57 protein-coding genes, 1 tRNA gene and 1 pseudogene (2 of these 59 only partly in view) are annotated in these 56102 nt (G+C 72.7%); 31 read left to right on the top strand and 28 right to left on the bottom strand.

What is annotated here, in order from left to right:
* On the bottom strand, nt 1–711 hold the 5' portion of the coding sequence (locus AC0I8G_RS17585; protein ID WP_471731082.1) for a sigma-70 family RNA polymerase sigma factor. The gene continues 186 nt to the left of window position 1, outside the view; 711 of the gene's 897 nt are visible here — the first part of the coding sequence; its start codon is at nt 709–711; its stop codon lies off the left edge, out of view.
* 243 nt (nt 712–954) lie between these two features.
* On the opposite strand from AC0I8G_RS17585, the gene AC0I8G_RS17580 reads away from it, so the two are divergent.
* The 8 genes from AC0I8G_RS17580 (at nt 955) to AC0I8G_RS17545 (ending at nt 6460) form a co-directional block, all read left to right on the top strand.
* The gene (locus AC0I8G_RS17580) at nt 955–1299 is read left to right on the top strand and encodes a hypothetical protein (RefSeq protein ID WP_471731081.1); all 345 of its coding nucleotides are present in this window, start codon (nt 955–957) and stop codon (nt 1297–1299) included.
* 108 nt (nt 1300–1407) lie between these two features.
* Nucleotides 1408–1899, top strand: a complete 492-nt coding sequence (gene flgN / locus AC0I8G_RS17575; RefSeq protein ID WP_471731080.1) for a flagellar export chaperone FlgN — start codon at nt 1408–1410, stop codon at nt 1897–1899.
* Between the two features lie 14 nt (nt 1900–1913).
* On the top strand, nt 1914–3296 hold the full coding sequence (gene flgK / locus AC0I8G_RS17570; RefSeq protein ID WP_471731079.1) for a flagellar hook-associated protein FlgK: 1383 nt from the start codon (nt 1914–1916) through the stop codon (nt 3294–3296).
* A gap of 39 nt (nt 3297–3335) precedes the next feature.
* Nucleotides 3336–4220 (top strand): flagellar hook-associated protein FlgL, encoded by an 885-nt coding sequence (flgL, locus tag AC0I8G_RS17565; RefSeq protein ID WP_471731078.1) that lies wholly within the window; start codon nt 3336–3338, stop codon nt 4218–4220.
* A gap of 75 nt (nt 4221–4295) precedes the next feature.
* Nucleotides 4296–4697: a flagellar assembly protein FliW gene (gene fliW, locus AC0I8G_RS17560; RefSeq protein WP_471731077.1), complete on the top strand. Its 402-nt coding sequence runs from the start codon at nt 4296–4298 to the stop codon at nt 4695–4697.
* Between the two features lie 196 nt (nt 4698–4893).
* Nucleotides 4894–5304, top strand: coding sequence for a flagellar assembly protein FliW (locus tag AC0I8G_RS17555; RefSeq protein WP_471731076.1), 411 nt, complete (start codon nt 4894–4896; stop codon nt 5302–5304).
* A gap of 95 nt (nt 5305–5399) precedes the next feature.
* Nucleotides 5400–5915: a YbhB/YbcL family Raf kinase inhibitor-like protein gene (locus AC0I8G_RS17550; protein ID WP_471731075.1), complete on the top strand. Its 516-nt coding sequence runs from the start codon at nt 5400–5402 to the stop codon at nt 5913–5915.
* Entirely contained in the window at nt 5912–6460 is a 549-nt protein-coding gene (locus AC0I8G_RS17545) for a YbaK/EbsC family protein (RefSeq protein ID WP_471731074.1), read from the top strand. Before AC0I8G_RS17550 ends, AC0I8G_RS17545 begins: the two co-directional genes overlap by 4 nt.
* A 320-nt stretch (nt 6461–6780) precedes the next feature.
* Here the strand turns inward: AC0I8G_RS17545 and AC0I8G_RS17540 are convergent, their stop codons facing one another.
* The 6 genes from AC0I8G_RS17540 to AC0I8G_RS17515 all read right to left on the bottom strand — a co-directional run bounded on the left by AC0I8G_RS17540 (nt 6781) and on the right by AC0I8G_RS17515 (nt 14352).
* Nucleotides 6781–7740, bottom strand: coding sequence for an NAD(P)H-dependent glycerol-3-phosphate dehydrogenase (locus AC0I8G_RS17540; RefSeq protein ID WP_471731073.1), 960 nt, complete (start codon nt 7738–7740; stop codon nt 6781–6783).
* A gap of 10 nt (nt 7741–7750) precedes the next feature.
* Nucleotides 7751–8569, bottom strand: coding sequence for a TrmH family RNA methyltransferase (locus AC0I8G_RS17535; protein WP_471731072.1), 819 nt, complete (start codon nt 8567–8569; stop codon nt 7751–7753).
* A 25-nt stretch (nt 8570–8594) separates the two neighbouring features.
* A complete protein-coding gene (locus AC0I8G_RS17530) occupies nt 8595–10100 on the bottom strand; it encodes a methyl-accepting chemotaxis protein (protein WP_471731071.1) in 1506 nt (501 codons plus the stop codon).
* A gap of 149 nt (nt 10101–10249) precedes the next feature.
* Nucleotides 10250–11863, bottom strand: coding sequence for a putative bifunctional diguanylate cyclase/phosphodiesterase (locus AC0I8G_RS17525; RefSeq protein ID WP_471731070.1), 1614 nt, complete (start codon nt 11861–11863; stop codon nt 10250–10252).
* 153 nt (nt 11864–12016) lie between these two features.
* On the bottom strand, nt 12017–12712 hold the full coding sequence (locus AC0I8G_RS17520) for a response regulator (protein ID WP_328291762.1): 696 nt from the start codon (nt 12710–12712) through the stop codon (nt 12017–12019).
* Nucleotides 12712–14352, bottom strand: a complete 1641-nt coding sequence (locus tag AC0I8G_RS17515) for a sensor histidine kinase (RefSeq protein WP_471731069.1) — start codon at nt 14350–14352, stop codon at nt 12712–12714. The genes AC0I8G_RS17520 and AC0I8G_RS17515 overlap by 1 nt, the downstream gene beginning before the upstream one ends.
* 151 nt (nt 14353–14503) lie before the next feature.
* On the opposite strand from AC0I8G_RS17515, the gene AC0I8G_RS17510 reads away from it, so the two are divergent.
* Nucleotides 14504–15904: a CitMHS family transporter gene (locus tag AC0I8G_RS17510; RefSeq protein ID WP_471731068.1), complete on the top strand. Its 1401-nt coding sequence runs from the start codon at nt 14504–14506 to the stop codon at nt 15902–15904.
* 15 nt (nt 15905–15919) lie between these two features.
* Nucleotides 15920–16324 (top strand): universal stress protein, encoded by a 405-nt coding sequence (locus AC0I8G_RS17505; protein ID WP_328291765.1) that lies wholly within the window; start codon nt 15920–15922, stop codon nt 16322–16324.
* Here the strand turns inward: AC0I8G_RS17505 and AC0I8G_RS17500 are convergent.
* From AC0I8G_RS17500 to AC0I8G_RS17485, 4 genes are all read right to left on the bottom strand, one after another.
* Entirely contained in the window at nt 16314–17456 is a 1143-nt protein-coding gene (locus tag AC0I8G_RS17500) for an anhydro-N-acetylmuramic acid kinase (protein ID WP_471731067.1), read from the bottom strand. The genes AC0I8G_RS17505 and AC0I8G_RS17500 overlap by 11 nt on opposite strands.
* Nucleotides 17456–19231: a selenocysteine-specific translation elongation factor gene (gene selB, locus AC0I8G_RS17495; RefSeq protein ID WP_471731109.1), complete on the bottom strand. Its 1776-nt coding sequence runs from the start codon at nt 19229–19231 to the stop codon at nt 17456–17458. The genes AC0I8G_RS17500 and selB overlap by 1 nt, the downstream gene beginning before the upstream one ends.
* Nucleotides 19232–19242: 11 nt before the next feature.
* A complete protein-coding gene (selA, locus tag AC0I8G_RS17490; RefSeq protein ID WP_471731108.1) occupies nt 19243–20532 on the bottom strand; it encodes an L-seryl-tRNA(Sec) selenium transferase in 1290 nt (429 codons plus the stop codon).
* A gap of 29 nt (nt 20533–20561) precedes the next feature.
* Nucleotides 20562–20657 (bottom strand) — tRNA-Sec (locus AC0I8G_RS17485).
* A gap of 40 nt (nt 20658–20697) precedes the next feature.
* On the opposite strand from AC0I8G_RS17485, the gene selD reads away from it, so the two are divergent.
* Nucleotides 20698–21690: a selenide, water dikinase SelD gene (gene selD, locus AC0I8G_RS17480; RefSeq protein ID WP_471731066.1), complete on the top strand. Its 993-nt coding sequence runs from the start codon at nt 20698–20700 to the stop codon at nt 21688–21690.
* Here selD and AC0I8G_RS17475 read toward each other — a convergent pair whose 3' ends face one another.
* From AC0I8G_RS17475 to fdh, 4 genes and pseudogenes are all read right to left on the bottom strand, one after another.
* Nucleotides 21691–22545, bottom strand: coding sequence for a formate/nitrite transporter family protein (locus AC0I8G_RS17475; RefSeq protein WP_471731065.1), 855 nt, complete (start codon nt 22543–22545; stop codon nt 21691–21693).
* 18 nt (nt 22546–22563) lie between these two features.
* The gene (gene nrfD, locus AC0I8G_RS17470) at nt 22564–23565 is read right to left on the bottom strand and encodes an NrfD/PsrC family molybdoenzyme membrane anchor subunit (RefSeq protein WP_471731107.1); all 1002 of its coding nucleotides are present in this window, start codon (nt 23563–23565) and stop codon (nt 22564–22566) included.
* 95 nt (nt 23566–23660) lie between these two features.
* Complete coding sequence (locus tag AC0I8G_RS17465) at nt 23661–24779, bottom strand: 4Fe-4S dicluster domain-containing protein (protein ID WP_471731064.1); 1119 nt, start codon at nt 24777–24779, stop codon at nt 23661–23663.
* Nucleotides 24780–24970: 191 nt separating this feature from the next.
* Nucleotides 24971–28204: pseudogene (fdh, locus tag AC0I8G_RS17460) on the bottom strand (formate dehydrogenase); the annotation flags it as partial.
* Nucleotides 28205–28269: 65 nt separating this feature from the next.
* Between fdh and AC0I8G_RS17455 the strand changes: the two are divergent.
* Genes AC0I8G_RS17455 through AC0I8G_RS17440 form a run of 4 tightly spaced genes read left to right on the top strand, consistent with a single transcriptional unit; the run spans nt 28270 to nt 32382 of the window.
* Nucleotides 28270–29112 (top strand): aldo/keto reductase, encoded by an 843-nt coding sequence (locus AC0I8G_RS17455; RefSeq protein ID WP_380161766.1) that lies wholly within the window; start codon nt 28270–28272, stop codon nt 29110–29112.
* Nucleotides 29113–29131: 19 nt separating this feature from the next.
* Nucleotides 29132–30187: a permease gene (locus tag AC0I8G_RS17450; protein WP_471731063.1), complete on the top strand. Its 1056-nt coding sequence runs from the start codon at nt 29132–29134 to the stop codon at nt 30185–30187.
* Between the two features lie 36 nt (nt 30188–30223).
* A complete protein-coding gene (locus AC0I8G_RS17445) occupies nt 30224–31468 on the top strand; it encodes a CaiB/BaiF CoA transferase family protein (RefSeq protein WP_471731062.1) in 1245 nt (414 codons plus the stop codon).
* The gene (locus AC0I8G_RS17440) at nt 31465–32382 is read left to right on the top strand and encodes a beta/alpha barrel domain-containing protein (protein WP_471731061.1); all 918 of its coding nucleotides are present in this window, start codon (nt 31465–31467) and stop codon (nt 32380–32382) included. Before AC0I8G_RS17445 ends, AC0I8G_RS17440 begins: the two co-directional genes overlap by 4 nt.
* Here the strand turns inward: AC0I8G_RS17440 and AC0I8G_RS17435 are convergent.
* Nucleotides 32366–32764, bottom strand: a complete 399-nt coding sequence (locus AC0I8G_RS17435) for a hypothetical protein (protein ID WP_471731060.1) — start codon at nt 32762–32764, stop codon at nt 32366–32368. The genes AC0I8G_RS17440 and AC0I8G_RS17435 overlap by 17 nt on opposite strands.
* A 249-nt stretch (nt 32765–33013) precedes the next feature.
* On the opposite strand from AC0I8G_RS17435, the gene AC0I8G_RS17430 reads away from it, so the two are divergent.
* Nucleotides 33014–34447, top strand: a complete 1434-nt coding sequence (locus AC0I8G_RS17430) for an HNH endonuclease signature motif containing protein (RefSeq protein WP_471731059.1) — start codon at nt 33014–33016, stop codon at nt 34445–34447.
* 84 nt (nt 34448–34531) lie between these two features.
* Here the strand turns inward: AC0I8G_RS17430 and AC0I8G_RS17425 are convergent, their stop codons facing one another.
* From AC0I8G_RS17425 to AC0I8G_RS17400, 6 genes are read right to left on the bottom strand one after another with little or no spacing between them, the layout of a single operon-like run.
* Nucleotides 34532–35275 carry a class I SAM-dependent methyltransferase gene (locus AC0I8G_RS17425; protein WP_471731058.1) on the bottom strand — a complete coding sequence of 248 codons (744 nt, stop codon included), beginning with the start codon at nt 35273–35275 and terminating at the stop codon, nt 34532–34534.
* A complete protein-coding gene (locus AC0I8G_RS17420; RefSeq protein ID WP_471731057.1) occupies nt 35272–36162 on the bottom strand; it encodes a glycosyltransferase family 4 protein in 891 nt (296 codons plus the stop codon). The genes AC0I8G_RS17425 and AC0I8G_RS17420 overlap by 4 nt, the downstream gene beginning before the upstream one ends.
* A 7-nt stretch (nt 36163–36169) precedes the next feature.
* On the bottom strand, nt 36170–36544 hold the full coding sequence (locus tag AC0I8G_RS17415; RefSeq protein ID WP_471731056.1) for a 6-pyruvoyl trahydropterin synthase family protein: 375 nt from the start codon (nt 36542–36544) through the stop codon (nt 36170–36172).
* Nucleotides 36545–36557: 13 nt separating this feature from the next.
* A complete protein-coding gene (locus tag AC0I8G_RS17410) occupies nt 36558–37535 on the bottom strand; it encodes a zinc-dependent alcohol dehydrogenase (protein ID WP_471731055.1) in 978 nt (325 codons plus the stop codon).
* Nucleotides 37532–38695 (bottom strand): alpha/beta hydrolase family protein, encoded by a 1164-nt coding sequence (locus AC0I8G_RS17405; RefSeq protein WP_471731054.1) that lies wholly within the window; start codon nt 38693–38695, stop codon nt 37532–37534. The genes AC0I8G_RS17410 and AC0I8G_RS17405 overlap by 4 nt, the downstream gene beginning before the upstream one ends.
* Complete coding sequence (locus AC0I8G_RS17400; RefSeq protein WP_471731106.1) at nt 38692–39009, bottom strand: DoxX family protein; 318 nt, start codon at nt 39007–39009, stop codon at nt 38692–38694. Before AC0I8G_RS17400 ends, AC0I8G_RS17405 begins: the two co-directional genes overlap by 4 nt.
* An 82-nt stretch (nt 39010–39091) precedes the next feature.
* Here AC0I8G_RS17400 and AC0I8G_RS17395 point away from each other — a divergent pair, with 82 nt between their 5' ends.
* From AC0I8G_RS17395 to AC0I8G_RS17385, 3 genes are read left to right on the top strand one after another with little or no spacing between them, the layout of a single operon-like run.
* The gene (locus AC0I8G_RS17395; protein ID WP_471731053.1) at nt 39092–39601 is read left to right on the top strand and encodes a hypothetical protein; all 510 of its coding nucleotides are present in this window, start codon (nt 39092–39094) and stop codon (nt 39599–39601) included.
* Between the two features lie 36 nt (nt 39602–39637).
* On the top strand, nt 39638–40075 hold the full coding sequence (gene msrB, locus AC0I8G_RS17390) for a peptide-methionine (R)-S-oxide reductase MsrB (RefSeq protein WP_328291786.1): 438 nt from the start codon (nt 39638–39640) through the stop codon (nt 40073–40075).
* 14 nt (nt 40076–40089) lie between these two features.
* Complete coding sequence (locus tag AC0I8G_RS17385; RefSeq protein ID WP_471731052.1) at nt 40090–40380, top strand: hypothetical protein; 291 nt, start codon at nt 40090–40092, stop codon at nt 40378–40380.
* A 20-nt stretch (nt 40381–40400) separates the two neighbouring features.
* On the opposite strand, the gene hemQ is transcribed toward AC0I8G_RS17385, so the two are convergent.
* Genes hemQ through hemE form a run of 3 tightly spaced genes read right to left on the bottom strand, consistent with a single transcriptional unit; the run spans nt 40401 to nt 43545 of the window.
* A complete protein-coding gene (gene hemQ, locus AC0I8G_RS17380; protein WP_471731051.1) occupies nt 40401–41108 on the bottom strand; it encodes a hydrogen peroxide-dependent heme synthase in 708 nt (235 codons plus the stop codon).
* 14 nt (nt 41109–41122) lie between these two features.
* Nucleotides 41123–42505 (bottom strand): protoporphyrinogen oxidase, encoded by a 1383-nt coding sequence (hemG, locus tag AC0I8G_RS17375; protein WP_471731050.1) that lies wholly within the window; start codon nt 42503–42505, stop codon nt 41123–41125.
* The gene (gene hemE / locus AC0I8G_RS17370) at nt 42493–43545 is read right to left on the bottom strand and encodes a uroporphyrinogen decarboxylase (protein ID WP_471731049.1); all 1053 of its coding nucleotides are present in this window, start codon (nt 43543–43545) and stop codon (nt 42493–42495) included. The genes hemG and hemE overlap by 13 nt, the downstream gene beginning before the upstream one ends.
* Nucleotides 43546–43609: 64 nt before the next feature.
* On the opposite strand from hemE, the gene AC0I8G_RS17365 reads away from it, so the two are divergent.
* The 8 genes from AC0I8G_RS17365 to AC0I8G_RS17330 all read left to right on the top strand — a co-directional run bounded on the left by AC0I8G_RS17365 (nt 43610) and on the right by AC0I8G_RS17330 (nt 49977).
* Nucleotides 43610–44194: a DUF3000 domain-containing protein gene (locus AC0I8G_RS17365; RefSeq protein ID WP_380262375.1), complete on the top strand. Its 585-nt coding sequence runs from the start codon at nt 43610–43612 to the stop codon at nt 44192–44194.
* A gap of 110 nt (nt 44195–44304) precedes the next feature.
* On the top strand, nt 44305–44907 hold the full coding sequence (locus AC0I8G_RS17360; RefSeq protein ID WP_328291792.1) for a response regulator transcription factor: 603 nt from the start codon (nt 44305–44307) through the stop codon (nt 44905–44907).
* Between the two features lie 149 nt (nt 44908–45056).
* A complete protein-coding gene (locus tag AC0I8G_RS17355) occupies nt 45057–46337 on the top strand; it encodes an HRDC domain-containing protein (protein ID WP_471731048.1) in 1281 nt (426 codons plus the stop codon).
* Nucleotides 46338–46432: 95 nt separating this feature from the next.
* Nucleotides 46433–46855: an ATP-binding protein gene (locus tag AC0I8G_RS17350; RefSeq protein WP_328291794.1), complete on the top strand. Its 423-nt coding sequence runs from the start codon at nt 46433–46435 to the stop codon at nt 46853–46855.
* Between the two features lie 66 nt (nt 46856–46921).
* Nucleotides 46922–47755: a hypothetical protein gene (locus AC0I8G_RS17345; RefSeq protein WP_471731047.1), complete on the top strand. Its 834-nt coding sequence runs from the start codon at nt 46922–46924 to the stop codon at nt 47753–47755.
* Between the two features lie 25 nt (nt 47756–47780).
* On the top strand, nt 47781–48170 hold the full coding sequence (locus tag AC0I8G_RS17340) for an OsmC family protein (protein WP_471731046.1): 390 nt from the start codon (nt 47781–47783) through the stop codon (nt 48168–48170).
* Nucleotides 48167–49585, top strand: a complete 1419-nt coding sequence (locus AC0I8G_RS17335; protein WP_471731045.1) for an alpha/beta fold hydrolase — start codon at nt 48167–48169, stop codon at nt 49583–49585. The genes AC0I8G_RS17340 and AC0I8G_RS17335 overlap by 4 nt, the downstream gene beginning before the upstream one ends.
* Nucleotides 49582–49977, top strand: a complete 396-nt coding sequence (locus AC0I8G_RS17330; RefSeq protein ID WP_471731044.1) for a rhodanese-like domain-containing protein — start codon at nt 49582–49584, stop codon at nt 49975–49977. Before AC0I8G_RS17335 ends, AC0I8G_RS17330 begins: the two co-directional genes overlap by 4 nt.
* Before the next feature lie 25 nt (nt 49978–50002).
* Here AC0I8G_RS17330 and dxs read toward each other — a convergent pair whose 3' ends face one another.
* On the bottom strand, nt 50003–51937 hold the full coding sequence (gene dxs / locus AC0I8G_RS17325; RefSeq protein ID WP_471731043.1) for a 1-deoxy-D-xylulose-5-phosphate synthase: 1935 nt from the start codon (nt 51935–51937) through the stop codon (nt 50003–50005).
* Between the two features lie 105 nt (nt 51938–52042).
* Nucleotides 52043–52423, bottom strand: coding sequence for a hypothetical protein (locus AC0I8G_RS17320; protein ID WP_471731042.1), 381 nt, complete (start codon nt 52421–52423; stop codon nt 52043–52045).
* Between the two features lie 143 nt (nt 52424–52566).
* Here AC0I8G_RS17320 and AC0I8G_RS17315 point away from each other — a divergent pair, with 143 nt between their 5' ends.
* The 4 genes from AC0I8G_RS17315 (at nt 52567) to AC0I8G_RS17300 (ending at nt 55443) form a co-directional block, all read left to right on the top strand.
* Nucleotides 52567–53187, top strand: coding sequence for a TetR/AcrR family transcriptional regulator (locus AC0I8G_RS17315; RefSeq protein WP_471731041.1), 621 nt, complete (start codon nt 52567–52569; stop codon nt 53185–53187).
* On the top strand, nt 53184–54092 hold the full coding sequence (locus tag AC0I8G_RS17310; RefSeq protein ID WP_471731040.1) for an SDR family NAD(P)-dependent oxidoreductase: 909 nt from the start codon (nt 53184–53186) through the stop codon (nt 54090–54092). Before AC0I8G_RS17315 ends, AC0I8G_RS17310 begins: the two co-directional genes overlap by 4 nt.
* An 80-nt stretch (nt 54093–54172) precedes the next feature.
* A complete protein-coding gene (locus tag AC0I8G_RS17305) occupies nt 54173–54754 on the top strand; it encodes a SigE family RNA polymerase sigma factor (protein WP_471731039.1) in 582 nt (193 codons plus the stop codon).
* Nucleotides 54754–55443 (top strand): hypothetical protein, encoded by a 690-nt coding sequence (locus AC0I8G_RS17300; RefSeq protein WP_471731038.1) that lies wholly within the window; start codon nt 54754–54756, stop codon nt 55441–55443. Before AC0I8G_RS17305 ends, AC0I8G_RS17300 begins: the two co-directional genes overlap by 1 nt.
* Nucleotides 55444–55653: 210 nt before the next feature.
* Here AC0I8G_RS17300 and AC0I8G_RS17295 read toward each other — a convergent pair whose 3' ends face one another.
* A protein-coding gene (locus AC0I8G_RS17295) for a hypothetical protein (protein ID WP_471731037.1) crosses the window boundary here: on the bottom strand, nt 55654–56102 show its 3' portion. It continues 112 nt past the right edge of the window; 449 of the gene's 561 nt are visible here — the last part of the coding sequence; its start codon lies off the right edge, out of view; its stop codon occupies nt 55654–55656.

Below are 56102 nucleotides of genomic sequence, written 5' to 3'. Positions count from 1 at the left end.
CACCAGAGCCTCGGCGCGCATCTGCGAGATGCGGGACTCCGACACCTCGAGCTCCTCGGCCAGCTCGGCCATGGGCCGTTCCTGGATGAAGTAGCCCTCGATGACGTGCCTGAGACGCTCGGGCAGGACGGCGATCGCCGAGCGCAGGTAACCGAGGCGCTCGCGGTGCAGCAGCTCCTGCTCCGGGCCGGGGGTGTGGGTCGGGAGGTGGTCGTCGAGCGAGGCACCGTCGGCGGTGAAGCCCTGCATCGACAGGACCATCGAGCGCTGCGCCTCGTCGCGCGTCTCGCCGAGCTCCTTCTCGGAGACGCCGAGGGACGCGGCCAGCTCGGTGGTGGAGGGCGTGCGGCCGAGTTCGGTCGTGAGCCTGTCCTCGGTCTGGCTCAGCTTGCGCTGCCGGCTGCGGACACCGCGCGAGGCCCAGTCGGCTCCGCGCAGGTCGTCGAGGATCGCGCCGCGGATGCGGGTGTTCGCGTAGCGGTTGAACGGGACCCCGGTGGTCGGGTCGTAGGCCTTGGACGCCTGGAACAGCGCCATGAGGCCGGCCGAGGTGAGGTCGTCCCGGCTCACGTGCGACGGCAGACGACCGATGAACTCACTGGTGATGTAGCCGACGAGCGGCAGGTTCTTCTCCACGAGCGCGTGGCGCTCAGCGGCAGAAAGCTCGACCATGGGGAGCTCCCGGGTGGCGAAGGCGGTGTCTGCGGTCACACACCCCTTCTCGGCACACACCCCCCGGGGACTTGAGCGCCGAGCGGGTGACAGCTCCGTCCTCCGCACTGCGCCGAACGGGTCGCCGACGTCACCGCCCGTCGACGCGGGGGCCACCGGGGTGACAACGACCACGTTCGGCGCAACGCTGTTCAGCAGCGGGGTTCGAACGGTCGAAGCTTGGGAAGAGCGTTGCGCTGCACCTCGTGTGGCGTGTGGGGTTCGTGGGGCTGGAGGCACGTCGTGAAACCGCTGTGGCAGGTCGTGCGCGATCTGGAGTTCGCGTACAAGAAGGGTCGGCTCACCCCGTCCTACCTGGACCACTACGCCGACGTGAACGGGGAGCGCGTCGCCGCGCTCTACGCCCTGTGTGCGAAGAACTACCTCGAGGTCGAACACGAGATCGGCCGCAACGACCACATCGCAGGCGAGCGGGAGCACGGGATCGACCAGGCCGCGGTCAACCGCGCCATGGAGGAAGAGGCCCGCGTCCTGAACCAGGAGATGCGCGCGGCGCGCGAGGACGGCCGCCCGTACTACCTGCGGAAGCCGACGAAGAACGCGCAGTTCATCCGCAAGTCGAGCTGATCGTCCCGAGGCGATCCCCCGTTCCGCGCCCCCGACCCTCAGCTCGTGGTGGCAGCCGCCGATGGACGGCTCGAGCACCACTGACGACGGCATCGGGGAAGGAAACGCATGGGACTGGCAGAGGTCTCCGGCATCCTCTGGAAGGAGCGGGAGCTGCTGGAGCTGCTCCTGTTCAAGCTGGAGGAGGAGCAGCTCGTGCTGGCCAGCGGCCGGACGCGCTGGCTGGCGCACGCGACCCGCGAGGTCGAGTTCGTCATGGAGCAGATCCGCTCCACGGAGCTCCTGCGCGCCGTCGAGGTCGACGCCGTCGCCGTCGAGCTGGGCCTCGAGCCCGGCCCGAGCCTCGGGGGCATCGCCGACGTCGCTCCCGAGCCGTGGGGCGAGCTGTTCCGCACCCACCGCGACGCTTTCCTCACGCTGACCGCGGAGATCCAGGACCTGGCCGACGCCAACCGCGACCTCCTCAACGCCGGCTCCCGCGCCTTGCGCGAGACCCTCCTGGGGCTGGACCAGCCCCTCGACACCTACACCGCGCAGGGCAAGAACACGGTCGCGTCGACCGGTGGATCCCGCGCCCACTTCGTCGACGAAGCACTCTGAGAGGACCCCTGACGATGAGCACCTTCTCCGGCATCAACACCGCGCGCCGCGCGCTCTCCGCCGCCCAGCTGGGCATGGAGACGACCGGCCAGAACATCGCGAACGTCAACACCGACGGGTACTCCCGCCAGCGGGTGGACCAGTCCGCGAGCATCCTGAACCAGACCGGTCAGTTCTCGCAGAAGAACATCCCGGGCGACGGCGTCGTCGTCAACGGGATCACCCGCATCAACGACGCCCTCGCCACCGCGACGGCTCGCCAGGACTCGGCATCCGCCAAGGAGCAGGCGACCGCCAGCACGGTGTGGTCGGGCATCGAGAACGCTCTCGGCGACACCGGGGCGACCGGGATGAGCCAGAACCTCGCCGACCTGTCGTCGGCGTGGAACGACCTTGCCGCGAAGAGCGGGACCGACGGTCTGGCCGGTGCGCAGTCGCTGGTCATCACCCGCAGCCAGACGGTCGTGGAGCAACTCGGCGGGATGGACGACCAGCTCCAGGACCAGTACGACCAGCTGGGCCTGCAGGCCGGGAACCAGGTCTCCCAGGCGAACGCGATCGCCCAGAACATCGCGAAGCTCAACACCTCGATCCGCGAGACGGTCGGGACCGGCGCCTCGGCCAACGAGCTGATGGACCAGCGCGACCAGTTCCTCAACCAGTTGTCCGACCTCACCGGTTCCCGCGTCGTGAGTCGCGAGAACGGGACCGTCGACGTCTTCGTCGGCAACGCGACGATCGTCACCGGCGACTTCTCCTACGACCTCACGGTCAACGCCACGGACGGCACCGGCGCGGCCGTCGGCAAGGCCGACATCGGCAACCAGCTGGTCGCCACCATCGGTGGCCAGGTCGCCGGCCCGGTCGCGGGGTCGCTGAAGGCGACCCTCGACGGTGCGAACAAGACCCTGGTCGACCAGAAGGCCAACCTCGACCACTTCGCCGACACCCTGGCGACCAAGGTCAACGCGGCCTACGGCGGTCAGTTCTTCAAGAGCGCGGACACCAGCGCCGTAGCCGGCGCACCCATCCCCGCCTCCCAGCTCGCTGTCGCGGTCAACAGCACCACCTTCCGGGACAGCACGGCCACCACGGGCGCGGGCTCCGCGGACCGCGTCTACGCGAAGGCCGTCTCCACCACCTTCACCAACGTGAAGTCGAACTGGCGCACCAACGTCACGAACCTCGCGGCTTCCACTCAGTCCGCGTCGAACCGTGCCGATCTGGCATCGCAGGTGTCGTTGAAGTCCAGCGCCGTCGCCGACGGTGTCTCGGGCGTCAACCTGGACGAGGAGATGACCAACCTCGTCGCCTACCAGCACGCCTACTCCGCAGCGGCCAAGGTCCTGACCACCATGGACGAGGCGCTCGACGCGCTCCTCAACATGGTCCGCTGACCCCACTGACTGACAGGAGAACCCACCATGATCGGCCGAGTGACTCAGCGCAGCCTCGCGGCGCACGCGCTCACGAACCTGCAGAACACGCAGAACCGCGCGGCGAAGCTGCAGGAGCAGATCAGCAGCGGCTCCTCGCTCTCGAAGGGATCGGACGACTCCGTCCGCGCCGCCGCCGCGCTGCGTCTGAACGACCAGATCGCGGTGAACACCGAGAACGGCCGCAACCTCACCGAGGCCCGCGGCTGGATGACCACGCAGGAGCCCGCGCTCCAGAGCACCACGGACGCCCTCCAGAAGGTCCGCGACCTCACCGTGCAGGCGGCCAACGGCAGCCTGGACGCCAACGGCCGCAGGGCCATCGCCACGCAGATCACCGAGATCAAGAACGGCATCCTCGGAGATGCGAACACCCAGTACCAGGGCCGTGCGGTGTTCGCGGGGACCTCCGCGACCAGCGTCGCGTTCGACCCCACCTCCTACGCCTCGAACGACGACGGTGGCGCGGTCGTCCGCACGATCTCCCCCGGCGTCAACATGACGGTGAACGCGTCCGGGAACGGGGTCTACGGAGCGCAGACCGCCGGTGGCACCACCCTCTTCGCAGAGCTCGACCAGCTTGCGACCGACATCGCCGCCGGCAACGTGACGGGCAGCACGGTGACGACAGCCACGATCGACAGCCGGATCAACCTGGCCACCAACGCGATGGCGATCATCGGCGCGCGGACCAACCAGCTCGACCACGCCGAGGACGTCAACACCGACCAGTTGCAGTACCTCACGTCCCAGCTGGACGACGTCCAGGGCGTGGACCCGGCCAAGGCGTACCTCGAGTTCACCCAGCAGCAGGTCGCCTACCAGGCGGCTCTGCAGGTGACGGCGAAGTCCGTCCAGACCACCCTGCTCGACTTCCTCCGCTGACCCGGACGACTCCACACCGCAGTGCGAGAACGTTTCAACCGCCCCTCGTCCCCCGGAGTTCCTAGAGTGACCCTCATGACCGACGCGCCCGTGCACGCCCCCACGATCGAGTTCGTCTCGCCCATCATGGGTTTCGCCGACCACACCGCCTTCCACCTCGTCCCGCTGGACGAGGAAGGGACGTTGTACTCGCTGCGCGCAGCCGACGGAACGGGCGTCCGGCTCGTCGTCGTCGTCCCCGGGAGGTTCTTCCCGGGGTACGCGCCGGAGATCGACGACGACACGGTCGCGAAGCTCGACCTGCGGGACGCCACGGAAGCCGCGGTCCTGAACGTGGTCAACGTCGGGGACGACCCGTCCAACGCGACGGTCAACCTGCTCGCTCCCATCGTGATCAACCACCGCACGATGCAGGCCGCACAGACCGTCCTCGTGGGGACGGACCTACCGCTGCGGGCGCCTCTCCTGGCCGTCTGACCAGCACGAACGCACGAACGCCCCGCCGGCTCTCCGGCGGGGCGTTCGTGCGTTCTGGAAGCGCCACGGATACCGAGACGGATTGCGACTTCTCCGCTACTGTCGGTAGTGGTCGAGACGCCGCCAGGAGTACTCGCGGTGACCAGGCGACGCCCGGGATCCGAGCCCGGGGACCTGACAGATGAAGGGATCCGTTGTGAGCATCGCTTCCGACACCAAGCCCAAGATCGAGTTCGTGGCACCCCTCATGGGGTTCGACGAGCACACGGCGTTCGAGCTCGAAGCCCTCGGCGACGACGGCATGTTCTACACCATGCAGTCGACGTCCGACCCGAGCCTCAAGCTCGTGCTCGCTGACCCGACCCCGTTCTACCCCGACTACGACGCGATCATCAACGATGAGACCGCCGCCGCGCTGGACCTCCAGGACGAGGCGGACGGTGCCGTCCTCACCATCGTCAACATGGCGATGGGCATGGAGAAGGCGACGATCAACCTGTTCGCCCCAATCGTCGTCAACCCCAAGTCCCACAAGGCGTTGCAGACCCTGCAGTACGGCACGGAGGACGCGGCCATGGACGCGCCCCTCACCCCGCACTCGGCCTGAGCGCCAGCGCACAACGGATCGTCAGCTCCACGGTGTCGATCAAGGACACCGTGGAGCCGACGAGCCGAAACCGGCTGGCCTCGTAGAGTCGTGGCATGAACCTCGAACGACCGATCGCCCCGGAGCCGTACTCCCTGCTCCCCTCCGTCCCGGGCTTCGCCCTGCACTCCTCCGACGTCACGTCGGCCACGCAGCTGGACGAGCAGCACGCGAGCGGCAACGTCTCGCCGCAGCTGGACTGGGACGGTTTCCCGGACGGCACCAAGAGCTTCCTGGTCAACTGCTTCGACCCGGATGCCCCGACCCCGGCCGGCTTCTGGCACTGGACGATCGTCGACGTGCCACTCTCCGTGACGAGCCTGCCCACCGGTGCCGGCTCGCAGCCCGCCCCGCAGGGCGCGACCGTGCTCAAGAACGACATGGGCACCGCCGACTTCACCGGCGCCGCTCCCCCGCCCGGTGACCACCCGCACCGCTACGTCTTCGCCGTGCACGCCCTCGACGTCGAGAGCCTCGGCCTCCCGCAGGGCGCGACGCCGACCGTCGCGGCCTTCATGTCCCTCGGTCACGTCCTGGCCCGCGCGACGCTCAGCCCCGTCTACTCCCGGTGAGCGTCCCGGCGGAGGCTCAGCGCGTCGCCGGGGACCTCGAACTCGCTCCGGCCGCCGAGAACGCGCACCTCGTCGCGGAGACCGTCCGGACGGCCCTCCCCGAGGGTTCCTGGGCGCTCAGCATCGACCCCGACCTCGCCGACACCCAGGCCCTGGTCGACGCGGCGCACGTCCCCCTGGACGGGTCCGCGAACTGCGTCGTCGTCTCCGGCAAGCGGGACGGGGCGGAGCGGGTCGCGGCGTGCGTCGTCCTCGCGTCCACCCGCGCCGACGTGAACGGCGCGGTCAAGCGGCTCCTCGACGTCCGCAAGGCGTCGTTCCTGTCCATGGACCGAGCCGTCGAGGAGTCGGGCATGGAGTACGGCGGCATCACGCCGCTCGGCCTGCCCGAGGGCTGGCGCGTCCTCGTCGACTCCGCCGTCGCCGCCAGCGACTGGGTCCTCATCGGTTCCGGGGTGCGGACGTCGAAGCTCGTCGTCCGCGGCGCTGACCTCGCCGCACTGCCGAACGCCGAGGTCCTCGACATCGCCCTGCCCGCCCGGTGATCGTGCGGGGGCCGAGGTCGGCTACGGACGTCTGGGAGGACTACGCCCGAATCGAACGTTGGCCGATCTGGTCCCCGCAGATCACCTCGGTGACCGCGTCGGCGGACCGCATCGCGACCGGGGTCACCGGCACCGTCCGCTCGGGTCCGCTGAGGATCCCCTTCACCGTCCTCGACGTCGACGAGGACGCCCGCACGTGGACGTGGCGCGCGGCGGGCATGACCCTCGACCACGGAGTCCTCGATCTCCCGGGCGGGTGCGGCACGACCCTGCGAGCCCCCGCCCTCTACCGGCCGGTCGCGTGGCCGGCGCTGTGGCGGCTAACTCACCGACAACAACCGGGACACCGTCTCCACGGGTGACCGCCGACCCTCCAGCACCGCCACCACGTCCCGCACGAACGGCAGGTCCAGGTCGCGCCGCAGCAGCGCGGGCGCCGTGGCCACCCCCTCGGCGGTCCCACCGGCCCGCCCCACCGCCTCCGCCAGCGGCAGACCCTGCCCCAGCGCGACCCCCACCCGGTGGTTGCGGGACAACGTGGACGTGCTGGTCGCCACCAGGTCCCCGGCCCCGGCCAGCCCCAGGAACGTCTCCAACCGTCCGCCCAGGCGACTCCCCAGCGACGCGGTCTCGGTCAGCCCCAACGTCGTCACCGCGGCCCGGGCGTTCGCGCCCAGCCCGGCGCCCTCGACCATCCCGACGGCCAGCGCGACGACGTTCTTGAACGCGCCCGCCACGTCGACGCCGATGACGTCGGTCAGCGGGTGGGCGTGGAAGGCGGGTGTGCTGCACCAGCCCGCGACCTGCGCGGCGACGGCCGGATCGCCACAAGCCACGACCGTCGCGGCGGGCTGCCCCCGGGCGATCTCGAGGGCCAGGTTCGGTCCGGACAACGCCAGGACGTGCACCGGGTCCAGGACGTCGGCGACGACCTCGGAACCGAACAACCCGGTCGCCGTCTCGACGCCCTTGGCGAGGTTCACGACGGGGACCCGGGGCAACTCCGGGGCCCACTCGAGGAGGCGGGACCTCAACTGCTGCAACGGAACCGCCAGCACCACCAAGGACGCCCCGGCGACGACCTCAGGGATCGAGGAACTTGCACGGATCCGGGAGGACAACGCGATCCCCGGCAGGTACTCCTCGTTGGCCCCCGACCCGCGGATCCGCTCGGCGAGCTCCGGCCGCCGACACCACAACCCCACGCTGGCGGCGTTGGTCGCGAGGATCCCGGCGACGGTCGTCCCCCACGCTCCGGACCCGAGGACGGCGACATGCACCCGCGTCACGCTACGCCCGCCGCGTCTCCCACAACGCCACCGCGCTCGCGGCGGCCACGTTGAGGCTGTCCACCCGCGGGTCCATCGGGATCCGGACCACCACGTCGGCCCCGGAGACCGCCCGCCGGGTCAGCCCGTCGCCCTCCGTCCCCAGCAGCAACGCCAACCGGTCCGGCGCGGCGAAGGAGCCGAGGTCGACGGAATCGTCCGAGAGCGCCAGTGCTGCGACGGTGAACCCCGCCTCGCGCAGCAGCGCGAGGTCCCCCGGCCAGGAGCCGGCCCGGGCCCACGGCAGGTGCAGGACGGTGCCCATCGACACCCGCACGCTGCGCCGGTACAGCGGGTCCGCGCAGCGCGGGCTGACGACCACCCCGTCGACGCCGAACGCGGCCACGGACCGGAAGATCGCGCCGATGTTGGTGTGGTCGACGATGTCCTCGAGCACCACGAGCCGCGACGGTCCGGGCGGCAGGGACGCCAGCAACGAGGCCACCGACCGGATCGGGGGCCGTTGCAGGGACGCGATGGCCCCGCGGTGCAGGTCCACCCCGGTCAGCTCGGCGAACGCCTCGACGGGGGCCACGAACACCGTCGCGTCCTCGGGCAGCACGTTCACGAGGTCGGAGTAGCGGGCCTGCGAGAGCAGGAACGAGCGCGGCACGTGCCCCGCGGCCAGCGCCCGGCGGATCACCTCGACGCCCTCGGCCAGGAACAACCCCTCGGCCGGTTCGCGCCGCGCGCGCAGCTGCACGTCCTTGAGGTGGGTGTAGTCACGCAGAAAACCCGCGTGCTGCGGATCGGTGAGGTCTTCCAACACGATCCGCGGCACGCGGGCAAACTACCGGACGCGGTGCTCAGAGGCGGAAACGGCCCACCAGCGCGCGGAGCTGCTCGGACACACCCGACACCTCGTCGGCGGCGGTGCGGGTCGCGACGACCGTGCGGTCCGTGGCGTCCGTCGCCGCCGACACCCCGTCGATGCCGGAGGTGATGCGCTCCGCGCCGTGGGCGGCGTCACCGATGGAACGAGACATCTCCGACGTCGTCGCGGTCTGCTCCTCCACCGCGGAGGCGATGGTCGTCTGCAGGTCGTTGATGCGCGCGATGACCTCGCTGATCGAGGAGATCGCGGTCACCGCACCGGTCGTGTCGGACTGGATCGTCGCGACCCGCTTGGAGATGTCCTCCGTCGCGCGGGCCGTCTGCTGGGCGAGTTCCTTGACCTCACCGGCGACGACGGCGAACCCCTTGCCCATCTCCCCCGCCCGGGCTGCCTCGATCGTCGCGTTGAGCGCCAGCAGGTTCGTCTGCTCGGCGATCGCGGTGATGACCTTCACGACGTTGCCGATCTCCGCGGAACTCTCCCCGAGACGGGCGACGGTCGCAGTGGTGTCCTCGGCGACCTGGACCGCGTGCGCCGCAACGCCGGTGGCCTCCGCGGCGGAGGCGGAGATCTCGCGGATCGCCGCACCCATCTGCTCGGAACCAGCCGAGACGGCCTGCAGGTTCGTCGACACCGAGGAGATGTCACCCGAGACCGAGCGCACCTCGGACCCCGCGCGGTCGGAGGCCACGGCGGACTCCGACGACGCCTGGGCCAGGGCCCGCGAGGAACGTCCCAGGCTCTCGGCGCCGGCGGCGACGGAGGAGAACTCCTGACGCAGCCGGGCGATGGCGTGGTCGAGGGCGGCGGCCATGCGACCGAGCTCGTCGCCCCGCTCGATGCCGGAGGAGACGGTCAGGTCGCCCTGGTCGAGGGCCTCGGCGACCGCGGCGATGCGGTTGGCGTCGCCGCGCACCCGGCGCACGACACGGGCGGTGACGGCTGCACAGATCGCGAAACCGCCCAGCAGCACGGACAACGTGGCCCAGAGGGTGGTGCGCGCTTGATCCTGGCTCTTCGTGACCGCGGCGTCGACGGCCGTGGTGGCGTGCTCGTTCAGCGTGGCGACGTCGGTCTTGAAGACGGCCTGCGCCGCCTGGTACGCCTGGATCGCCGTGGTGCGGGTCGCGTCGTCGGTGGCGGCGAGGACCGACGAGCCCTGCTCGGTCATCGTGGCGAGCTGCGTCGCCAGGTCGGCGGCGAGCGCAGCGTCGGCCCCCGAGGTCAGACCCTGCAGCTTCGTGACCGCGTCGGCGCGGTCGGCGGTGGTCTGGGTCAGCTGCGGGGCCAGGGACTCGGAACCGGGGACGTACTGGACGACGAGACTCAGCCCGCCGGCCTGCTCGTTGAGCAGTTCGACGGCGTGCACGGTGTTCAGCCTGACCAACGCGCCGTCGTGCAGCCGCTGCAGCTGGTCCGCTTGGCTCTGCGAGGTCACCACACCGGTCACCCCGAGGGCCAGGGCTACGACGCCCATGCACCCTGCCGCCCCGACGATGCCAGAGGTCAGGGAACCACCCTTGCGCGGGGAACCCGCCATCACAACCGCCCACCTTCACCTGGCGCCCACCTGACGCCTCCACTTGGTCCATCGGCGGTTCGGACGTACGGGTGAAGCGTTTCGGCTCAGCCCGCGACGGGCGTCGGGACGACGCCGTCGGCGCTGGTCTCCAGCTCGCGCCGCGGCGACGGCGGCAGGTCGATGACGGCCCGCACCTCGGGGTTCGGACGACCCAGCAGGAAGCCCTGTGCGGCGTCGCACCCCAGCCGGCGCAACGCTTCCAGCTGTTCGTGCGATTCCACACCTTCGGCGACGACACCGACGCCCATGTTCTTGGCCATGCCGATGATGCCGGCGACGACGGCCTCGTCCTGGCGGTGCCGGCCGAGGCCGGCGATGAAGTGCCGGTCGACCTTCACGTGGTCGATGGGCATCGACTGCAGGTGCTTCAACGAGGACACCCCGGCGCCGAAGTCGTCGACGGCGATGCGGACCCCCATCATCCGCAGCGCGTGCAGGGTCGAGAAACCCGCGTTCGCGTCGGCGACGAGGAGGTCCTCGCTCACCTCGACGAGCAGTGCGTTGCCCGCCGGACCGGTCGGCTGGTTCGCGGCCACGGCGTCGAGGAGTTCCGCGTTCGCCAGCTGCCGGCGGGACACGTTCACCGCGATCGTCAGCCGGCAGTCCTCGATCGTGGAGTACCACTCTTCGAGGGTCCGCCACGCCTCGGCGATGACCCACTTCCCGATCTCGATGATCAGCCCGCTGCGTTCCGCCATGGGGACGAAGTCGATGGGCTGCAACAGACCTCGACGCGGGTGCTGCCAGCGCAGCAACGCCTCGACCCCCTGCACGTGACCGTCGCGCAGGTCGATGATCGGCTGGTAGTGCAGCCGCAGCTGTCCCTGCTCGACGGCGAGGGCGAGGTCGTCCTCGGTCTGCATGGCGTCGACGGCCTGGGCCTGCATGCGTTCGTCGAAGAGTTCTGACCGCGCCTTGCCGCCCTCCTTCGCTCGGTACAGCGCCGCGTCGGCGCGGCGCAGCAGTTTCGACGCGTCGGCCTCGTCGCGGGCCAGGGCGATCCCGACGCTGGGCGTGATGTTGAGCTTGTGGCCCTCGCCGAAGTCGATCGGGCGGTCGGAGATGGAACTGACGACGCGGTCGGCGATGCGGCTCGCGTTGAGCTCGTCGGTCAGGTCCTCGCAGAGGACGGCGAACTCGTCCCCCCCGAACCGGGCGACGGTGTCCTCGGGACGGACGGCGGTCCGCAAGCGCTGCGACACCTCGACGAGGACGATGTCCCCGACGGCGTGGCCGTGGGTGTCGTTGACCGTCTTGAAGCCGTCGAGGTCGAGGTAGAGGACGGCGCAGGCCTTGGAACCACGACGGGCCAGCGCGTGCTGCAGCCGGTCGGTGAACAACTGCCGGTTGCCGAGGTCGGTCAGTGGGTCGTGCAGGGCCTGCCGCATGGCGGCGTCGAGCTCCACCTGCCGGCTGCGTCCCTCGGTGTCGAGGCGGTTGGCGGTCTGCAGGGAGAGCACGAGCAGCAGGGCCGCGGCCACGATCCCGCCGGCGAGCGCCGTGAGGAGTCCGGAGAGGGTCGGTAGTCCGTCGACGGCGACCTGCACGAGGGCGACGACGCCCACGACGACGAGGGGCGAGACGACGGCCCACGGGACGACGCGGGTACGTACGTCGTCTCCTGCCAGGTGCCGGGCCGACCAGGGCCAACGGCTCATCCTGCGTTCCTCCCCTTGTCCGGGCTTGAGGCACTTAACTGCACATCGTCATCGGTTGAACACGTTCTGTCTACTTCACCCGGTTGGCCGCGTCCTGTCGAGCCAGCCCGATCGGCCCTGCAGTCACCCGTACGGGCGCACGCCAGGTGCGACTCAGGAGGGCAGGGGGGCGTAGCGCTGCTCGGGTCGGCCCGTCGCGCCGTAGCGCAGCCGCAGCGCGAGCCGGCCCTCGCCGTCGAGGGCGGCGAGGTGGCGCTGGGCGGTGGCGCGGGAGATGCCGGTGGCGGCGGCGACCTCGGCGGCCGAGAGGGGTTCCGCGGCCTCGGCCAGGGCCCGCAGCACGAGGTCGCGGGTCGCGCCCGCGGCGACGCTGGCGTTCTTGGCCGCGCCGGCCTCGGCGTGCAGGGCGCGCAGGGCGGCGTCGGCGAGGTCCTGGTCCAGCGGCTGGGCGTGCTCGACGGCCGTGGCGAGCACCCGCCGGTAGCGGGCGTAGGAGCGCAACCGGCCGTGCAGCAGCGCCTCGCCGAAGGGTTTCACCAGGTAGCCGAGCGCCCCGGAGCGCAGGGCCCGGCGGAACGTCTCGGCCTCCCCCGCAGCGGTGAGGACGAAGGCGTCGCAGTCGGGGGCGAGGTCGGGCAGCAGGTCGAGGCCGGATCCGTCGGGGAGGTAGACGTCGACGAGGGCGAGGTCGACGGGGGTCCCGGCGGCACGGTGGTGCTCCAGCAGGACGCGGGCCTGGGCCAGCGAGCCCGCGGTCCCGGCGACGTGGAACCCGGCGACGGCCTCGACGTAGCCGGCGTGCAGGGAGGCGACGCGGAAGTCGTCGTCGACGACGAGGACGCCGGGCATCAGCGGATCTCCTCGCTCGTCCGGGTGCGCGGGGCGAGGGTCAGGGCCCCGGGGAGGCGGACGACGAACACCGCTCCCCCCATCGCCGGGGCCGGGTCCGCCGGGGCGAGCCAGGCGTCCCCACCGCGGGTCCGGGCGACCTGGCGGACCAGCCCCAGCCCGATCCCCTGCCCCCCGTCCCCGGTCGTGACCCCGGTCTCGAACACGCTGTCCCGCAGCACTTCCGGAACTCCCGGACCGGAGTCGGAGACGGCGAGCACGAGGTCGGTCCCGTCCTGGACGAGGTCGACTTCCACCCGGGCCTGCGGGCTGCCGGCGGCGGCGCGGACGGCGTTGTCGACGAGGTTGCCGAGCACGGTCGTGACGTCGACGGGGTCGGCGACCCGGCCGGCGACCGCGACGTCGCCGAGGGCGAGGACGACCTGCCGTTCGCGGGCGTGCGCGGCCTTGGCCGCGAGGAACGCCTGCAGGTAGGGGTCGACGACGGTGTCGAGGCCTTCGACCCGTGAGCCGAGGGGCCCGGTCGCGAGCAGGGTCCGGACGTAGCCGGCGGCCTCCTCGGTGCGGCCGGTCTCGAGGAGGCCGGAGACCAGGTGCAGCCGGTTGGCGAACTCGTGGCGCTGGGCGCGCAGGACCTCCCCGACGGCGCGCACGGCGTCGAGCTGGCGGGTGAGCAGTTCGACGTCGGTGCGGTCGGCGACGGTGACGACGTGGCCGAGGAACCGGCCTTCCCGTTCGACGCGGCGGGCCGAGAGCAGCAGGGCCCGCTCGCCCACGACGGCGAGGCGCGGCAGCTGGGCGGGTGCGTCGAGGGTGGCGCGGACGGGCGCGGGGAGTTCGGCGACGTCGCGGCCGGCGGGCAGCCCGCACCCCAGCAGCCGGGCGGCCTCGTCGTTGGCGAGGACGACGCGACCGGCGGGGTCGACGGAGACGACCCCTTCCGCGATGCCGTGCAGGACGGCGTCGTGACCCTGGAGCAGTCCGCCGATCTCCTCCGGTTGCAGTCCGAGGGTCAGCCGGCGCAGCCGCCGGGCGAGGAACCCGGCGCCGAGCAGGCCGACGACGAGCGCGCCCGCGGCGACGGCGAGGGCGGGCAGGACCGCGTCGCGGGCCCGGTCGGCGACGGCCGCGGCCCCCACGCCCACGCTCACCTCCCCGACGACGCGGTCGGAGTCGAGCGCGAAGACGGGCACCTTGGCCCGGGCGGAGGACCCGAGCGTTCCGACCTCGTCGGTGACGACCTCGTTGCCCGCCAGCGCCTGGGTGGGGTCCGTGCTGACCCGCGCCCCGAGCAGACCGGGGTCGGGGTGGGCGAGGCGCAGCCCGCGGTCGTCGGTGACGACGACGAACAACGCCCCGGTGCGCCGCCGCACGTCCTCGGCCTCGCGCTGCACGGTGCCCGCGGCGAGGTCGGCGGCGGTGGCCGGCGGGGCGTCGCTGGCGGCGGTCACGGCGGCGCGGACGGCGTCGTCCTCGGCCAGCGTCCGGGCGACGTCGAGGCTGCGGGAGCGGGACTCCTCCACCGCCTGCTGGCGCAGCAGGAGGAGGGACCCGCCGCAGCCGATGGCGAGGACGACCGCGACGAGGAGGAGCAGGACGGCCAGGACCTGGCGGCTGAACGGCCATCGTCGGGGGTCCACACCGCAGACCGTATCCCCGGCCCGGGTCGAGCACAACGAGCACAACACGCGCAAGACGCACCCCGTGAGCGCAAGGCGCGCAACCCGTCCCGGGCGGTGGGCTCCCCCTAGCGTGGCCCGGGTCACACCAACCCCTGAAGACGGAGCAACGATGCTTGTCGCCCTCGGTTTCGGCATGGTCGCCGTGTTCATGGCGCTCATCCTCACCAAACGACTGACCCCGGTCGTCGCCCTGATCCTCGTCCCGCTGTTCTTCGCGGTCCTCGCGGGCAGCGGGGTCGGCGTCGGCGACGCGGTGATGGACCAGCTCAAGGAGTTCGCCCCCACGGCGGCCCTGCTGTTCTTCGCGATCGTCTACTTCGGCCTGATGATCGACGTCGGGTTGTTCGACCCGCTGATCCGGCTGATCCTGCGGATCTGCGGGAACTCCCCGGTGCGCGTCGTCATCGGTTCCGCCGTCCTCGCGGCGCTCGTGTCGCTCGACGGCGACGGGTCGACGACGTTCATCATCACCGTCTCGGCGATGCTGCCGCTCTACCTGCGCCTGAAGCTCTCCCCCGTCGTCCTGACCGTCGTGGCGAACCTGTCGGCCGGCGTCATGAACATCGTCCCCTGGGGCGGACCGACCGTCCGTGCCGCGACGGCGCTGGGGGTCTCGCCCTCGGAACTGTTCAACCCGATGGTCCCCAGCATGCTCGCGGGGATGGTCGCGGTGATCCTCATGGCCTGGGCCCTCGGCGTCGGCGAGAAGCGTCGCCTCGCCAAGGCGGGCCTCGAGCTGACCCTCGAGGAGACCGAGACGGTGGAGTCCCGGGAACTGGCGATGGCCGGGGGTGATCGCCGTCCCCGCACCGGTGGTGGCGGTTCGGCCGGTGGGTCCGCGGACGACGACGGGATGACCAGCGGGGCGCTGGACCCGAACCGTCCCACCCTGCGGCCCAGGCTCATCTGGTTCAACGCCGTCCTCACCGTCGCGCTGCTGGTCCTGCTGGGCATGGACGTCCTGCCGTTGCCGTTCCTGTTCATGGTGGCGGCCGCGCTGGCCCTGCTGGTGAACTTCCCCAACCCCGCCCAGCAGGTCGAGCGCGTCAAGGAACACTCCTCGAGCATCGTCTCGGTCGTCTCGATGGTCTTCGCCGCGGCGGTCCTGACGGCGGTGCTGTCGGAGTCGAAGATGGACACCGCGATGGCCACCTGGCTCGTCGACGTGGTGCCCGACGCGTGGGGTTCGCACCTGGCGGCGATCACCGCGGTGCTGAGCATGCCGCTGACGTTCTTCCTGTCCAACGACGGGTTCTACTTCGGGGTGCTCCCGATCCTGTCCCAGGCCGCGGCCGAGTTCGGCATCAGCCCCGTGGAGATGGCCCGGGCCTCCATCGTCGGCCAGCCCGTGCACTTCACCTCCCCGCTCGTCCCGGCGATGCTGCTGCTGATCTCCCTCGCCAAGGTCGACCTCGCCGACCACCACAAGAAGGTGATCTGGCGGGCCGTCGTCCTGTCCCTCGTCATGCTCGCCACGGCCGTCGCCTTCGGCGTCGTCCCGCTCGGCTGAAACCAGGAGAAACCCGTGGACCCCGTGGAGAACGAGATCGTGAAGAACGTCGTCGTCGCCGTCACCGACCGCCCGGAAGGGGCCGCCGCCCTGGCCTGGGCCCTGGAACGCGCCCGCGCCCTCGGCCTGGAACTGGAGGCGGTGCCGATCACCTCCGACGCGCCCTCCACCCCCGTGCACGCCTCGCAGGCGTTGCGCCGCAGCGTCGAGGTCGACGCGGCCGCGGCCGGGGTGTCCGCGCGCCTGCACGACCCGGACCCCGACGTCGCCGACCAGTTGATCGCCCTCAGCGCCGCCGGCGCCGACGTCGTCGTGCTCCCGGTGCGCCGCCGTTCGGCCACCATGAAGTTCCTGCTCGGCAGCATCGCGCAGCGGGTCATCGGCGAGGCGTCCTGCCCGGTGGTGACGATCAAGTCCTGAGCTCGAGCCGGGTGGGCCAGGTGGGTCGTGCGGTCCGCACCGGCCAGCCCGCCCGGCCCGGGGTCAGCTGCCCCAGGACCCGGGGGCCGCTCGCGCCGGTGCACGTGGGCACGTTCCCCGGCAGGCCGTGCAGGGCGGCCCAGCCGAGCAGGGCGAAGGCCACGGCCTCCTTGTCGTCGGGCGGGCAGCCCAGCGCGTCGGAGGTCACGAGTTCCACATCGCCGAGTTCCACGCCGAGTTCGACGGCGAGCCGGCGCATCAGCTCGGGGTTGCGCACCCCGCCACCACTGGCGACGACGACGTCCACCCCGCGGAGGGCGTCCGCCACGGTCCGGGCCGTCAGCGTGGTGAGCGTCGCGACGAGGTCGGCGGTGTCGAGCGGCCGCCGGCGGAACCCCTCGACGTAGCCGGGGTGGAACAGTTCCTTGCCCGTCGTCTTGGGCGGTTCCCGCCGGTAGTAGGGCTCGGCGAGGAGTTCCGCGAGCAGGTCCGAGTCGACGGTGCCCGCCGCGGCCAGCGCCCCGTCGCGGTCCATCCCGCCCGCCGCGGCGTCGAGGAGAGCGTTGGCGGGACCGGTGTCCCACGCCCGGGTCGGTGCACCGGGCGCGCAGACGGTGACGTTCGCGATGCCGCCGAGGTTCAGCGCGGCCGCCGTCCGTCCCTGCGCGACGAACGGTGCGAGCAGCAACTGGTCCAGCAACGGCACCAGCGGCGCCCCCTGCCCACCCGCCGCGACGTCGGCGGTCCGCAGGTCGGAGACCACGGGAGCCCCGGTCGCCTCGGCGATCCACGACGGTTGCCCGAGCTGCAGCGTCCCCAGCACGGAACCGTCCTGCACCCAGTGGAACACCGTCTGCCCGTGGCTGCAGACGACGTCGAACTCCTCTGCGACCCCGGCCGCGGCGGCGGCGAACTCCTGACCGATCCGCACGTCGAGGGCACAGACCTCCGCCATCCCGGTCCGTCCCGGCGGCAGGGCCGACACGAGGTCGGCGCGCAGCGCGGCGGAGTACGGCACGCTGCGGCGCTCCCCCAGCCGGGCGTGCAGCACGTCCCCGGTGAGCGTGAACTCGACGACGGCGAGGTCGATCCCGTCGTGGGAGGTCCCGGACATCATCCCCAGGACGCGCACTACGGGTTCCCCTCCAGCCGCCGCCGGTCGTCGGTGCCCCGGACCGTCCGCCCCGCCGCGTCGAGGGACTCGAGCACCGGCACCGCCACCCGACGCGAGGTGCCCAGCGCCCGCCGGGCGTCGCTCATCGAGAACGGTTGCGGCAACGCCCGCAGCGCCCCGACGGCCCGGTCCCGGAACCCCGGGGCCAACACGATCCCCTCGGCGACCCGTTCCAGGCGCCCCGCCCGGACGGCCGCGGCGAGTTCCGAACGACCCAACCGGAGTTCCCGCAGCCGCTCGACGTCGGGGGCCGCGAAGGGTTCCCGCGCCAGGTCGGCGAGGACGAGCTGGACCGAGCGTTCCACCGCGGGGGGCAGGTCCGAGGTCCGCTCCACCACGCGTCCGTCGTGGACCCGCAACGGCGTCGACACGAGCGCCTCGACGAGTTCCAGGGCGGGGAGCCCCAGCAGCCGCCGGGCCTGCTCCAGCGTCGGACCGGGCTGCAGGGGGTTGGCCGTCGCGACCTCGGTCACGACGGTGCGCAACCGGCGCCCGAGGTCCGTCCAGTACCCCGCGTCGACGTACCAGTCCCCGGTCACCGGCGCACCGGTCGGCGCGACCCCCATGGACCGCAGGTGCTCACCCCGCACCACCCGCCGCCGGCGCAGTTCCCCGGCCGCGTCCGGTCCCCGGACCCCGGCGAGGTCGGCGGCGCGCGCGGCGGCCGCCCCCCGACGGTTCAGCGGCGGCGGGTCGACGTCCAGGACCGTCCCCGCCCCGACGACGGTGTGCCGGGCCGGGTCACGCAGCAGCAACCGGTCGCCGACCCGCAGCGGCAACGCCGTCCGCAGCTGCAACCGCACCAGCACGTTCTCGCCGCCCCCGCTGTCATCGACGCCCAGCGGCCGGGTCCGCACCGCGACGGCCGCGGACCCCACGTGCGCGACCACCTGCGCGGGCAGGTCGGTGGGCGGCTCGGTGCCCGGCAGCCGGACGTCGACGACGTCGGTGAGGCGGTGCGTCCCCGGGGTCAGCAGGGCGTCGCCGCGACCCACGTCGTGGCGGTCCACCCCCCGCAGGTTCAGCGCCACCCGCGCGAGCGCGCCGACCCGCTCGACGTCGCGGTCCATGGACTGCACCCCGCGGACGTGCACCCTGCGCTCACCGAGCTGGAGCTCGTCGCCCACCGCGATCCGACCGGCCGACAACGTCCCGGTCACCACCGTTCCCGCCCCGGTGATGGAGAAGCTGCGGTCCACCCAGAACCGCACGGGCGCCGCGAGGTCCGGCGCCGGCACCCGCGACAGCACGTCGGCGAGGACCCGGCGCACGTCGTCCAACCCGGTCCCCGTCACCACGCTGCACGCGACGGAGGGGACCTCCCCCAGGCTGGAGGCGCGCAGTTCGGCCAGGGCCCGGGCCCGCGCGGGTCCCGGGTCGGCGAGGTCGGCGCGGGTGACCACGAGCATCCCGTGCCGGACGCCCAGCGCGTCGAGCGCCGCGAGGTGCTCGGCCGACTGCGGCATCCACCCGCCGTCGGCGGCGACGACGAACACCACGACCGGGACGGGACCGACCCCGGCGAGCATGGTGGGGACGAACTTCTCGTGCCCGGGGACGTCGACGAACGCCACGGCCCCCGCCCCGGGCAGGTCGCTCCAGGCGAAACCCAGGTCGATGGTCAGGCCGCGGCGCTTCTCCTCCGCGTAACGGTCCGGGTCCCGTCCGGTCAGCGCCCGGACGAGGCTGGACTTCCCGTGGTCGACGTGCCCCGCGGTCGCGACGACGTGCATCCCGTCCGACATCACGTCAGCGCCAGGACAGCGGCCACCACGGCGTCGTCGGACTCCGGCGGGACGCACCGCAGGTCCAGCAACGTCCGCCCACCCTCGACGCGCCCGACGACCGCGGGTTCCCCGAGCCGCAGGGGTTCCACGAGCTGCGGGGGCAGCGACACCACCCACGACGGCAGTTCCACCCCCGGGGCGCCACCGCCGCCGACGACGGCGACCGAGGGTTCGGGACGGGCATCGATCCCCTTGCCGGACAGCGTCTCCGCCACGGCGGTGCAGCGTCGTCGCAGGTCGTCGACGTCGGCGTGCACGGCCCCCACGGTCGGGTTCCCGACCGAGCGCAGCGTCGCCTCGAGGGCCGCGAGGGTGAGTTTGTCGACCCGGAGCGCGCGGGCCAGCGGGTGTCGTCGCAACCGCTCCACGAGCTCGGCGTCGCCCAGCAGCAGACCCGCCTGCGGTCCCCCGAGGAGCTTGTCCCCGGAGGCCGTGACCAGGTCGGCGCCGGCGGCGAGGACGGACTGCGCGTCCGGTTCGCGGGGCAGCAGCGGGTCCGGGGTGAGCAACCCCGACCCGATGTCCACGACCACGGGAACTCCCAGCCCGGCGAGCTCGGCCGCCTCGACGCCCGCGGTGAACCCGGTGACGACGAAGTTCGACGGGTGGACCTTGAGGACGAACCCCGTCCGTTCCCCGACGGCTGCCCGGTAGTCGGCGAGCGAGGTGCGGTTCGTCGTACCGACCTCCCGCAACCGGGCGCCGGTGGACTCCAGCAGGTCCGGCAACCGGAAGCCGTCCCCGATCTCGACGAGTTCGCCCCGGCTGACGACGATCTCCTTGCCCGCGGCCAGGGCCGTCGCGACCAGCGCGAGCGCCGCCGCGCCGTTGTTCACGACGTGCACGTCACCGGCGGCGGGGACCGCGGCCTGCAGCGCCGCCATCGTGCCCCGGCCCCGCCGGGCGCGGCGGCCGGTCGCGAGGTCCATCTCGACGTCGGTGGCCCCGGCCGCGGCGACGACGGCCTGCACCGCGGCGTCGGAGAGCTGCGCGCGCCCCAGGTTGGTGTGCAGGACCGCGCCGGTGGCGTTGAGGACGCGGCGCAGGGTCGTCCCCGCCGCGGGCAACCCCGCCAGCACGAGCCCGACGACGTCCTCGGCCGGCGCCTCCCCGGAGCGCACCCGCTGCTGCACGCCCCGCACGACGTCCTTGACGACGTCGCGCCCCAGGGTGCGCACGGCCGCGTCGACCCGCGGATCGGCGAGGACGGCGTCGGTGCGGGGGACGGTCCGGCGGTGGTCGGGCAGCACGAGACAGAACCTACCCCGGGGCTGCGTGGCGGAGGCGGATGGGAATCGAACCCACCTGACCGAGGTGCTCGGTCACGTCGGTGTTGAAGACCGCGGGGGCCACCAGGCACCCGTACGCCTCCCCGGCAGCACGCGAGCACACCCTGTCATACCGTGGGCCGCGTGACGACGACGGACGCGGCGGTTCGGCTCACCCAGTACGCCCACGGCGGGGGGTGCGCGTGCAAGATCCCGCCCGGCGAGCTGGAACGGATGGTCGAGGGCCTCACCGGGCCCGCGACCGGTGACCTCCTCGTGGGGGTCGGCGACGACGCGGCCGTCGTGCGCATCGCCGGTGGACAGGCGGTCATCGCGACCGCCGACTTCTTCACCCCCGTCGTCGACGACGCCTACACCTTCGGCCGGATCGCGGCGACGAACGCGTTGTCCGACGTCTACGCGATGGGCGGGACACCGCTGGTCGGGGTCAACCTCCTCGGCTGGCCCCGTGACGTCCTGCCGCCCGAACTGGCCCGGGAGGTCCTGCGCGGTGGGGCCGACGTGGCCGCGGCCGCCGGCTGCCACCTCGGCGGCGGCCACAGCATCGACAACCCCGAGCCCCTCTACGGGATGAGCGTCACCGGCATCGGCGACCCCGAGCGGCTGCTCCGGGGTGACGCGGCCGTGGCCGGTCTCCCCCTCACCCTGACGAAACCCCTCGGCCTCGGGGTGCTGAACAACCGCCACAAGGCGACCGGCGAGGTCTTCGAGGAGGCGGTCGCGGTGATGACGACGCTGAACGCGGACGCGTCCCGGGCGGCGCTCGCCACCGGAGCCCGCTGCGCGACCGACATCACCGGTTTCGGCCTGCTGGGCCACCTGCACGAGGTCGCCCGCGCCAGCGGGGTCACCGCCGTCGTCGACGCCGCCGCCGTGCCCTACGTCGACGGGGCGCGCCGGTCGTTGGCCGACGGTTTCGTCCCCGGTGGCAGCCGACGCAACCTGGACTGGGTCCGCCCGTTCCTCTCGGCCGGGGGGTTCGACGAGGAGGAGCTCATCCTGCTCGCCGACGCCCAGACCTCCGGCGGCCTGCTCGTCGCCGGCGAGGTCCCCGGCTACCCCGTCATCGGTGAACTGGTCCCCGCCCGGGCGGGGACCACGCTCGTCGTCCGCTGATCAGCGCGGCGCGCCCGCGGTACCGGAGGCGTCCGACGTCGCCGCCGGTCCGGCCGCCGGGGCGTCGTCCTTGCCCTTGAGGTAGAGGAACCAGTAGGCGGCGCCGACGAACAGACCACCGCCGATGGCGTTCCCCAGTCCCGCGAAGATCCAGTTCCGGACGATGCTTCCCCACCCGATGCCCGGAACCCCGGCCCAGTGGGCCGCGGGGAGGAAGAACATGTTCGCGACGACGTGGTCGAAGCCGAGCGCCACGAACGCGGTGATGGGGAAGAAGATGGCCAGGACCTTGCCGGCGACGTCATCGGCGGCCATGGCCATCCACACCCCGAGGCAGACCAGCCAGTTGCAGCCGATGGCCCGCAGGAAGATCGTGAGGTCGTCCTCGGTGACGGCCTTGCCGGTCGCGATGGCGGCGAGCCGGGTGAAGGACGCCGTCCCCTCGGCGCCGATGACCCCCGTCTGCACGGCCAGCACGTAAGCCACGAAGAGGGACCCGAGGAGGTTGGCGAAGAGCACGACGCCCCAGTTCAACCCGAGCCGCCCGAGGCTGACGCGGCGGCTGAGCAGGGCGATCGGGACCAGGGCCATGTTGCCCGTGAGCAGTTCCGAACCGGCGATCACCACGAGGATGAGCCCGAGGCTGAACACCGCCCCCGTGAGGAGGGTCGTCACCCCGCCCCAGATCTTCGGGTCGAGGCCGGCGGTCACGTCCACGGCCAGCAACCCCGCGAAGGCGATGTAGGCCCCCGCGAGGAAACCGCCCACGAGCATCTTCGAGACGGGGAGGTGGGCTTTCTTCTCGCCGCTGGCGACCGCCGCGACGGCGATCTGATCGGGCGTCTTGAACGCCATGCGAAGCTCCTCGAGGTTTCAGGAGGCGCGCTGACGTGCCTCCAGGCGTTCCCGCTGGGGAACGACGACGTACTTGGGGTCCTTGGTCGAGGCGACGCCCGCCTCGAACACGGCCATGCGGGTCAGGAACGAACCGGCGAGCAGGCTCGCGCCCGCGGCGGCGGACACGATCCGGGACCGGCGACCGAGCACCGCGCCGACTGCTCCAGCGGCGGTCAGGATGCGGGCGGCCCGGAGGAACTTCCCGGGTCGGCCCAGGTGGAACGGTTCGCTGACGAGCCCATGGGCGGTCTCCATCCGGTGCGCGGCAGCGAGTTCCACGGTGGCACCGATCACCGCTACGCGCGCGGCGGGACCGGACTGGCTCAGCGGGGCGAGCAGCAGTCCGGCCCCGGCCCCCGCGCCGAGGGCGCTGCCACCGAAGACGAAGGGGAGTTCCCGGAACGGTTCGTGCCAGCTCGGCACGGCGGTGTCGGCGAAGAGGACGGCGGTGTAGGTGGCCAGCAGGGGCGCGGTGAGGGCCGCCCCGACCCCGAGGACGTGACCTGCGGGCGGAGCGAGCCTGCGCGCCAGGCCGAGGACGCCACGTGGGGGCAGGAGCGGGGCCGCCTCGAAGACGGCGGCGGCTCCGGCCAGCGGACCGTAGGCGGTGAGGATCCACGTCCCCACCGACATCGGCGACGTCGGCTTGGCGACCCGCAGCATGTTGTAGAAGCGCTCGGGACGGCCGAGGTCGGAGATGAGGAAGTAGGCGCTGGCCCCGACGGCGCCGAGGGCGGTGAACCGGTAGGCGCGCCGGGCGGCGAGGTCGCCCCGGGCCGCGGCCACCGCACCCAGCATCGAACTGCTCGCCGCGAGACCCCCGGCGAACAGGTAGTAGGCGATCTCGTGCGTCCACACCGGGGGTTTCAGCACCGCGCGGCCGTAGTAGGAACGGAACTCCGCGTCGGGGACGACGGCGTTGACGTCGCCGCGCCGACCCTTGCGCTTCTCCCGCTTCCCCATCTCGGCCCCGAACATGCGCGCCGCCTGACCACCGATGGGGTCGGTCCCGGGCACGTGCTCGAAACCCGGCTGACCGGGTTGGTGCGGCGTCTCCTGCGACGGTTTCGGGTTCACCCGCGCCGCCCCACCGAGGCCGCCAGGACACCGAGCACCATGAACCCCGCGGCTGCGGCCATGTGCTTGTACATGGAGGGCAGGTCGCGCGTGGTGACGACCGGGTCCGGCGGCAGGCCGTAGACCTCGGGTTCGTCGAGGAGGAGGAAGAACGCGCCGTCCCCGCCCACCCCGTCCTCGGGGTTCTCGCCGTACAACCGGGCCTCGGTCACCCCGACGTCGTGGAGCTGCTGACGACGACGCTCGGCGCGTTCCCGGAGTTCGTCGAGGTCACCGAACTGGATCGACTCGGTGGGGCAGGCCTGCGCGCAGGCGGGGGTCTGGTCCTCACCGAGGCGGTCGTAGCACAGCGTGCACTTCCAGGCCCGGCCGTCGCTCTCCCGCTTGTCGATGACGCCGTAGGGGCAGGCGGAGACGCAGTAGCCGCACCCGTTGCAGACGTCCTCCTGGACGACGACGGTCCCGAACTCCGTGCGGAACAAGGCGCCCGTGGGGCAGACGTCCAGGCACGCGGCGTGCGTGCAGTGCTTGCAGACGTTGGACATCATCAGCCAGCGGACGTCCTGGCGGCCGTCCCGGTCCGGCAACGGCGCGGGCGCCAGCATTCCCGGCATCCCCAGGAACTGACCCGTGCTCGTGTCGGCCGGAGCCGCGGGCTCCGTCGGCGCCGCGGCGGAGGACCCGCAGGAACCGCCGCAGCCGCCACCGCCTCCGCCGTGGGAGGAGTTCTGGTAGGCCCGGTCCGCCAGCGGCTGCCCCCCGGGCACCCCGGTCCCGAGTCGCGCCGCCTCCTCGAAGGCGTCGAACCCGGCGGACACCGTCTCCTGCTGCAGCGCGTCGACGACCGGCCGGGACTGCTCGATGAACGCCACCGCCCGCCAGGAGTCCGCGCCGAGCCCGCCGGTGTTGTCGTAGGACATGCCGAGGAGGTCGATGCCGTCCTCGGGGACGGCGTTCCACTCCTTGCACGCCACTTCGCAGGCCTTGCAGCCGATGCAGACCGAGGTGTCGGTGAAGAACCCCTTCCGCGGCGGCGGCGCCTCGTGGCCGGCGTCGCGCGCCGGGTCGTCCAGGCGGCCGTACAGGCTGCCGGCGAGGTCGTCCAGGGCGGTCATCGGTCCTCGTTCCCGGGGTCGAGCCCCTCGGCGGGGTCTGGATCGAGCACCCTCGGCTCGCTGCCGTCGTGGCGCACGCTCAACACCTGTTCCAGTTCTCCGTCGTCGTGTCCGGCACCCACGTTGTCGGCACCGGCCTGCGCGAGCTCGGCCACCCCGCGACCACCGCGGGCGATGAGGTCGGACGTCCGCGCCACCGAACCCGACGCCATCGTCACCCCGCCCCGGACGCGGTACTCGTCGATGAGGTCGAGCACCGCCGGACCCCGCGGACGGCGACCCGGGACGACGTCGCAGGTGCCGGCCTTGAACTCCTGGATGTGCACGTTCGGGTCCAGGGTGAGGTGCATCAGGTCGTTCACGACGTCTCCCGTCGTCAGGCCACCCTGACCCCAGTGGTACGGCAACCAGATCTGGTGCACGAGCTGGTTCTGCACCTTCAACGGGGTCAGCCGGTCGGTCACCAGGACGCGGGCCTCGACGACCGCGCGGGCGGTGACGACGTGCGCCCAGCCGAGGTGCTCCAACCCGCGCAGGCGGGCCAGTTCGGGGGAGACCTCCATGAACAGTGCCGGCTGCAGCTCCGCGAGGTACGGCAGGTAGCGGCTCATGCCGCCGGCGGTGTGGTGCTCGGTGAGGCGGGAGGTGATCCAGACGAACGGGAACACCTGACTGCCCAGTTCCGGCGGAGAGGGGTGCACCTCGTTGAGGTGGTTGGTGTAGATCTCCCGCGCGGGGTTCGCCTGCTGGGTGTAGACGGCGTTGCGGAAGGGCGACTCGGCCGGTTCGTAGTGCGCCGGCAGTGGGCCGTCGACGACGCCCTTGGGCGCGTAGAGCCAGGCCTTGCCGTCGCTCTGCATGATGAACGGGTCGTCACCGGCGATGGCCTCCACCCCGGTGGCCCCCTGGGGGGGACGGTAGGACGGCGGTTTCGTCGCCTCGAAGTCGGGGATGTCGTCCCCGACCCAGCGCCCGGCGTCCGCGTCCCACCACACCAGGGCCTTGCGCTCGCTCCACGGCTTCCCGTCCGGGTCGGCGGAGGCGCGGTTGTAGAGCACGCGGCGGTTCATCGGCCAGGCCCAGCCCCACTCGGGAGCGTGCAGCGACTGCTCGCGCCCGGGCTTGCGCCGGGCGGCCTGGTTGACGTCGTCGGCGTAGACCCCGGAGTAGATCCAGCACCCGCTGGACGTCGACCCGTCCGCCTTCAGCGCCGTGTAGCCGGGGAGCAGACCGTCCGGCCCGTACCCGTTGATCTCCTTCAGCACGTCCGCGGAACTGGGTTCCTGCTCCTCCCCGTGGGTGGGGTAGTCCCACGCGACGTTCAGGAGCAGCTGGTCGCGGGGGTCGGTGGAGTTCGCGAGCTTCTCGCGCATCCGCCGGCCCAGGTGGTAGAAGAACCAGAGTTCGCTCGTCGCGTCCCCCGGCGGGTTGACGGCCTTCTCCCGCCACTGCAGCAGCCGCTGCGTCTGGGTGAAGGTGCCCTCCTTCTCCACGTGGGAGGCCGCGGGGAGGAAGAACACCTCGGTGCGGCACTGCTCGGTGACGATCTCCCCGGTCTCGACCTCGGGCGCGTCCTTCCAGAACGTCGCGCTCTCGATCATGACCAGGTCGCGCACGACCATCCAGTCGAGGTTCGCCATCCCCAGGCGCTGGGCACGACCGTTGGCGGAGCCGACGGCGGGGTTCTGCCCGAGCAGGAAGTACCCGAAGATCTTCCCGCCCTCGATCATGTCCATGACCTGGCTGTAGGTGCCGTGGTCGCCGGAGATGCGGGGCAGCTCGTCGAAGAGGTAGTCGTTCTCGGCCGTCGCCGCGTCACCGAAGTACGCCTTCAGCAGGCTGACGGTGTAGGCGTCGGCGTTGGCCCAGAAACCCTTCTGGTTGTCGCCCTTGATGGAGTCGACGTACTCCGCCAGGCTCGTGTGCCGCTCGGCGTGCGGCATCTGCAGGTAGCCGGGCAGCAGGTTGTAGAGCGTGGGGATGTCCGTGGACCCCTGGATCGACGCGTGGCCCCGCAGCGCCATGACGCCACCGCCGGGGCGGCCCATGTTCCCCAGCAGCAGCTGCAGGATCGCGCCGGCCCGGATGTACTGCACGCCCGTCCCGCGCTGGGTCCAGCCGACGCTGTAGACCAGCACGCCCGTCTTCTCCCGGCCCGAGTTCGAGATCCACGCCTCGGCGAGCTCCTCGAAGAGGTCGGTGGGGATGCCGCAGACGTCGGCGACCATCTCCGGGGTGTAGCGCGCGAAGTGCCGCTTCATGACCTGCCACACGCAGCGCGGGTCCTGCAACGTCGGGTCGCGCTGGATGCTCTCGTGGTCCACGGCCGCGCCGCCGGCACCCAGGGAGTGCCCCGACTCGCTGTCCTGCGACTCGGCGGTCTCCTCCTGCTCGTCCCCGTGCTCCTCCGCTCCCGCGTACTGCCAGGACTTGGTGTCGTAGGAGCGGGTCTCGGGGTCGAAGCCGGAGAACAGCCCGTCGAGCTCCTCGGTGTCCTGGAAGTCCTCGCTGACCAGGTGCGAGGCGTTGGTGTAGGCCAGGACGTACTCGCGGAAGTCGCGCTCCTGCACCAGGACGCGGTTGATAATCGCCCCGAGCAGGACGATGTCCGTGCCCGAGCGGATGGGCAGGTAGGTGTCCGCGAGCGCGCTCGTGCGCGTGAAGCGGGGGTCGATGTGGAACACCTTGGCCCCGCGCGCCTTGGCCTCCATCACCCACTGGAACCCGACCGGGTGGCACTCGGCCATGTTCGAGCCCTGGATGACGATGACGTCGGCGTTGCTCAGGTCCTGCAGGTCACCGGTGGCTCCACCGCGACCGAACGAGGCACCCAGACCGGGCACCGTGGCGGAGTGTCAAATGCGAGCTTGGTTCTCGACCTGGATCGCGCCCATGGCCGTGAACAACTTCTTGATGAGGTAGTTCTCCTCGTTGTCCAGCGTGGCCCCACCGAGGCTGGCGATCCCCATCGTCCGGTTCAGCCGGCGGCCCTGCTCGTCGCGGTCCTGCCAGCCGCGGCGGCGGGCGTCGATCACCCGGTCGGTGATCATGTCCATGGCGGTGTCGAGGTCGAGGTCGGACCACTCGCTCGCGTAGGGCGCGCGGTAGCGGACCTTCGTCTGGCGGGAGTCGCCGTTCACGAGCTGCTCACTGGCCGAGCCCTTGGGGCAGAGGCGACCGCGCGAGTGGGGGCTGTCGGGGTCGCCCTCGATCTGGACGACCTTCTCGTCCTTCACGTAGACGCGCTGGCCGCAGCCGACGGCGCAGTAGGGGCAGACGGACTTCGCGACCCGGTCGGCCGTGACCGTCCGGGGGGTCAGGGACTTCGAGCGGTTCGACTGCGACGCCGCACCGCGCCCCAACGGGTCGTCACCGGTCAGCTGGCGGTAGACCGGCCAGCCCTCGAGGAACGTCTTGATGCCCACGAACGGGAGGTTACGCCCGCGATCTCGAGATGCGCACCCCGACGCGTCGTACGAGCGTGTCCGCCATGTCCGTACCCACCATCATGCTCAACGACGGCCGCGAGATCCCCCAGCTCGGGTTCGGCGTCTTCCAGATCGACCCGACCGAGACCGCGCAGGCCGTGAAGACCGCGCTCGACCTCGGCTACCGCCACCTCGACACCGCGCAGATGTACGGCAACGAGGCCGAGACCCTCCAGGGCGTGCTCGACTCCGGCGTGCCCCGCGACGAGGTCTGGATCACCAGCAAGCTGAACAACGGCTTCCACGAACCCGACGAGGCGCGCCAGGCCATCGACGACTCCGTCGCCAAGCTCGGCGGGCCGATCGACCTCTACCTCATCCACTGGCCGCTGCCCACGCTCTACGGCGGCGACTTCGTCTCCACGTGGAAGGTGCTCGAGGAGGCCCGGGCCGACGGCCGGCTGAAGTCGATCGGCGTCTCGAACTTCCAGGTCAACCACCTGCAGCGCCTGGCGCAGGAGACCACCGTCGTCCCGGCCGTGAACCAGATCGAGGTGCACCCCTACTTCGGCAACGAGGCGGTCCGTCGCTACTGCGGCGAGCACCAGATCGGGGTCGAGGCGTGGTCGCCCATCGCCCAGGGCAAGGTCCTGGACGACCCGACCATCACCGACGTCGCCCGGCGCCTCGGGAAGTCCCCGGCCCAGGTCGTGCTGCGCTGGCACATTGAGCGCGGCGACATCGTCTTCCCCAAGTCGGTGACGCCGTCGCGGATGGAGGAGAACTTCTCGCTGTTCGACTTCGAGCTGGCCGAGGAGGACCTCGCCCTGATCTCCGCCTTGGACCAGGGCGACGCCGGCCGCACCGGTGGCCACCCCGACACCATGGACTACGTCCCCAGCTGACCCCCTGGGAGGGATCCCGATGACCGTCCAGTCGTCCTCGCCGGCGCTCCGGCGCGTGGCCCTACCGGGATTCCTGGCGTTCCTCGGGCTGACGGCTGTCCTGCTCCTCTGGGCGAAGTGGTCCCCCTACACGGCGAGGACGGAGGAACTGCTCGGTGCCCGTGACTGGAGCGGTTCCTCCGTCCTGGCCGGGGCCGGCATCGAACCCGGCACCGGCCCGAGCCTCCGGGCGGGCTGGGAGTTCACCGAGGTCTACGCCCTCGCCGTGTGGAAGGCCCTCGTGGCCGGGCTCGTCGTCGCGGCGGGCGTGCAGACGCTCGTGCCGCGGCGGTGGTTGCTCTCGCTGCTGCGACGCCGTCGGGACACCTCCAGCGCCGTCGTCGGGGGGTTGCTGGCGACCCCGTCGATGATGTGCTCGTGCTGCACCGCACCCGTGGCGAACTCCCTGCGGCGCAGCGGGGTGCCCACCGCGGGCGTGGTGGCGTACTGGCTGGGCAACCCGCTGCTGAACCCGGCGGTCCTGGTGTTCCTCGCCCTGGTCGCGCCCTGGCAGTGGGTGGTGACCCGGCTGGTCGTCGGCCTGCTGGTCGTGACTGGGGGCTCTGTCCTGGTGGCCCGCCTCGCCGGGGAACGCATCGCGGCGCAGGCCGGCGAGGCTGTCGCCGAGCACGACGGTGGGCCCCGGCGCTTCCTGCCCGTCCTGGCGCGGATGGCTCTCGTCCTCGTCCCGGAGTACCTCCTCGTGGTGTTCGCCGTCGGCACCTTCGCCGGCTGGCTCTTCCCGCTCGGGGAGTCCGCCCGCTCGTGGGGGGTGCTGACCGTGCTGCTCGCCGTCGTGCTCGGCACCCTGCTCGTCATCCCCACCGCGGGCGAGGTGCCCATCACCCAGGGCCTGGCCGCGGCGGGTCTCGGACCCGCGGTCGTGGGCGCGTTGCTGATCACCCTTCCCGCGATCAGCCTCCCCTCGGCCGTCATGGTCCTCGGGGTGCTGCGTCGCCGTGTCGTCCTCTGGACCGCGGCGACGGTCGCCGCCGGCGGGCTCCTGGGGGCCGGGGCCCTCTCCCTCACCACCTGAGCGCTCGACGGCGGGCGCATCGGGCAGGATCGAGACGTGCCGACCGACGACGATCGTCTCCTGCCGCTCTCGGGCCTGCGGGTCCTGGAGCTCGGCAACTACATCGCTGCCCCCACGGCGGGGAGGTTGCTGGCCGACTTCGGGGCCGAGGTCGTCAAGGTCGAGCGCCCCCGCACCGGTGACGAACTGCGGAACTGGCGCCTCTACGCCGGAGACACGTCGATGCTCTACCGGACGGTGAACCGCGGCAAGAAGTCGATCGTCGTCGACCTCAGGACCCCTGAGGGCCGCGACGTCGTCCGTGCCCTGGTCCACGCCTCCGACGCGCTGATCGAGAACTTCCGGCCGGGGACCCTGGACCGGTGGGGGCTCTCGGCGGCGGACCTGCAGGCGGAGAACCCCGACCTCGTCGTGGCCAGGATCTCCGCCTTCGGGCAGACCGGCCCGATGGCGGCCCGCCCGGGGTTCGCGGCCGTCGCCGAGGCGTTCGGCGGACTCCGCGCCCTGGTCGGCGAGGCCGACCGCCCGCCGTCGCGCACCGGGGTCTCCATCGGGGACTCCATCGCCGGTCTCTACGCCGCCTTCGGGGTCGTCATGTCGCTGCTGCAACGGGACCGGCGCTCCGCCGCGGGCGCACCACCGCTCGGTCCGGTGGACCAGCACGTCGACGTGGCCCTCAACGAGGCCGTCCTGTCGATGATGGAGTCCCTCGTCCCCGACCACTCCGCCTACGGGGTGACGCGGCAGCGGGTCGGCGGGCGCATGGAGGGGATCGCGCCGACGAACGCCTACGAGTGCCTCGACGGCAGTGTCGTGATCGCCGGGAACGGCGACTCGATCTTCGCCCGGTTCATGACCGCCATCGCCCGTCCCGACCTCGCCGACGACACGGACCTGGGGAGCAACGCGGCCCGGTGGCAGCGTCGGGACGAGCTCGACGAGGCCATCACGGCGTGGACCTCGACACGCACCCGGTCGGAGGTGCTCGACGTCCTCGACGTCGCCGGCGTCCCGGCCGGTCCCATCTACGAGGCCGCCGACATCCGGGCCGATCCTCAGTACCGCGTCCGGGGCATGGTGCAGGAACTCAGCGTGGACGCCGGACGGGGTGCACAGCCGGTGGACTTCCCGGGGATCGTGCCGCTGCTCGGGGCGACGTCGTTGCCGGTGCGCAGCGTCGGCCCCGACCTCGGCGAACACACGGTCGAGGTCCTGACGGGCGTCCTGGGGTGGTCCGAGGAGCGTGCGCAGCAGTTCGCGGCGACGGGGGAACTCTCGTGAGCACGGTGGAACTGCGTGACGTGACGTTGCGGGACGGCCTGCAACTGGTCGGCCGCGCACCGAGCACCGCGCGCAAGGTCGAGATCGTCCGGGCCCTGCTCGCCCTGGGGGTCCCGAGCCTGGAGATCGGGTCGATGGCGCGCGGCGATCTCGTCCCGACGCTGGCCGACACCCTCGAGGTCGTCGACGCCCTGACCCCGGAGGAGTTGCGGCGGTGCTGGGTGTGGGTCGCCACCCCGGGTCACGTGCGTCGCGCGGCCGAACGCGGGGTCGTGAACTTCCAGTACTGCCTCTCGGTGTCGGACGCCCACAACCGCGCGAACCTCGGACGCAGCACCGAGCAGAGCCTGGACACCGTGCCGGACGGGGTCGCAGCCGCCGGGACCGGGCGGATCCAGTTGTGCCTGGCCACGAGCTTCACCTGCCCGTTCGACGGTCCCGTCGACCCCGACGAGGTCATCCGCATCGCCGACGACCCGCGGACCGCCGGCACCCAGGACGTCGTCGTCTGCGACACCCTGGGTCAGGCGACCCCGGCGGAGGTCGGCTCGCTGATCTCCCGGGTGCGCACCGAGACCCCGGAGCGGCGGATCGGTTTCCACGGCCACGACACCTGGGGCCAGGGGGTCGCGAACGCGCACGCGGCCGTCGCAGCGGGCGCCGGTTTCGTCGACGCCACCCTGGGCGGCCTGGGCGGTTGTCCGTTCGCGCCCGGGGCGAGCGGCAACACGGCCACCGAGGACCTGGTGTTCGGTCTGCGTCCGGACTGGCTCACCCCGCAGACGTTCGCGGAACTCGTGCGGTTGTCCGAGTCGGTCCTGGCCGAGCTCGGCGAACCCGGCGCCTCGAAGGCGGCGCAGGGTGCGCGGTCGACGGCCGGAGCCTTCCCGTGGACGCTCAGCCCCAGGCCGTAGCGGGCACGAAGGGCGTCCGGTGCCAACGGACCTCCTCGACGGTGGTACCCCGGCGCGCCCCGCCGTGGGCGACGACCCGGGCGTCCACGAGGCTCCGGTCGGAACCCAGCAGGACGACGGCCAGCGCGGCCGCCTGGCCCGGGCAGGCAAAACTCCCCCACCGCGAGGCGACCTGACCGGACTCGTCGACGAGTTCCACGTCGCACGCCTCCCCCGCCCCCGGGCTGTTCAGGTGCGCCCGCACGTCCGGCAGAGAATCGACGTGCACCGGCAGGACCATCACCAGTCCACTGCCGTCCCGCACGTACAGGCGCGGGTGCGAGGTGGTCGTGTCCTCGAGAACCACGTCGAGGGGCCCGCGTCCGATGCGCTGCTTCGCCATCATCGTCCTCCTGGAAGCTGGTGCGCCTGCGACGTCGCAGGCGCAGTCACGACGATGGCACCGAGGGCCGGGGACTTCCGGTGCGAAACCTGGCAAGTCCCTGATCGCTTCGGCTCGATACGAGTAGTTCTCGCACGTTCCCGACGATCCATCGAACTCGTACCGGTACACCCATCAGTGCACCCACATGCATTGCACTGCAAGTAATACGAACTTGTTCGAACCGATCGAACACGGTAGACTCAGGACATGACGGCAGCGCTCGCGGAGCGGACTGAGGAGGCCCCCACCGGGGTCGCCTTCGGCCTCCCCGGCAAGTACCGCCGCTTCGCCGACGCCGCCCACGCCCTCTTCTACCTCGGCGTCGCCGACGCCGTCACCATGGTCCACGACTCCCCCCACCCCGACCTCGACCAGCTCGAAGACCGCGGGGTCACCATCACCGGAACCGGCGTCGACCGCCGGGAGGCTGCCGTCGACCTCGTCGCCGAGGAGTACTCCCGCGACGAAGGCATGGACTTCGACCGCGCCCGCGCCACCATCCACAACGCCTGGCGCAAAGGCCACGACCACCGCACCCTCTGGCAAGCCGTCGCCGACGGCAGTGTCACCCGCTACCAAGCCCGCACCATCGAAGACCACGCCGAACGCCTCGGCGCCCGGATCGCCACCCTCACCGAAGAGATCGACCCCGACGGACGCGTCACCTCCGTCCACGCCGAGGAGGACGAGAAGCTCCTCCAAGGAGAGGACTACACCGCGGCCCTGCAGGACTACCTCACCGACGCCGTCCACCACGCCCAAGCCGGCCTGACCGGACGGAAACTCGGCATCAAGTGCTCCCGGAAAGTCAGGGAGCTGACGCCCGGCTACGAATCCGTCGTCCTGGAGAAGAACGACGACCCCCGCGGACTGGGACACACCCCCTGCGAAGACGGCCTCCACAGCCACCTCGGGTTCATCGCCCCCACCGCCTTCGCGTTGCGACTGGTCGCCCACACCAACGCCGCCGCAGACCAGGCCGCCGACGCTGCGAAGCGCGCCGGCCTCCTCGACACCCGCAGCCACGGGCAGCGCGTTCGCGACGTGATCGTCGACATGCTCACCGACGCCATGGACCGCGCCGTTCCCGCCCTCTCGGATCCCACCACACCTGCCACCGCTGATTCACCCGCGGTGATCGGACGCACCCACCGCCCCGCCACGTCCGTCCAGGTCCACGTCCGCATCGACGCCACCACCCTCCTCGGCCTCGACGACGACGAAGCCACCGTCGACGGCCTCGGACCCGTCCCCGCCCACGTCGCCCGCGAACTCGCCACCACCACCGGCGCGATGTGGCGGAAAGTCATCGAATCCCCCGGCACCCGCGACGTCATCGACGTGGGAGCCACGGCCTACGCCATCACCGACGCCATGCGCCGCTTCATCACCGCACGCGACGAGTACTGCACCGCGCCCGGCTGCCACGTCCCCGCCGTCAACTGCGACCTCGACCACGCCATCCCCTGGCCGGAAGGTCAGACCACCACAGGAAACCTCCGCGCTTACTGCCGAGGTCATCACCGTTTCAAGACCCAGTACGTCTTCGAAACCTCCCGAGCCCACCACGCCCGGCTCAACGCGAGGCTCGAGAAGCCGGGAGAACTCTGGCCCGGACTTCCGGACGAACCCCCGTTCTGACCCCCACCACGAGTCACCCCCGCAGCCAGCAGGCTGCGGGGGGCAAACGCGCGCCTCAGCTCTACCGGTAGGGCTTCACATCGCTCAGGGCAGGGCGAGGAGGTCCTCGTGCGGCACCACGGCGGAGGTCACGGCCGGCGCCTCGATCCCGGCGGCACCGAACCACCCCCGCGCCCACTCCTGCAGCAGCGGCGAGTCCGCCAGCCGCCAGGGGGTCGGTTCCCGCTCGACGGCCCATCCTCGGGCGGCGAAACCCGCCACGCAGAACTCGACCGCGTCAGGGCCGAGACCGTGCGAGCGCTGATCGGCGTCGAAACCGGCGGCGGCGTCGGGGGCGGGGGGTTCCGTGGTGGCCCCGCCGGTGACGGTCAGCACGAACAGGACCGCGGGGCGGGGTGCGAGGGCGGACAACCCGTCGAGGAGGGTGTCGGCCACCGTCGCGGGCAGCACGTCCAGCAGGGCGGAACCCACGACGAGGTCGGCACCGGTGAGCACCGACCGGAGCGCGTCCGGGTCGCCGAGGTCCGCCCGCGCCGTCCGCACGGACGTCGCGGCGGGGACAGGGGTCACGAGCGCCCGCTGCAGGAGTTCTTCGTCGTGGTCGACGAGGAGCCAGTGCTGTTCGGCCTCCACCCCGAGTTCCGCCAGCCGCGGAGCGAGGTGGCGCAGGGTGGAGCCCGACCCCGCACCGAGGTCGACGATGCGCAGGGCCGGGCGGCCGGTGAGCGCCGGGACGAGCAGTTCCTCCAGGCGGGCGGACCGGGTCGCGTGGTCGAGAGGTTCCCGCAGGGCCAGCCAGTCCGGGTCGAAGTTCTCCAGGTCGTTCACAGGACACCTCCCACGATCCGTGCGGTCTCGTCCCAGCTCGGGAGCGAGCGGGTTCGCGCCGCTGAACGCAGCCGGTACCGCAGCGACGCGTCGGAAGCCCACTGCTGCAGGGTCTCCGCGACGACCGCGGGCCGCCGGGGTACGACGAGCCCGGCGTCCCCCACGAGTGCGGGGAGTTCTCCGGCGTCCGCGACCAGCGACGGCACCCCGCGCCGCAGACCTTCGGCGACGGCCATCCCGTAGGGTTCCGCGCTCGAGAGCAGGACGTGCAGGTCGGCCCGGTCCCACTCCGCCTGCAGGGCGTCGCCGTGCAGGGGGCCGAGCAGGGTCGTCCCGGGGAGGGAGAAACCCTCGGCCACGGTTCCGGCGCAGCGCAGCGACCAGGGTGGGCCGAGGGCCGCGACGGCCTCGGCGACCACCCGCTGACCCTTGCGCTCGCCCACGGTCCCGACGCAGAGGAGCCGGTGCGCGCCGAGGGCCGCGGACACCGGTGCGGGCGAGGTTCCCGGTTCGGCGACGACCGCGTCCACTCCGGCGACCTCCAGGACCCGGGCGTGGGAACTGCGGCTGGTCACCACGACGGCGTCGACCAGGCGCAACGAGCGGACCTCCTCGTCCAGGAGGGAACCCGCCGGGGCGTCGTCGGCCCGCAGCAGGTGCACGAGCAGGACGAGCCGCAACCGGCCCCGGTGGGCGGCGAGGACGTCGGGGTGCTCCGTGGCGGTCAGTCCGTCCAGCAGCGCCGTGGACCCGTCGGGGAGACCGGCCAGGGAGGCGTGCAGGTCCCCGACGACCTCGTGGGACAGGGTGGCGCGGTCGAAGAGTTCCCGGTCGTAGCGGTTCCCGCCGGTCGGCGCCGAGAGGTCGGGCGCGAGCAGGAACCTCACGACGACATCAGAGGGTTCGCTCGTAGGAACCCCACGCGACGTCGGACTCGCGCAGCAGGACCTCGATGCTGTCCAGACCGGTCCCGAGCTGGTCCGCGAGCCGGTCGGCGACCCAGGCGCAGAGGAACTCCGTCGTCGTGTTCCTCCCCGCGAACTCCTCGACGTCGTCGAGGTTGCGGTACTCCACCGACGCCAGGACCGAGCGCAGCGCCCCCGCGGCGATCCCGATGTCCACCACGAGACCGTCGGCGTCGAGGACGGCCCGCCGGAACGTCGCCTCCACGACGAACGTCGCCCCGTGCAACCGCTGGGCCGGGCCGAAGACCACCCCGGTGAAGCTGTGGGCGATCATCATGCGGTCGCGGACGGTCAACGAGTACACGGTCAGGGGCTCCTCAGTAGCGGAAACGGTGGCAGAGGGCGTCGCCGCCGGGGGCGGCGAGGACGGGCAACACGGTGGCGGCCTCGTCGAACGGGGTCTCGCCGTCCAGCAGCACGTCGAACCGGTCGTCCGTCAGCAGCTCGAGGGCCAGCGCGAGCCGGCGACGCGTCGTCCAGCGCGGCGCGCGGGCGGGTGGCACCCGACCGACCTGGCTGGCCCGGATCGTCAGCCGCCGGGAGTGGAAACCCTCCCCCAGCCCGACCTCGACGGAGCGGTCGCCGTACCAGCTGAGTTCGGCCAGCAACCCCTCCGAACCGAGCAGGCCGAGACCGGTGGTCAGGCCCGCCCCGGTCCCGCTGGTGTGCAGGACGACGTCGCGTTCCCGGCGGGCGTCGTCGGGGGCGACGAGGCGGAAACCCAGGTCGTCGGCGGTGCGTGAGCGGTCGGTGCGGACGTCGACGGCTTCGACGTCGGTGCCCGGAACCCGGGCCGCGAGCGCCGCGACGAGCAGGCCGAGGACGCCCGCGCCGACGACGCTGACCCGGTCGCCGATGCCGACGCCCGCGTCCCACACGCCGTTCACGGCGGTCTCCAGCATCCCCGCGAGGACGGCCCGGCCGGCCGGGACGCCCGCGGGGACGGGCAGGACGGCCGAGGCCGGGACGACGTAGCGGTCCTGGTGGGGGTGCAGGCAGAAGACGGCGCGTCCCACCAGGTCCTGCGCACGGGCCCCGGCGTGCACGACGGTTCCGACCGAGAGGTAGCCGTACTTCACCGGGTAGGGGAACTCCCCGGCCTGGAACGGGGCGCGCATGACGTCGTGCTGGCTCTCGGGGACCCCGCCGGCCAGCACGAGGGCCTCGGTCCCGCGGCTGACGGCCGAGAACTCTGCGCGGACCTCGACGTCGGCGACACCGAGGACGGGCAGCAGCTCGTCGCGCAGTTCCGCCCGGCCCGGGCCGGTGACCCACAACGCGCGGGCGACGCTCACGGGACCTCCTCCAGCTTCGCGGTGACGAAGTCCCGCACGGCGCTCTCCCAGCGCCGGGGGTCGACGTTCCACTCCTTGGTGTGGCGGGCGGTGGAACTCGCGACGTAGGTGATGAGGTCGGGCCGCGCCGCCGCCAGGCGTTCCGAGGGGCCGTGGGGCACGTAGTCGTCGGCGTCGGAGTGCAGCAGCAGCACGGGCAGCACGAGTTCCTCGGCACGACGCACCCAGTCCATCGTGCGCAGGTCGACCGGTCCCCGGACCCCCACGAGCCGCCGGCCCACGGGGTGCGCCAGCAGCCGCAACCCGTAGCGCCCCAACCGGACCGGGATCCCCCGTTGCCGCGCCTGGTTGTCCAGGACGTCGTACCAGTCGACCACCGGCCCGTCGAGGACGAGCGCGCAGACCTTCTCGGCCAGCGGCGAGCGGGCGACGAACTGCAGCAGGATCGCCCCGCCCATCGACCAGCCCACGACGAGCAGACGCCGGGCGCCGGAGTCGAGGGCGTGCTGCGCCACCGCCTCCACGTCGTTCCACTCGGTGTCGCCGAGGCCGTAGAGGCCCGGTTTCGCGGCCGGGGCGTCGGCGTCGTTGCGGTAGCTGGGGACTAGGCACGGGATCCCCAGTTCGTGCAGGACGGGCAGGGCCCGCAACGCCTCTTCTCGGGTGGCGCCGCGGCCGTGGACGAGGACCGCCCAGACGTCGCTCTCGCCCCGCGAGGCGGTGGGGACGAACCAGCACGGCAGGTCCCCGACCTCGCCGGGGACGACGAGGTCCTCGTGGGCGAGACCGAGGCTCGTGCTCGGGTCGCCCGAGTAGTAGTACTGGTTCCAGCGCGCCGACCCGGGCCGTGGGACCCCCCGGTCCACGCCGAGCAGTTCGCGCGTCACCCGGCCGTCGGTCACGTCGAGGACGTCCCCCACGCGGAAGTGCCCCCGGCCGCCGTCGGTCCAGACGCCGTAGCGACCCGGGACGACGGTGTCGACGGTCTGCTCGAGGACGACCCGGTGGGGTCCGACCTGCAGGACCTCGACGTCGTCGGGTTTGTGCCGGCGCGGGGTGACCACGGCGCGGGCGAAGGACACCGCGACGCCCGTCAGCCCGGCGCCGACCGCGGTGACGGTGAGCGCCGCCGCGAGCGGGACGAGGCGGGAGACCTTCACCGTCCCGCCCGCCAGGCGGCCCGGATCAGGGGGACCTGCAGGGGCAACCGGGCGATCGTGATCGCGCGGGCGCGGGGGGATCTCGCGTCGAGGGCCATCGTGACGTTGGCGGGCCAGACCGCGACCAGGAAGGCCGCAGCGGCCGTGCCGCTCGCGCGGCGGGTCCGCGGGAGCGCCAACCCGGCCGCCAGTCCGAGCTCGACGACGCCGGAGGCGAGGGTCCAGGTGCGGGCGCTCCCCGGCAGCGCGCGCGGGACGATCTCGTCGAAGTGCGCCGCGCGGAAGAAGTGGGCGAGGCCCGCGACGCCGAACATCGTCGCGACGGGGACCCACCTGCGGGACGGGACGGCGCTGATCACACCGGCGATCCTGCCCGACGTCCCCTAGGGTCGCGGCGTGGACCCCAACACCTGGACCGTCGTCGTCTTGACCGAGGAGGCGTTCGGTGACGTCGACGCCCGCAACGTCGCCGACCTGCACGCGGACGCCCGCGCCGCCGGGGACGACGTGCGCCACGTCGTCCTCGTCCCCGCCGACACCCAGCGGAGCCTGCTGGCGGGCTTCCTCGACCACCTGAGCCTCGGTGAGCTGAAGGAGGCGTTCGCGGAGGTCCGCGAGGGCCGCCACCACGACGGGGCCCGGGCGGACGCCGAGACGGCGCTGGCGGCCACGCTGGCCGCGTTGCGCGAGCTGGGGTTGAGCGCGGAGGGCCGCACGACGGACGACGACCCGCTGCCCGCGGTCCGGGACGCGCTGTCGAACGGCCCCGACGCCCGCGAGCTCGTCGTGGTGACCCGTCCGCACGCGGTGGAGGACACCCTGCACACCGACTGGGCCTCGAGGGCGCGCGACGAGTTCGGGGTCCCGGTCCTGCACGTCTACGCGGGCACGACCAGACTCGGGTGACGGAACACCGCCGAGCACGGGGAGGTTGAACGGGACATGACTGCGCACACGCCCGACACCACGAGCAAGACCTACAACGTCACCAAGTCCGACGCTGAGTGGCGCGCGGAACTCGACCCGCAGGCCTACCACGTGCTGCGCCAGGCCGGCACGGAGCGGCCCTTCACGGGCGAGTACGAGGACACGACGACCGAGGGCGTCTACGCGTGCCGCGCCTGCGGGTCGGAGTTGTTCACCAGCAACGAGAAGTTCGCCTCGCACTGCGGCTGGCCGTCCTTCTTCGACCCCAAGGACTCCACCGCGGTGGAACTCCTCGTCGACGACACCCTCGGCATGCGCCGCACCGAGGTGCGCTGCGCGAACTGCGGTTCGCACCTGGGTCACGTCTTCGAGGGCGAGGGCTACCCGACCCCGACCGACCAGCGCTACTGCATCAACTCGATCAGCCTCAGCCTGCGTCCCGCGCAGGCCTGAGGCAGGCTGACCCCATGAGCGACGAGATCCCGGAACTGGACCCCGACCTGCAGGCGGCGGACTCCTCGTTGGACCAGGAGACGGAGCGCGACCAGGCCGACGACCTGGCCTCCGACACCCTCGACGGGGACGAGGACGACACCTGGGAGCCCGACCAGCACCTGTCGAACGCGACGGCGGAACTGATCGTGGACGGTGACCGCGACGAGGAGACCCTCGACGAACGGTTGGCCCAGGAGGTCCCGGACGTCGGCGCCGTCAGTGGTGGCGACGCCGACTCCGACCGGGACTACCGCCAGGTCTGACTCTCCCGCAGGCGGACTCGTCAGGGCAGGGCGTTGACGAGTTCGCCGAGGGCGACCTTCGGGCCGGTGAAGAACGGCAGTTCCTCGCGCACGTGGCGACGGGCCTCGGTGGCGCGCAGGTCGCGCATGAGGTCGACGATGCGGTACAGCTCGTCGGCCTCGAAGGCGAGGATCCACTCGTAGTCGCCGAGGGCGAAGGCGGAGACGGTGTTCGCGCGGACGTCCTCGTAGCTGCGGGCCGCGAGACCGTGGTCGCGCAGCATCTTGCGACGCTCGTCCTCGGGCAGCAGGTACCACTCGTAGGACCGCACGAACGGGTACACGCAGACGTAGTCGCGGGCCTGGTCCCCGGACATGAACGCGGGCACGTGACCGCGGTTGAACTCCGCCGGCCGGTGCAGGCCCACGACGGACCAGACGGGCGCGAGGTGGCGCCCCAGGCGGGTGCGGCGCAGGCGGCGGTAGGCCTCCTGGACGATCTCGACCGTCGGGCCGTACCACCAGAACATGAGGTCGGCGTCGGCACGCAGACCCGCGACGTCGTAGAGGCCACGGACGACCAGGCCCTTGCCGGTGAGCTCGTCGAGCAGGTCCTGGACCTCCTGGGTCAGGGCCGCACGCTCGGCGTCCCCGACGGGCGTCTCGACGGCGAAGACCGACCACATCGTGTAGGCGATGGTGTCGTTGATCGTGTCGGCGTTGGGTGCTGCTGTGTGCTGCTCGGTCATGTCCGCATCCTCCCTCAGGCTGTCTGCAGCTGCGCACGCACCTCGGCGGCGGCGCGGGTGGCCGCACCGATGCAGGCGGGCACGCCGACGCCGTCCAGGACGGAACCGCAGAGGGCGAGGCGCCCGACGCGCGTGAGCGCCGAGCGCACCGCCGCGACCCGGTCGACGTGGCCGACGGCGTACTGCGGCAGCCCGTCGAACCAGCGGACGACGTGGTGGTCGAGCGGGTGCAGTTCCCGGCCCAGCAACCGGGAGGCGTCGGCGACCGCCCAGCGGACGACGTCGTCGTCCTCGGCGTCCAGGGCCTCGGTCTCCCCCGCCCGTCCCGAGGAGACCCGCAGGACGGCGACGTCGTCGCTCTGGTCCCCGACCCAGCCCCACTTGTTGCCCGACAGCGTCAAGGCCTTGGCGCGCAATCCTTCCCGCGCGCCGACGGCCGGCGGGACGAGGACGCCGGACCCGGTCAGCCCGGCCAGTTCGACGGCGGGGACCGCGAGCGCCGTGATGACCATGCTCGCGGTCTCGACGTCGCCCAGCAGGGTGGCGGCCGCGGGGGCCGGTCCCGCGAGCAACCGGGCGGCGGCGGGCGCGGGGACGGCGAGGACGACGGCGTCGGCGGGGGTCGCGTCGACGAGCCAGCCGTCGGGGGTGCGTTCGAGGCGGTGCACGGGGGTGGAGGTGGCGATCGTGACGCCCCGCTCGGCCAGCTTCGTGACCAGGGTGCGCGGGAGGGTGGCGAGGCCGCCGAGCAGGCCGGCGAAGACGGGGGCCGGGTTCGCGACCGGGGGTTCGGCGATGGCCTCCAGCAGGGATCCGCCGCGGACGGCGTGCTGCCAGAGCGCGGGGACGGTGGCCTGCAGGGACAGCTTCGAGGCGTGGCCGGCGTAGACCCCACCGAGCAGCGGTTCGACGAGGCGGTCGACGACGGCCCGACCGACCCTCGCGGCGACGTAGTCGGCGACGGCGACGTCGTGCTCCAGCGGCGGGGCGGGCAGTCCCGGTTCGGCCCGGACCCGCTCGACGTCGGCGGGGTCGAGGAAACCCTCGACCGTGGCGGCGGAGCGGGGGACGCCCATCAGGGTGCCGGCGGGCAGCGGGTCGAGGTGGCCGGGCGAGCGCAGGCTCGCGCGGGTGGTGGCGGGGTGGACGAGTTCCCCGCCCAGGCCCACGTCGTGGATGAGGGCGACGCCCTCGGGACGTCGCGCGAGCATCGACTCGGCTCCCACGTCGACGGTGACGCCGCCGATCTCGCTGCCCTGTAGGACGCCTCCGACGACGGGCGCGGCCTCGCGGACCTCGATCGTGAACTCGTCGTGGCGGCTGAGTTCCCAGGCCGCGGTGAGACCGGAGATCCCGGCCCCCACGACGACGACGTGCGGACGGGTCAGTTCCGCCACGCGTGGACCTCCTCGACGACCCGGGCGAGGACGGCCGGGTCGGCGGTCGGCGGGACGCCGTGGCCGAGGTTGACGATGTGCCCGGCGCCGGCGCGTTCGCCCTCCGCCAGGATGCGGTGCAGGTCGGCGCGCAGCACCTCCCAGGGGGCGAAGAGCAGCGCCGGGTCGAGGTTGCCCTGGACGGCGACGGGACGACCGGCTCCGGCGGCGCCGCGGGCGGCCCCGACGTCGAGGGGGAGGCGGAAGTCGATGCCGAGGACGTCGACGCCACCGTCGATCGCGGCCATGGCGCCCAGGAGTTCCCCGGTGCCGGTGCCGAAGTGGGTGCGCGGGACCCCGAGGTCGCCCACGGCGGCCAGCGCGGTCGCGGAGTGCGGGGCGACGAGCCGTTCGTAGTCGGCCAGCGGGAGCGCTCCGACCCAGGAGTCGAAGAGCTGGACGCCGGAGGCGCCGGCGAGGACCTGGGCGCGCAGGAACGTCCCCGCGATCTGGGCGAGGCGGGCGGCGAGGTCGTGCCACAGCTCCGGGTCGGCGTGCATCAAGGCCTTGGTGCGCAACAGGTCCCGGGACGGACCGCCCTCGACGAGGTAGCTGGCGAGGGTGAACGGGGCGCCGGCGAAACCGACGAGGGGCGTGTCCCCGAGACCGGCGACGGTCAGCCCCACGGCGTCGGTGACGTGCTGCAGGGCGTCGAGGGAGAGTTCCGGGATCCGGTCGAGGTCGGCTCGGGTGCGGAAGGGCTGTGCGATCACGGGTCCGGTGCCGGGGACGATCTCGACGTCGACACCGGCGGCCTCGAGGGGCACGACGATGTCGGAGTAGAAGACGGCGGCGTCCACGTCGTAGCGGCGGACCGGCTGCAGGGTGATCTCGGCGACGAGTTCGGGGATGCGGCAGGACTCCAGCATCGTCGTCCCGGCGCGGGCCTCGCGGTACTCCGGCAGCGAGCGGCCGGCCTGGCGCATGAACCAGACGGGCGTGCGGTGCGGGGTGGTGCCCCCGCGGGCGGCGTGGAGGTAGGGCGAGTTCTCGAGCGGCACGCGCTGATGGTCCCACGGCGTGGCTGACGCCCCCGCGGGGTCGGGGGTGCCTAGGCTCCGTGCCGTGAGTGCGCACCGGACCCCGGGAGCGCCCGGTGCTCCGCCGGCCTTCGAGGCCGCGGTGGCCGCGGTGCGCGCCGTCCGCCTGCGCTCCGAGCTGGTGCTGACGGAGGTCCCCGCCCCGGCGCGCATCGCCCCCTTCGCCCTGGCCGTGGCCGGTGACGTCGTCCTGGACGGTGACGAACTCGCGACCGGACGTTTCATCCTGTTGCACGACCCGACCCGGCCGGCGGAGTGGGACGGCGACTTCCGCGTCGTGACCTACGTCCGCGCGGACCTGGAGTCGGAGCTCGGCGAGGACCCGATGCTGGGGCAGGTCGGGTGGTCCTGGCTGGAGGACGGTCTGGCGTCGGCCGGTGCCCAGGCCACCAGCGTGGGCGGCACGGTGACGCGGGTGCTCTCGGAGGGCTACGGCGCTCTGGCCGAACGTCCCGCGTCCGTGGACGTGGAACTGCGGGCGTCGTGGACGCCGACGGACCCGACGGACATCGCGGCGCACCTGCACGCGTGGGAGGTCCTGGTGTGCACGGTGGCGGGTCTGCCGCCGCTCCCCGAGGGCGTCGTGTCCCTCGGTGGCCGCACGCACTGAGACACGCGTCACCAAGTGTTCAAGGAACCCCCCGGACGGGCCGATCACCTTCTCGAATGATGGAGGCGTTCCGCAGTGGGCGGGCGCCGATCGCCTGCAGGAGGACGACGGTGACGGCACTCGTCGAACGCCCCGGGATGGCTGTACCTTCCCGGCTCGGCCGCTTCGCGGCTCTGGTCGCTGTGGCGGATCCCGCCGTCCGCGAGTCCGTGACCCGCACGCTGCGGATGCTCGGCGCCGTGAACGTCGAGCACGCCACCAGCGTCGCCCAGGCCCGCGCGATGGCCCGCACCGGCCCGCGCGCCCTGTTCATCGCCGACGCGGGACTGCCCGACGGCTCCGGCGCCCAGCTCGTCTCCGAGCTGCGCGCCGCCGGGTGGAACCGCTGCGTCGTGCTCTCCAGCAACGCCGACCCGTTCGCGGTCCGCGGTGCGGTCGCCGCCGGCGTCCGCTGCTACCTCGTGACGACCCGCCCCGAAGGGGTGGGCTTCGAGGGACGCACCGGGGAGAACGGCGTCGACAGTCTCTCCGAGCGTGAGGTCGAGGTGCTCCAGCACGTCGCCGACGGCCGGTCCAACAAGGACACCGGCGCCCTGCTCGGCCTGTCCGCGCTGACGGTGAAGAGCCACCTGGCCCGCATCGCCCGCAAGCTCGGCACGGGCGACCGCGCCGAGATGGTCGCGATCACCCTGCGGGCCGGCGTCATCCAGTGATGCTGCTGGAGCGGTGCTGAGCACCTCTCCTCGTCGCGCCGCCCGCCTCCGGTGGGCGGCGTTCGGCGTTCTCCCCCTCCTCGACACGGCCGGTCGCCGCACCCCTGATCGTGCGACGGCTCAGCTGAGCGGTCACGTACGGTGGTGCCGTGACCGAGACGCCGACGAAAGAGGAGCCTGAACAGGCCGGGCCCGAGCTCCCGATGCTGTCGGTCCCCGCCGACGGCCTGCCGCCCGTCGTGACCGACGAGGCCGCGCTCGCGCAGACCGTCGCCGCGTTCGCGGCCGGTACCGGCCCGGTCGCCGTCGACGCCGAACGCGCCTCCGGCTACCGCTACGGGCAGCGGGCGTTCCTGGTCCAACTGCGCCGTGAGGGTTCCGGCACCGCCCTCATCGACCCCGACGCCCTGCCGGACCTGTCCGCCCTGGGCGAGGTCCTCGCGGACGTGGAGTGGGTGCTGCACGCCGCGAACCAGGACCTGCCCTGCCTGGCCGAACTCGGCATGCGCCCCACCCGCCTGTTCGACACCGAACTCGGTTCCCGCATCGCGGGTCTGCCCCGCGTGGGTCTGGGCGCGGTCGTCGAGGAACTGCTCGGCCTGCGACTGGCCAAGGAGCACTCCGCGGTCGACTGGTCGACCCGCCCGCTGCCCGTCCCGTGGCTGACCTACGCCGCCCTCGACGTCGAGGTGCTCGTCCAGGTCCGCGATGTCCTCGCCGAACGCCTTGCCGCGCAGGGGAAGTTGGACTGGGCCCTGGAAGAGTTCGCCGCCGTCGCCAACGCCCCGACGCCCGTCGCCCCGGCGGAGCCGTGGCGGCGCGTCTCCGGTCTGCACGCCGTGCGTTCACGGCGGCAGCTCGCCGTCGTGCAGGCGCTGTGGTCGGCTCGCGACGCCGAGGCCCGCCGACGCGACACCTCCCCGGGCCGGTTGCTGCCCGACTCCGCGATCGTCGCCGCCGCCCGCGCCACCCCCCGCACCGCGCAGGCCCTCGCCTCGACGTCGGGGTTCACCGGCCGTGCGGCGAAGACGAAGCTGCAGTTGTGGGCCGACGCCGTCGCCGAGGGGCTGGCCCTGCCGGAGTCGGAGCTCCCCGCGCACGCTCCCCGCAGTGACGGCCCGCCGCCGCCGCGGGCGTGGGCGGCGAAGGACCCGCTCGCCGCGGCCCGGCTCAACGCGGCCCGGGCCGTCGTGACCGCGCTAGCCGAGGAGCACGCCCTCCCGGTCGAGAACGTCCTGCAGCCCGACGCCCTGCGCCGGGTGGCGTGGACTCCCCCGCAGCCGCTGGACGCCGACGGTGTCCGGGCGGCACTGGCCGCGCGCGGTGCCCGCGCCTGGCAGCTCGACCTGGTGTCGGGACCCGTCGCGGAGGCCATGGCGCAGGCCCGCGTCCCCGAACCGGACGCGGAACCCGTCCCCGACGCTGGTTGAGCTCGACACCGCTCCTCTTGCCGAGCGGCCGTTCGTGCGTCATCGTCGACACCGCGTCACGACGAGGTGGTGCGCCAACGGCGACGGAGGTGGACGTGGAACGCCTCACCCTGGACGAGCAGCTCTCCGCAGCGGCGATGGCCCGGCACTGGGTCTGTGACCACTGCCCCGACGAGCACCTGCCCGCGGCGCGGCGCTGGATCGCCGAACTGCTGACCAGCGAACTGGTCCACAACGCCTTCTCGCACGGCCGGGGCCCGGTCGTCCTGTCGTTGACCCACGACGAGGAGGGCATCCTCGTCGGCATCTCCGACCACGAGGAACGCGTCCCGACGTTGCGCGAGCAGTCGCCGGGAGCCACGGAAGGTCGCGGCATCGCCCTCGTCGACGCCCTCGCCACCACCTGGGGCGTCTACGGCAGCGACGGCAGCGAGACCGACGAGGCCTCCGGCGACTGGCCGAGCCCCCAGGAGCGGTCCGGCGGCAAGACCGTCTGGTTCCACCTCGCCACCGGTTGAGCCGTCTGCGCCCGTTCGGGGGACGCCGAGTCGGGCGCAGGCGTGGTTTCGCCTACCGTCTGCCACGTGAGCACCGATCAGCCGCGCCCCATCAGGGCCCTCCTACGACGCTGCGTGCTCGCCGCCAGCGTGCTCGGTGACCTCGACGTCGACCTCGACGACGAGGGTGTCCGGATGCCCGGCTGCTCGCCGTTGCAGTGGTCGGACCTGGCCCGCACGGCCGCCGGCGCCGGTGAGGAGGTCGCCCGGTTGCGGGTGGCCGACCTGCTGCACGCCCACCTGGAACTGCACCGCGGTGAGGTCTGGACCGTTCCGCTGGCGATCCCCGTCGGGGCCGACCGCCACCCCGCCTACGGCTGGACGCACACCCCCCAGCTCGGGGGCGCGCTCGACCTCGGCCTCGGCGTCGTGGTCCGCAGCGAGAGCGGCGGCCGGGTGCGGGAACGGACGCTGCCGGTCCCCGTCGCCTCCGCCCGCGCCACCGGCCGGTCCTCCCGGCTCAGCGACGTCGACCTGGCCCGCCTCGAGGACATCGGCGCCCTCGTCGCGCGACGACTGGTCCGCGACGCCGGCAGCCGGGGACTCGGCGCCACCGACGGACTCCTCCGCCCCGTCGCCGGCTGCGACGTCCCGACCCTGCTGGCGTCGAGGACCCTGCGTGAGCACCTCGTCGCCGGCCCGGACCGGGCCGTCGGGAACCTGCTGCGCGCCGTCGCGGTCCCCGACCGGACCCGCGGCTGGTTCGACCTCGCCCGCATCGACCCCGCCTACGTCGGTGCCGCCTGGATGGCCACCGACGCCGCGGACCGGGGCTTCCGCCGGCCGGTGCTGGTGACGCTGGACGAGGTGGCGCTCGCGCCCAGCAGCCCGCGGCTCGTGGAGCGGGTCCTCGCCGACTGAGGGGTCCGTGCGCGATGCTGCGGGCATGGCCACGATCAGCGCTGTCGTCCGCCCGGTGTCCGGAACCGCCACGGCGGTGGGGAGCAGCGGCGGCCACTGCGTCGTCGTGGACCGCCCCGACGGGGCTGCCGGCGGGGCGGGACTCGGGTTCAACGGCGGGCAGCTGCTCGCCTTGGCGATCGCGGGGTGCCTGGCCAACGACCTGCGCTACGCCGCGGCCGACCCGGAGGACCCGCACCTGGACGCGGTGCGGGTGCTCGCCGACGTCGACGTCGTGGAGGGTCGCGTGGTGGGGGCGCGGGTCCGGTTCGAGGGTGGTGGCGCGGTCGCGGAACTCGTCCGCGCCGCCGTCGCGGACTCGACGGTGCTCGCCGCGGTCCGCAGCGGGTTCCCGGTCGAGGTGGTCGACGCGTGAGCGTCCTGCTGGTGCCCGGGGGTCCCCTGCTGGACCCGGCCTACCTCCCCTTCGAACTCCCCGGCGAACGCGTCCTGGTGGCCGACCTGCGGTTCGCACCGGCACGGCGCTGCGACCAGCTCGTCGACGCCCTGGAGGAGTTGCGGGAGGCGCACGGGATCCCCGTGGTCGACCTGGTGACGCACTCGGCGGGCGCGAACCTCGCCGTCCGCTACCTGGAACGCTTCGCCCACCGGGTCGCCCGGTTGGTGCTGGTCACCCCGAGCGTGGCCGCCGTCGGGCTGCCCGTGTCGGCGAAGACCCGGTCGCGGACGGCGGAACTCAGCCGCGACGAACCCTGGTTCGAGCAGAGCTTCGCTGCGCTGCAGCGGGTCGGCGCGGGCCACGCTGAGCCGGACGACTGGGACGCCGTGGGGCGGTTCACCGGTTCCGATCCTGCGGAGGAACCCGACCCGGTGCTGGCGGCGGAGTTCACGGCCCCGGGGGCGTTCGACCCGATGGCCACCCGCGCCGCTCTCGCAGGTTTCGCCGGGGAGGTGCTGGTACTGGCCGGGGAGTTCGACGTCGGCGCTCCCCCGCCGGTCCTGCGGGAGTTCGCCGGGCTGTTCCCGCGGGCCCGTTTCGTGGAACTCCCCCGGGCCAGGCACTTCCCCTGGCGCGACGACCCCGCGGGCTTCGCGCAGGTGGTGCGGAGCTTCCTGGCGCCGGAGGAACCGGAGGACCTCCCGGGCGGGCGCAACCTCGGGGCGGTCCGGATCGGGCGCACCGTCCGGAAGGCGGCGGGGACGCAGACCGCGACCGTGCAGGCCCTGCTCGGCGACCTGCACGCGCAGGGGTTCCACCGCGTCCCGCGTCCGCTGGGGATCGACGAAGCGGGCCGGGAGGTCTGGGAGTACTTGCGAGGCAACACCATCGGTACCCAGGAACCCTGGCCGGACTGGGTCTTCGGTGACGCGCTGCTCACCGACGTGGGGCACTGGCTGCGGGAGTTCCACGACGCCTCGGAGCAGTTCTGGAGCGAGGGCGGTCGGATCCTCGGTCACCAGGACCTCGCGCCCTACAACGCCGTCGTCGACGGTGACCGTCTGGTCGGGTTCGTCGACTGGGACCTGGTGGCCCCCTCGGTCCCGTTGCGCGACCTGGCCTTCGTCGCCCTGCGCTGGGTCCCGCTGATGGGGCAGGACGGTCGCACCCCGGAGCAGCGGTGGCGGCGGTTGCGGTCCCTGCTCGCCGCCTACGGGTGGAGGGGCAGCGAGGAGGAGGTCCTGGACGCGGTAAGGGTTCGCGCCCAAGACCACGCCGCCGGCCTGCGCCAGGCCGCCCTCGACGGGTGGGGTCCGGCCGTGGAACTCGTGGCGGAGGGGGTGGCCGACGAGTTCGACCGTGCTGCAGCGGGTCTGACGGGGTTGTTGTGAGCATCGAGGAGGTGCTGGCCGCCGCGCGCGTCGGACTCGACCGGCTGACCCCGGAGCAGTTGTGCGCCGAGCAGCGAGAGGGGGCCCTGGTCGTCGACACCCGCACCCCGGCCCACCGGGTCGAGCAGGGCGAGTTCCCGGGCGCGCTGGTCATCGACCGGACGGTGCTGGAGTGGCGACTCGATCCGACCTGCCCCTTCCGGATCCCGGAGGCGACCGGACCGGACCTGCGGGTGGTCGTCGTCTGCCGCCACGGTTACAGCTCCAGCCTGGCCGCGGCGTCGCTGCGGGCGGTCGGTCTGCACCGGGCCACCGACCTCGAGGGCGGGGTGCAGGCGTGGCTCGCCGCCGGGTTCCCGGTGCACCGGGGACCGGTCCGAGAGGTGACGTAGGGTCGCGGCTCTCCGGCGCGGACGACTACCTCGAGTCCGCGATCTCCGACGAGTCCTTCGCGCGGAACCGCTGACCGCCGAACGCCACCGCCTCGACCAACGTCCGGGCGACGTCCTGCGGGGCGAGCCCGGCCTCGTCGAGCAGGGCGTCGCGGCTGCCGACGTCCAGGAACCGTTGCGGGAGAGCGAAGGTGTGCACGGTCGCCGGGTCGTCGCGCCCGCGCAACGCCGCCGCCAGCGCCCAGCCGACACCGCCGACCTCGCCACCGTCCTCGAGCACGGCGACGTGGCCGTGGCTGCGGGCCAGGTCGAGCAGCGCCTCGTCCACCGGCACCACCCAGCGCGGGTCGACGACGGTCACGCCGACGCCGTGGGCCCGCAGCCGGGAGGCGACGTCGAGGGCGCGAGGTACCAGCGAGCCCACGGCGACGAGCAGGACGTCGTCGCCCTCGGCCCACGAGGGCCCCTCGAGGACGTCGGCGTGCCCGGCGCGGGCGATCGCGGGGATGTCGGCGGGCACCTTGCCCTTGCTGTAGCGCAGGACCGTCGGCGCGTCCTCGACGGCGAGCGCCTCGCGCAGTTCCTCGCGCAGGGTGGCGGCGTCGCGCGGAGCGGCGAGACGCAGGCCCGGGACGAGCCGGCACAGTCCGAGGTCCCACACGCCGTGGTGGCTGGGGCCGTCGGGGCCGGTGACCCCGGCACGGTCGAGGACGAAGGTGACCCCGGCCCGGTGCAGGGCGACGTCGAGCAGCAGCTGGTCGAAGGCGCGGTTGAGGAAGGTGGCGTAGAGCGCCACGACGGGGTGCAGACCGCCTGCGGCCATGCCGGCCGCGGAGGTGACCGCGTGCTGTTCGGCGATCCCGACGTCGACGACGCGGTCGGGGTGGGCGCGGGCGAACGCGTCGAGACCCACCGGGCCCTGCATGGCAGCCGTGATGCCCACGACGTCGCGGCGGACGTCGGCGATCGCACGGATCTCCTCGCCGAAGACGCTGGTCCAGGAGGAACCCGACGAGGCCTGCGCCTCCCCCGTCTCGGGATCGATGATCCCGACGGCGTGGAAGCGGTCGGCGTCGTCGGCGAGGGCCGGTTCGTAGCCGCGCCCCTTCTGGGTGATGACGTGGACGATGACGGGGCCGCCGAAGGACCGCGCGCGGCGCAGGGCGTGCTCGACGGCCTCGGTGTCGTGGCCGTCGACGGGCCCGACGTACTTGAGACCGAGGTCCTCGAAGAGCCCCTGCGGGGCGACGATGTCCTTGATCCCCTTCTTGACGCCGTGCAGCGTCTCGTAGGCGAGGCGACCGGGGGTACCACCGCGTTGCAGCGACTGCTTGCCCCAGTCCATGAGCTTCTCGTACTCGCGGGTGGTGCGCAGGGTCGCGAGGTGGGAGGCCATCCCGCCGATGGTCGGGGCGTAGGACCGTCCGTTGTCGTTCACGACGACGACCACGGGGCGGCGTGAGGTGGCGATGTTGTTCAGCGCCTCCCAGGCCATGCCGCCGGTGAGGGCACCGTCACCGATGACGGCGACCACGCGACGCCCGTTCTCCCCCTGGCTCTCGCCGCGCAGCTCGAAGGCCCGGGCGAGTCCGTCGGCCCACGACAGCGACGTCGAGGCGTGCGAGTTCTCGACGACGTCGTGCTCGCTCTCGGCGCGGGAGGGGTAGCCGGAGAGGCCGCCCGCCTCACGCAGGTGGGCGAAGTCCTGGCGGCCGGTGAGCAGCTTGTGGACGTAGCTCTGGTGGCCGGTGTCGAAGACGAGGCGGTCGCGCGGGGAGTCGAAGACGCGGTGCAGACCGATCGTCAGTTCGACGACGCCGAGGTTGGGTCCGAGGTGCCCACCGGTCCTGCTCACGGCGGCGACGAGGAAGTCGCGGACCTCCCGAGCCAGCGCGGGCAGGTCCTCGGCGGGCAGGGCCTTGAGGTCCTCGGGCCCCTTGATCGTCTCGAGCAGCCCCATGCGGGGTGGCCTCCTGTGTCGCGGGGTCGAGCGTGAACGGACTGGGCGAGTGTAGGAGGACCCCTCCCCGACGTCGGCCCGCACTCGCCCGTTCGGACAGAGCGTTCACAGGCGCGGCACGAACTTCTTCCCTCGCAGTGCCTGCTCGAGCAGGTCGACCGCGCGCGCCACCCTGCGCAGGCGCAGCTCCTCGCGGTCGAGCACGTCGAAGACCTGCGGTCCGACCTCGGGGGGCAGGTCGGCGGCGAGGTCGCGGCGGGCGGTGCTGCGGGCCCGCACGACGGCCTCCTGCTGGGCGCTGACGTGGTGGCCGACCAGCCAGACCAGCAGCAGGGGGTGGCGGCGGACGGCGGCGTAGGAGCGGAACTCCGGCGGGGCCTGGTCGAGCAGCCAGGAGGAGGTGGCGACCTGCCAGTCGTCCACCCCGGGGGGCGGGACCTCCTGCGGCCAGCCCGGCGGGCCGTGCCGCGGACGTCGCTCGAACATGCGTTCGATGCTACGACGTCGTGGCGGGGGAAGCGGACCCTGGTGCCTCAGGACATCGGTGGCTGTGGCTGCTCCACGGTCATCCCGAGATGCTGTGTCCACAATGCTTGACTGACCACTCACTCATCCATATCGTGGTCGTCGTGGCCCGCGCGAGGAACCCCGCTCACCGCACCGCCCTCCTCGAAGCGGCGACGCGGGTCTTCGCCGCCGAGGGCCTCGCCGCCTCCACGGCCTCCATCGCCCGCGCGGCCGAGGTCTCCACCGGCACCCTCTTCGTCTACTTCGAGACCAAGACCGCGCTGGTCAACGAGCTCTACGTCGTCCTGAAGAGTGCGATGGGACGAGCCGCCACCGACGGCCTGAGGCCGGGGGCCGGACCGCGCGAGCAGTTGCGCTCGATGTGGGACGGGTGGATCGACTGGGCGGTGCAGGACCCTGACCGGCGACGGGCTCTGGCCCACCTCGCGGTCGCCGAGGACCTCAGCCCCCAGAGCCGACAGGCCGTGCAGGCCGCCTACGCCGGAACCGCCGAAGTCCTCGGACCGATCGTCGCCGGCGGCCCGATGCGCCAGGCACCGCTGCGGCTGGTGTCCACCCTCGTGTCGGCCATCGCCGACGCCACCATCGACGACCTCATCGCCCACCCCGACCCCACCGGGACCCGCAGCTCCCTCGCCTTCGAGGCGGTGTGGCGGGTCCTGGCCCTCGACCGCGCCGGCGAACGGTCCCACGACCCCACCCCGACCCGGGAGACCTCATGACCAGCACCCCCACCGCGACCGCGGCCTGGGTCGTCACCGGCCCCACCTCCGGCTTCGGCCGCGCCACCGCACTCGAACTCGCCCACCACGGCCACGTCGTCCTCGTCGGCCGCAACCCCGACAAGCTCGCCACGGTCGAGGCGCAGATCGAGCAGGCGGGCAGCAGCGCCACGAGCATCGTCGCCGACTTCTCCGACGTCCTCAGCGCGCGTCGGGCGGCGGCACAGATCGCCGCCCTGGACCTGCCCGTGCGTGGTGTCCTCAACAACGCCGGGGTCATGCTCACCAAGCCCGGGGTGAGCCCGCAGGGCTGGGAACTGTCCTTCGCCACCAACCACCTCGGCCCGCTCGCCTTCACCGACGCTCTCCTGCCGTCCCTGGCCGACGGGATCAACGTCGTGTTCATCGCCTCCGCCTGCGAGGACCCCGAACGCGTCCCCGCCGTCCGGGCCGGCTTCCGTGGCAGCCGGTACCTCTCGGCCGAGGCCTCCGCGCGCGGGGAGTACGTCCCCGGTGGGTCCGCGCGCGCCGGCATGGACGCCTACGCCACGTCCAAGCAGGGCAACCTCGCCGCCGTGTTCAGCCTCGCCCGCCAGCACCCCCGCCTGCGGTTCCGGGCGATCGAACCCGGCGTGAACCCCGGTTCGAACCTGGGCAGCGACGCGTCCGCCGTCCTCAACGTGGTCTCGAACCTCCTTGCCCCGGTCCTGCAGTTCCTGCCGCACTTCACCACCTCCCGGCGCGCCGGGCGGGTCATCTCCCGCATCGTGGTCGATCCCTCGGAGGCCACGGGGGTCTACTACGACGAGAACGGCAAGGCCGTGCGGGCCTCCAAGCAGGTCAGCGACCCCGCCTTCGCCGACCGGTACGTCAGGGAGAGCCGGGAACTGCTGGCCTCGCTCTGACCCGACGGCACCGCGACCGGCTCGTGCAACCTGGGTGGGGTGGTGATCCGTCTGGTGGGTGTGAACGACAGGAGCAGTCCATGACGGTGACGAGGGACGAGGAGTTCGGGGACTACGTGCGGCAGCGGCGGGCGGTGCTGCTGCGCACCGCGACCTTGCTGACCGGGGGTGATGCCCACCGCGCCGAGGACCTCGTGCAGACCACCCTGACCCGTCTCTACCTCGCGTGGCCCCGGACCCGCGCCGCCGACGACGTGCACGCCTACGCCCGCCGAGCACTGGTCAACGTCCTGGTCGACGAGGAACGCCGACCCTGGCGGCGGCGCGAGCACCTCCGCGCGCAGCTGCCCGAACACTCCGGGCAGCTCGAGGCGCCGGGCTCCACGACCGGCGACGGCCCACGCACCGACGACGTCCTCCGCGCCTTGCGGGAACTGCCGGCCCGGATGCGTGCGGTCGTGGTCTTGCGCTACTTCCACGACCTGTCGGTGGCCGAGACCGCCCAGGCGATGACCTGCAGCCAGGGCACGGTCAAGAGCCAGACCGCGCGGGCCCTGGACAAGCTGCGTCGGCAGCTGGGCACCGACCTCGAGACCGACCTCGAGACCGGCGAGGCCTGTCCCCTCACGACCCCCACTCCCCTCTCTTCCAGGAGCTCCTGATGACGAACCTGCGCACCCTGCTCGACCAGGCCAGCGGCCCTGCCTCGCCCCAGACCCCGCCCGCAGCGCTGGTGCAGGCCGATCTCGCCCGCGCCCACCGAGGGCTGCGCCGCGAACGGGTGGGGCGCGGAGCCCGTGGCGGGTTGCTCGCCGTGGCCGCTGCCGGGGTCGTGGCCGTGCTCGTGCAGACCGGGTCGCCCACCGGCGCGACACCCGAGAGGGCAGCGACACCGCCACAGAGCTCGTCGGCCGCGGGTGTCGGGGACACCCGGATGGTCGCCTACGCCGGCACTCAGCCCGCGGGCTTCACCCTCGACGCGCTGCCCCGCGGGTGGGAGGTGCAGGGCGTGGACGCCGGTGTCCTCACCCTGGCTCCGGCGGGGATCGCCGACCAGGACCCGAACTCCTTCGCCGGCAAGGTCGCCGTCTTCCTGGAGGACCTGCCGCAAGCCGCTACCGGCGACCGGGTTCGCCCGGTGCAGGTGGGAACCACGACAGGACTGCTCTTCGAGAGCGATCTGAACACCGACGGTGACCGGCGGGGCGGAACCACCCTGTTCCTCGCCCAGCCCTCCGGTACCCAGCTCGCCGTGCAGGTGTGGGCCGGGCTGGGCTGGTCCGACACCGACATCGCCGCCCTCGGCGCGGCGATCCACGTCACTGACGCCGCGACCGTCTCGGTCGGCTGAGCACCCGTCGGGTGGCCCCGGCTCAGAGCCTGCGGGCGGCTGTCGATCGCCGGTGGGCGGCGCGGCGACAGGAGGGGAGCCGCGCCGCCGGGGGTGCGTGAGTGCGGGGTTCGAAGCGCGCGTGCCCTTGCGGTGGCGCCGCGGTGGCCCGGCGGTCATCCCACGATCGGATCGAGCACGTCCAGACGCGGCCACAACCCAGCGAACCCATCACGAGGTGAGCTTCCGACTGGGGTCCTCCCACCCGGCCAGGTGCCCCAACCAGGCCAACGACAGCCACTCACCTTCCACCGTGAACTCCTCGACACGCCTCTCCTCCACACGTCGAAGCCGCCCCCGCCAGGACGCCCCCGGCGTGGTGGCACCCACCGCAGGCCGCCACCGACGCGGATGCGCCTGCACCAACGACCACTGCCCCAACGACAACTCAGCCACCGCCGGCATCCCCGGGTCGTCGTAGACGCGCGCTCCCGAAGAGGTCAACCGCACCGTCCACACCGACCACTGCCGCTTCCCGCCGAATGCCGCACGAGGCCCCTTCAACCGCAGCGGAGCCAGACCCAGCTCGTGCGACGAACCCTCCTGCACGACCGCGTTGCGCCGGCCGCGGTTGCCGGTGCCCAGATCGGCCAGCACCTCACTGGGAGCGAGGACCAAGC

The organism is Kineococcus sp. AC630 (assembly GCF_979255925.1).
This window is presented reverse-complemented; position numbering and strand designations above follow the sequence as displayed.

What these genes read in the sequence shown, in the direction of transcription:
- fliW (WP_471731077.1), top strand. Translation starts at nt 4,296, where the DNA reads ATGACCGACGCGCCCGTGCACGCCCCCACGATCGAGTTCGTCTCGCCC.
- AC0I8G_RS17450 (WP_471731063.1), top strand. Translation starts at nt 29,132, where the DNA reads ATGACCGTCCAGTCGTCCTCGCCGGCGCTCCGGCGCGTGGCCCTACCG.
- AC0I8G_RS17320 (WP_471731042.1), bottom strand. Translation starts at nt 52,423, where the DNA reads ATGTTCGAGCGACGTCCGCGGCACGGCCCGCCGGGCTGGCCGCAGGAG.
- AC0I8G_RS17520 (WP_328291762.1), bottom strand. Translation starts at nt 12,712, where the DNA reads ATGCCCGGCGTCCTCGTCGTCGACGACGACTTCCGCGTCGCCTCCCTG.
- flgK (WP_471731079.1), top strand. Translation starts at nt 1,914, where the DNA reads ATGAGCACCTTCTCCGGCATCAACACCGCGCGCCGCGCGCTCTCCGCC.
- AC0I8G_RS17305 (WP_471731039.1), top strand. Translation starts at nt 54,173, where the DNA reads ATGACGGTGACGAGGGACGAGGAGTTCGGGGACTACGTGCGGCAGCGG.
- hemQ (WP_471731051.1), bottom strand. Translation starts at nt 41,108, where the DNA reads ATGACCGAGCAGCACACAGCAGCACCCAACGCCGACACGATCAACGAC.
- AC0I8G_RS17400 (WP_471731106.1), bottom strand. Translation starts at nt 39,009, where the DNA reads ATGTTCGGCGTCGCGGGCCTCGCCCACTTCTTCCGCGCGGCGCACTTC.
- AC0I8G_RS17385 (WP_471731052.1), top strand. Translation starts at nt 40,090, where the DNA reads ATGAGCGACGAGATCCCGGAACTGGACCCCGACCTGCAGGCGGCGGAC.
- AC0I8G_RS17465 (WP_471731064.1), bottom strand. Translation starts at nt 24,779, where the DNA reads ATGACCGCCCTGGACGACCTCGCCGGCAGCCTGTACGGCCGCCTGGAC.
- flgN (WP_471731080.1), top strand. Translation starts at nt 1,408, where the DNA reads ATGGGACTGGCAGAGGTCTCCGGCATCCTCTGGAAGGAGCGGGAGCTG.
- AC0I8G_RS17475 (WP_471731065.1), bottom strand. Translation starts at nt 22,545, where the DNA reads ATGGCGTTCAAGACGCCCGATCAGATCGCCGTCGCGGCGGTCGCCAGC.
- selB (WP_471731109.1), bottom strand. Translation starts at nt 19,231, where the DNA reads ATGCACGTCGTCGCGACCGCGGGGCACGTCGACCACGGGAAGTCCAGC.
- msrB (WP_328291786.1), top strand. Translation starts at nt 39,638, where the DNA reads ATGACTGCGCACACGCCCGACACCACGAGCAAGACCTACAACGTCACC.
- AC0I8G_RS17430 (WP_471731059.1), top strand. Translation starts at nt 33,014, where the DNA reads ATGACGGCAGCGCTCGCGGAGCGGACTGAGGAGGCCCCCACCGGGGTC.
- AC0I8G_RS17435 (WP_471731060.1), bottom strand. Translation starts at nt 32,764, where the DNA reads ATGGCGAAGCAGCGCATCGGACGCGGGCCCCTCGACGTGGTTCTCGAG.
- AC0I8G_RS17525 (WP_471731070.1), bottom strand. Translation starts at nt 11,863, where the DNA reads ATGAGCCGTTGGCCCTGGTCGGCCCGGCACCTGGCAGGAGACGACGTA.
- AC0I8G_RS17340 (WP_471731046.1), top strand. Translation starts at nt 47,781, where the DNA reads ATGGCCACGATCAGCGCTGTCGTCCGCCCGGTGTCCGGAACCGCCACG.
- dxs (WP_471731043.1), bottom strand. Translation starts at nt 51,937, where the DNA reads ATGGGGCTGCTCGAGACGATCAAGGGGCCCGAGGACCTCAAGGCCCTG.
- nrfD (WP_471731107.1), bottom strand. Translation starts at nt 23,565, where the DNA reads ATGTTCGGGGCCGAGATGGGGAAGCGGGAGAAGCGCAAGGGTCGGCGC.
- AC0I8G_RS17310 (WP_471731040.1), top strand. Translation starts at nt 53,184, where the DNA reads ATGACCAGCACCCCCACCGCGACCGCGGCCTGGGTCGTCACCGGCCCC.
- AC0I8G_RS17530 (WP_471731071.1), bottom strand. Translation starts at nt 10,100, where the DNA reads ATGGGCGTCGTAGCCCTGGCCCTCGGGGTGACCGGTGTGGTGACCTCG.
- AC0I8G_RS17510 (WP_471731068.1), top strand. Translation starts at nt 14,504, where the DNA reads ATGCTTGTCGCCCTCGGTTTCGGCATGGTCGCCGTGTTCATGGCGCTC.
- AC0I8G_RS17455 (WP_380161766.1), top strand. Translation starts at nt 28,270, where the DNA reads ATGTCCGTACCCACCATCATGCTCAACGACGGCCGCGAGATCCCCCAG.
- AC0I8G_RS17550 (WP_471731075.1), top strand. Translation starts at nt 5,400, where the DNA reads ATGAACCTCGAACGACCGATCGCCCCGGAGCCGTACTCCCTGCTCCCC.
- AC0I8G_RS17300 (WP_471731038.1), top strand. Translation starts at nt 54,754, where the DNA reads ATGACGAACCTGCGCACCCTGCTCGACCAGGCCAGCGGCCCTGCCTCG.